The organism is Citrobacter sp. Awk 4, from assembly GCF_028069725.1.
Taxonomy (GTDB): domain Bacteria; phylum Pseudomonadota; class Gammaproteobacteria; order Enterobacterales; family Enterobacteriaceae; genus Citrobacter_D.
The window spans coordinates 1-41,731 of the sequence record NZ_JANEWG010000039.1; the positions used below are offsets into that span (position 1 = coordinate 1).

General features: G+C 50.6%; 40 protein-coding genes and 2 pseudogenes. 18 read left to right on the top strand and 24 right to left on the bottom strand.

All coding sequences use genetic code 11. The features are described from left to right. On the top strand, positions 1 to 630 hold a 630-nt coding region (locus NNO04_RS15965), incomplete at its 5' end, for a hypothetical protein (RefSeq protein ID WP_271445523.1). A 49-nt stretch (positions 631 to 679) separates the two neighbouring features. On the opposite strand, the gene NNO04_RS15970 is transcribed toward NNO04_RS15965, so the two are convergent. After that, a complete protein-coding gene (locus NNO04_RS15970; RefSeq protein WP_271445524.1) occupies positions 680 to 1,411 on the bottom strand; it encodes a hypothetical protein in 732 nt (243 codons plus the stop codon). 155 nt (positions 1,412 to 1,566) lie between these two features. After that, positions 1,567 to 2,088 (bottom strand): DUF4136 domain-containing protein, encoded by a 522-nt coding sequence (locus tag NNO04_RS15975; RefSeq protein ID WP_271445525.1) that lies wholly within the window; start codon positions 2,086 to 2,088, stop codon positions 1,567 to 1,569. Between the two features lie 124 nt (positions 2,089 to 2,212). Between NNO04_RS15975 and NNO04_RS15980 the strand changes: the two genes are divergently transcribed. Further along, positions 2,213 to 2,884, top strand: a complete 672-nt coding sequence (locus NNO04_RS15980; protein ID WP_271445526.1) for a helix-turn-helix domain-containing protein — start codon at positions 2,213 to 2,215, stop codon at positions 2,882 to 2,884. 3 nt (positions 2,885 to 2,887) lie between these two features. Here the strand turns inward: NNO04_RS15980 and NNO04_RS15985 are convergent, their stop codons facing one another. Together NNO04_RS15985 and NNO04_RS15990 are read right to left on the bottom strand one after the other, a co-directional pair. After that, a complete protein-coding gene (locus NNO04_RS15985) occupies positions 2,888 to 5,995 on the bottom strand; it encodes an efflux RND transporter permease subunit (RefSeq protein WP_271445527.1) in 3,108 nt (1,035 codons plus the stop codon). Positions 5,996 to 5,998: 3 nt separating this feature from the next. Next, complete coding sequence (locus tag NNO04_RS15990; RefSeq protein ID WP_271445528.1) at positions 5,999 to 7,171, bottom strand: efflux RND transporter periplasmic adaptor subunit; 1,173 nt, start codon at positions 7,169 to 7,171, stop codon at positions 5,999 to 6,001. A 305-nt stretch (positions 7,172 to 7,476) separates the two neighbouring features. Here NNO04_RS15990 and NNO04_RS15995 point away from each other — a divergent pair, with 305 nt between their 5' ends. Then, on the top strand, positions 7,477 to 7,887 hold the full coding sequence (locus NNO04_RS15995; protein WP_271445529.1) for a hypothetical protein: 411 nt from the start codon (positions 7,477 to 7,479) through the stop codon (positions 7,885 to 7,887). A gap of 81 nt (positions 7,888 to 7,968) precedes the next feature. Here the strand turns inward: NNO04_RS15995 and NNO04_RS16000 are convergent, their stop codons facing one another. Next, the gene (locus NNO04_RS16000; RefSeq protein ID WP_271445530.1) at positions 7,969 to 8,883 is read right to left on the bottom strand and encodes a M14 family metallopeptidase; all 915 of its coding nucleotides are present in this window, start codon (positions 8,881 to 8,883) and stop codon (positions 7,969 to 7,971) included. A 246-nt stretch (positions 8,884 to 9,129) separates the two neighbouring features. Between NNO04_RS16000 and NNO04_RS16005 the strand changes: the two genes are divergently transcribed. Further along, positions 9,130 to 9,480: a GFA family protein gene (locus tag NNO04_RS16005; protein ID WP_271445531.1), complete on the top strand. Its 351-nt coding sequence runs from the start codon at positions 9,130 to 9,132 to the stop codon at positions 9,478 to 9,480. Here NNO04_RS16005 and NNO04_RS16010 read toward each other — a convergent pair. The 7 genes from NNO04_RS16010 to sad all read right to left on the bottom strand — a co-directional run bounded on the left by NNO04_RS16010 (position 9,443) and on the right by sad (position 17,187). Next, a complete protein-coding gene (locus tag NNO04_RS16010; RefSeq protein WP_271445532.1) occupies positions 9,443 to 10,357 on the bottom strand; it encodes a bestrophin family protein in 915 nt (304 codons plus the stop codon). The two genes, NNO04_RS16005 and NNO04_RS16010, sit on opposite strands and share 38 nt — an antisense overlap. Before the next feature lie 222 nt (positions 10,358 to 10,579). Further along, a complete protein-coding gene (locus tag NNO04_RS16015; protein WP_271445533.1) occupies positions 10,580 to 12,031 on the bottom strand; it encodes a tagaturonate reductase in 1,452 nt (483 codons plus the stop codon). A 106-nt stretch (positions 12,032 to 12,137) separates the two neighbouring features. Continuing rightward, positions 12,138 to 12,665: a GNAT family N-acetyltransferase gene (locus tag NNO04_RS16020; protein WP_271445534.1), complete on the bottom strand. Its 528-nt coding sequence runs from the start codon at positions 12,663 to 12,665 to the stop codon at positions 12,138 to 12,140. A gap of 82 nt (positions 12,666 to 12,747) precedes the next feature. Beyond that, complete coding sequence (locus NNO04_RS16025; RefSeq protein ID WP_271445535.1) at positions 12,748 to 14,187, bottom strand: GGDEF domain-containing protein; 1,440 nt, start codon at positions 14,185 to 14,187, stop codon at positions 12,748 to 12,750. Between the two features lie 215 nt (positions 14,188 to 14,402). Next, a complete protein-coding gene (locus NNO04_RS16030; RefSeq protein ID WP_271445536.1) occupies positions 14,403 to 14,762 on the bottom strand; it encodes a DUF4186 domain-containing protein in 360 nt (119 codons plus the stop codon). Further along, positions 14,762 to 15,688: a glutaminase B gene (gene glsB, locus NNO04_RS16035; protein ID WP_271445537.1), complete on the bottom strand. Its 927-nt coding sequence runs from the start codon at positions 15,686 to 15,688 to the stop codon at positions 14,762 to 14,764. Before glsB ends, NNO04_RS16030 begins: the two co-directional genes overlap by 1 nt. Before the next feature lie 110 nt (positions 15,689 to 15,798). Next, complete coding sequence (gene sad, locus NNO04_RS16040; protein WP_271445538.1) at positions 15,799 to 17,187, bottom strand: succinate-semialdehyde dehydrogenase; 1,389 nt, start codon at positions 17,185 to 17,187, stop codon at positions 15,799 to 15,801. A gap of 102 nt (positions 17,188 to 17,289) precedes the next feature. Between sad and ptrR the strand changes: the two genes are divergently transcribed. Together ptrR and NNO04_RS16050 are read left to right on the top strand one after the other, a co-directional pair. Beyond that, entirely contained in the window at positions 17,290 to 18,156 is an 867-nt protein-coding gene (gene ptrR, locus NNO04_RS16045) for a putrescine utilization regulator PtrR (RefSeq protein WP_271445539.1), read from the top strand. Between the two features lie 231 nt (positions 18,157 to 18,387). Beyond that, positions 18,388 to 19,584: a sugar transporter gene (locus NNO04_RS16050; protein ID WP_271445540.1), complete on the top strand. Its 1,197-nt coding sequence runs from the start codon at positions 18,388 to 18,390 to the stop codon at positions 19,582 to 19,584. 42 nt (positions 19,585 to 19,626) lie between these two features. Here the strand turns inward: NNO04_RS16050 and NNO04_RS16055 are convergent, their stop codons facing one another. Next, entirely contained in the window at positions 19,627 to 20,292 is a 666-nt protein-coding gene (locus NNO04_RS16055; protein WP_271445541.1) for a MarC family NAAT transporter, read from the bottom strand. A 259-nt stretch (positions 20,293 to 20,551) separates the two neighbouring features. On the opposite strand from NNO04_RS16055, the gene marR reads away from it, so the two are divergent. The 3 genes from marR to marB are packed head-to-tail and all read left to right on the top strand — an operon-like array spanning position 20,552 to position 21,637. Beyond that, the gene (gene marR, locus NNO04_RS16060; protein ID WP_162382108.1) at positions 20,552 to 20,986 is read left to right on the top strand and encodes a multiple antibiotic resistance transcriptional regulator MarR; all 435 of its coding nucleotides are present in this window, start codon (positions 20,552 to 20,554) and stop codon (positions 20,984 to 20,986) included. Positions 20,987 to 21,004: 18 nt separating this feature from the next. Next, the gene (gene marA / locus NNO04_RS16065) at positions 21,005 to 21,388 is read left to right on the top strand and encodes an MDR efflux pump AcrAB transcriptional activator MarA (RefSeq protein ID WP_271445559.1); all 384 of its coding nucleotides are present in this window, start codon (positions 21,005 to 21,007) and stop codon (positions 21,386 to 21,388) included. 30 nt (positions 21,389 to 21,418) lie between these two features. Then, positions 21,419 to 21,637 carry a multiple antibiotic resistance protein MarB gene (gene marB / locus NNO04_RS16070; RefSeq protein ID WP_271445542.1) on the top strand — a complete coding sequence of 73 codons (219 nt, stop codon included), beginning with the start codon at positions 21,419 to 21,421 and terminating at the stop codon, positions 21,635 to 21,637. 31 nt (positions 21,638 to 21,668) lie between these two features. Here marB and eamA read toward each other — a convergent pair whose 3' ends face one another. Further along, positions 21,669 to 22,568, bottom strand: a complete 900-nt coding sequence (gene eamA / locus NNO04_RS16075) for an O-acetylserine/cysteine exporter (protein ID WP_271445543.1) — start codon at positions 22,566 to 22,568, stop codon at positions 21,669 to 21,671. A 198-nt stretch (positions 22,569 to 22,766) separates the two neighbouring features. Here eamA and ydeE point away from each other — a divergent pair, with 198 nt between their 5' ends. Further along, complete coding sequence (gene ydeE, locus NNO04_RS16080) at positions 22,767 to 23,954, top strand: efflux MFS transporter YdeE (RefSeq protein ID WP_271445544.1); 1,188 nt, start codon at positions 22,767 to 22,769, stop codon at positions 23,952 to 23,954. Positions 23,955 to 24,224: 270 nt separating this feature from the next. Continuing rightward, positions 24,225 to 24,320, top strand: coding sequence for a protein MgtS (gene mgtS, locus NNO04_RS16085; protein WP_000901367.1), 96 nt, complete (start codon positions 24,225 to 24,227; stop codon positions 24,318 to 24,320). A gap of 473 nt (positions 24,321 to 24,793) precedes the next feature. On the opposite strand, the gene NNO04_RS16090 is transcribed toward mgtS, so the two are convergent. Beyond that, on the bottom strand, positions 24,794 to 25,732 hold the full coding sequence (locus NNO04_RS16090; RefSeq protein ID WP_271445545.1) for a diguanylate cyclase: 939 nt from the start codon (positions 25,730 to 25,732) through the stop codon (positions 24,794 to 24,796). 347 nt (positions 25,733 to 26,079) lie between these two features. Beyond that, on the bottom strand, positions 26,080 to 28,125 hold the full coding sequence (gene dcp, locus NNO04_RS16095) for a peptidyl-dipeptidase Dcp (RefSeq protein WP_271445546.1): 2,046 nt from the start codon (positions 28,123 to 28,125) through the stop codon (positions 26,080 to 26,082). Between the two features lie 137 nt (positions 28,126 to 28,262). Here dcp and ydfG point away from each other — a divergent pair, with 137 nt between their 5' ends. From ydfG to ydfZ, 3 genes are all read left to right on the top strand, one after another. Continuing rightward, a complete protein-coding gene (gene ydfG, locus NNO04_RS16100; RefSeq protein ID WP_271445547.1) occupies positions 28,263 to 29,009 on the top strand; it encodes a bifunctional NADP-dependent 3-hydroxy acid dehydrogenase/3-hydroxypropionate dehydrogenase YdfG in 747 nt (248 codons plus the stop codon). Between the two features lie 86 nt (positions 29,010 to 29,095). Beyond that, the gene (locus NNO04_RS16105; protein WP_271445548.1) at positions 29,096 to 29,782 is read left to right on the top strand and encodes a GntR family transcriptional regulator; all 687 of its coding nucleotides are present in this window, start codon (positions 29,096 to 29,098) and stop codon (positions 29,780 to 29,782) included. 188 nt (positions 29,783 to 29,970) lie between these two features. After that, positions 29,971 to 30,174, top strand: coding sequence for a putative selenium delivery protein YdfZ (gene ydfZ, locus NNO04_RS16110; RefSeq protein WP_271445549.1), 204 nt, complete (start codon positions 29,971 to 29,973; stop codon positions 30,172 to 30,174). Between the two features lie 103 nt (positions 30,175 to 30,277). Here ydfZ and NNO04_RS16115 read toward each other — a convergent pair whose 3' ends face one another. The 5 genes from NNO04_RS16115 to NNO04_RS16135 all read right to left on the bottom strand — a co-directional run bounded on the left by NNO04_RS16115 (position 30,278) and on the right by NNO04_RS16135 (position 36,029). Further along, entirely contained in the window at positions 30,278 to 31,744 is a 1,467-nt protein-coding gene (locus tag NNO04_RS16115) for a mannitol dehydrogenase family protein (protein ID WP_271445550.1), read from the bottom strand. A 173-nt stretch (positions 31,745 to 31,917) separates the two neighbouring features. Beyond that, positions 31,918 to 33,294, bottom strand: coding sequence for an MFS transporter (locus tag NNO04_RS16120; RefSeq protein ID WP_271445551.1), 1,377 nt, complete (start codon positions 33,292 to 33,294; stop codon positions 31,918 to 31,920). Positions 33,295 to 33,346: 52 nt separating this feature from the next. Then, on the bottom strand, positions 33,347 to 34,363 hold the full coding sequence (locus tag NNO04_RS16125; protein WP_271445552.1) for a Zn-dependent oxidoreductase: 1,017 nt from the start codon (positions 34,361 to 34,363) through the stop codon (positions 33,347 to 33,349). A 15-nt stretch (positions 34,364 to 34,378) separates the two neighbouring features. Beyond that, complete coding sequence (gene rspA / locus NNO04_RS16130) at positions 34,379 to 35,593, bottom strand: starvation-sensing protein RspA (RefSeq protein ID WP_271445553.1); 1,215 nt, start codon at positions 35,591 to 35,593, stop codon at positions 34,379 to 34,381. Between the two features lie 109 nt (positions 35,594 to 35,702). Beyond that, positions 35,703 to 36,029 (bottom strand): YnfA family protein, encoded by a 327-nt coding sequence (locus NNO04_RS16135; protein ID WP_271445554.1) that lies wholly within the window; start codon positions 36,027 to 36,029, stop codon positions 35,703 to 35,705. Between the two features lie 154 nt (positions 36,030 to 36,183). Here NNO04_RS16135 and NNO04_RS16140 point away from each other — a divergent pair, with 154 nt between their 5' ends. Together NNO04_RS16140 and speG are read left to right on the top strand one after the other, a co-directional pair. Then, positions 36,184 to 36,525 (top strand): DUF1283 family protein, encoded by a 342-nt coding sequence (locus NNO04_RS16140; RefSeq protein WP_271445555.1) that lies wholly within the window; start codon positions 36,184 to 36,186, stop codon positions 36,523 to 36,525. A 34-nt stretch (positions 36,526 to 36,559) separates the two neighbouring features. Next, positions 36,560 to 37,120 carry a spermidine N1-acetyltransferase gene (gene speG, locus NNO04_RS16145; protein ID WP_271445556.1) on the top strand — a complete coding sequence of 187 codons (561 nt, stop codon included), beginning with the start codon at positions 36,560 to 36,562 and terminating at the stop codon, positions 37,118 to 37,120. Between the two features lie 8 nt (positions 37,121 to 37,128). Here the strand turns inward: speG and NNO04_RS16150 are convergent, their stop codons facing one another. Both NNO04_RS16150 and NNO04_RS16155 read right to left on the bottom strand, forming a co-directional pair. Further along, positions 37,129 to 37,839, bottom strand: a complete 711-nt coding sequence (locus NNO04_RS16150; protein ID WP_271445560.1) for a YnfC family lipoprotein — start codon at positions 37,837 to 37,839, stop codon at positions 37,129 to 37,131. Between the two features lie 173 nt (positions 37,840 to 38,012). Further along, on the bottom strand, positions 38,013 to 38,396 hold the full coding sequence (locus NNO04_RS16155) for a cupin domain-containing protein (protein ID WP_271445557.1): 384 nt from the start codon (positions 38,394 to 38,396) through the stop codon (positions 38,013 to 38,015). A gap of 244 nt (positions 38,397 to 38,640) precedes the next feature. On the opposite strand from NNO04_RS16155, the gene NNO04_RS16160 reads away from it, so the two are divergent. Together NNO04_RS16160 and NNO04_RS16165 are read left to right on the top strand one after the other, a co-directional pair. Then, positions 38,641 to 38,946, top strand: coding sequence for a DUF1161 domain-containing protein (locus tag NNO04_RS16160; RefSeq protein ID WP_442870742.1), 306 nt, complete (start codon positions 38,641 to 38,643; stop codon positions 38,944 to 38,946). Between the two features lie 153 nt (positions 38,947 to 39,099). Then, a pseudogene (locus NNO04_RS16165) lies at positions 39,100 to 40,524 on the top strand (molybdopterin-dependent oxidoreductase); the annotation flags it as partial. A gap of 702 nt (positions 40,525 to 41,226) precedes the next feature. Here NNO04_RS16165 and NNO04_RS16170 read toward each other — a convergent pair. Beyond that, a pseudogene (locus tag NNO04_RS16170) lies at positions 41,227 to 41,731 on the bottom strand (hypothetical protein); the annotation flags it as partial.

Genomic DNA, 41,731 nt, shown 5'->3' on the forward strand with positions numbered 1-41,731 from the left:
GGGGATAGCTCTATTTTTTTAAATGATGGATATCTTCAAGCCACAACGTATAGAATAGTATTACCAGAAGGAATGGAATCCTTTATAGATAAAGACACATCCATTAGCAATGAAAGGGAGACACCTATCGAGTTGAATTATCAATTTACTACACGATGGGTTACCGAACATTTCCTGTCGTCTACTAGTAACATTCAGAGCAATATAAAATCCAAAGGTAATATATACGGAATGTTTTTTCCTGAAAAAACATCTAAAATATTCATTTATTTTGGCGTGGAGCAAACAGGAGGGGCTCGACTTAATCCTGGTGGGATCATTAAACTCTCTAGAATAATTTTAGCTCCTGCTCTTTATAATTTTGTCAATATTGAGTATTATACGATAGCATCCAAGGAAAACAACAGCAACCTGAAGCCGCTTTATATTCCAAGCTCTAACGGGATCTCTTATCTTGATGAGTCTGTAGTGAACGAATCAATTAAAATTAAAAATATAGATGAGCGAATGCTTAGCATTATTGACAATGCGAAACTGGTTAAATCTTCTTACATTGAAAACAGCAATGAAATGTATCCTGTTCATGTCTATAAAGAATTTTTTGTACCAAAGTCAAACGGACTAGACTAGCTCCATCCAGACAGGTTTGCCGACCATATCGCTTTTAACAACGTATTCTCTACTGGAACGGCCAGGCGACACGTTCCGTTATTTTTGGCTGAGTGGATGCTTTTTCAACAAACGCGGGCCAAGTGTATGATTTGGTAATAAACTTCCATGAGTAATACTCTTTACCCTCATCAATAAACTTCAGGTTCAGAAGCGCCCAATCTTCATCATGGCAGTGTGAGGTTTTGGCATACTCTTCTGCGGTAAAACATGCCCTGATCATCGCCTTTGATGAAAAAAGGACGTCTTTAAATGCCACCTGAGATGAGCCATCATCATTAAGCATGATAAAATCAGCATACTCCTCTTCACGGCTACCACCGGAATACAATGCCTGCCATTTCGTCACTAAAGCAATTGCCTGTTTTGTTTTGCTCAAGGGATATAAAGCCGGATAGATGTATACCTTATCTTTTACCAGGTCTTCACTCATCGCATTTTCATCGTCATTTTTATTGTCGAACTTCCATTGCCCTTCATTGATGTAATCGTCATTTTTTTTGCGGAATTTTATCATCTCAAGTGTGGGTTCTATTAAGTAAAAAACATCTTCCAGCCCTTTTGCTTTCCAGACCGTTGTTTCTTCCCCACAACGGTTTGCTGCGGCGTTGCATACGCCTGTATATTGCTCACTGCCTTTTTTCAGCGCAATAAATGCCGTGGGTTTTATTGTATTGATATTCCCTTGCGCCGCCAAAGGGAAAGAAACCGCTGCAACCCATAAAACCGCGCAATTCTTCATGATATTCTTCCTGAGCTGAATATTTTCACATGAAAGGAATTCCCTTTCAGTCGGTAATTGTATCGTCACTAATGCAAGGCGCAGATACGATGGTTGTCGATTTTACTATCAAATTGAATGAAAATCCCTTTTCATTTGTTAGAGAATTAAGCCCTTCACGGTTTAACCGGGTAGCTTTTAAATACCCCTGCGACGGCTCGTTGGATTTCGAGTTCACCGACGTCTTTCGCTTCACCTGGAGATACCTGAGTGATCGTACCGCGCCAGACTTGCTGTTTTTTATGCGGATCAACAACATCAATGTTCAGGCTGTTTTTGGTCCAGTCGCTGACGGACTGATCATATGTTTGCCAGTCCCACGCACCGCCCCAGCCAACAAAGGCTGGCGTAAAGGACACCTCTTTTTCACCTTCCTGCGCAGGATGCGCATAGATCAGCAAATCAGGATTTTCACTCTTTTTATATCCGCGTTGGGTCATTTGCTGAGCTATCGCCTCCTGAATATATTTTTGCTGCAGCGTCAGATAATACCCTTTTGCCGGTTTCACAAAATTGAACGTCTGATACTGGCTAAAATTCACGGTATGATCGTAATCGCTCTGAATCTCCGGTTTTCCTGCACAACCGGCAAGGACAACGCACAATAATGTCAGCGAGAAGATTTTGGTTAATCGCATAGTATTTTCCTCATAAAAAATAATGAAGCCAGTCTCATCAACCATTTGATGAGAAGGCATTTTTACTCTAAGGTTTAAGCAGACAATACGCTTCGCAAACACCTTATTTCCTGAATATATTGTGATGACGACATCAACAACACCGCGCCCTGACGACAACTTTCAGCTCACGCTGAATAAAATTCTGGCACTCAAGCCGCAAGAAAGTATTCAGCGTTTACTGGATGCTCTGTTGCCTGTCGCTGAACAAATGGTTGTTCGCCGCCCCCGTAGTTTTCATAAAAACGGACCAGAAATTTACCTGCTTACCCGGGGTCATTTCTGGCTACACCGTAAACAGGATGATCTTGAACTCAGCATGGCGGTGGCACCGCATATTTTTGGTCTCGCTGAACTGGTTTTGCCATTTGGGGATACCACCTACGTTCGTTTCGCACCTGAAAGCGATGTGTTTGTCATTTCCGGGCAGAAGACGCAAAACGTATTTCATCATCAGCCCCATCTCTGGGAAGATGTGACCAAAGTGCTCGCTTTTCACCTCCATTTTTCCACCTGGCGCGATCTGCACCTGCTGAATGACAGCGCCTACGATATGGTTCGCGGCAAGCTGCTGGAGCTGGAAAAACAAAATGACGTGTTTCGCCAGAACAACTCCATCCTTAACTATATTCTTTCCACGACAAAACTCTCCCGCAGTACGGTGTTACGGATCCTGAAGGACCTGACTGAAGGCGGTTATGTGGAAGCGCAACGCGGCAAACTGGTCAGTATTGTTCACCTGCCATTGCGCTATTGAGTATTATTTTTTCTTTGCAAAACGGCGCATCACCACCACATAAAATACTGGCACGAAGAAAATGGCCAACAGCGTGGCGCTAATCATCCCGCCCATCACGCCAGTACCAACCGCGTTCTGCGCCCCGCTTCCGGCGCCGTTGCTGATAACCAGCGGCTGTACCCCGAGAATAAACGCCAGCGACGTCATCAGGATGGGTCGCAAGCGCATTCGCACGGCTTCAAGCGTCGCGTCCAGCAACGGTTTCCCCTCTTTTTCCATCAACTCTTTGGCGAATTCGACGATCAAAATGGCGTTCTTGGCTGATAACCCCATCGTCGTTAATAACCCCACCTGGAAGTAGACATCATTGTTCAACCCACGCAGTGTCGCCCCTGCCAGTGCGCCAATCACCCCCAACGGAACAACCAACATCACGGCAAACGGCACAGACCAGCTTTCATAGAGCGCCGCCAGACACAGAAACACGACAACCAGCGAAATGGCATACAGAGCGGGAGCCTGATTTCCCGACTGTTGCTGTTGATACGACATCCCGGTCCATTGATAGCCAAATCCAGGCGGCAGTTTCGCCGCAAGTTTTTCCATCAGCATCATTGCCTGACCCGAGCTACGACCCGGCGCGGGTTCTCCGAGGATCTCCATAGAAGACTGGCCGTTGTAGCGTTCAAGACGGGGTGAACCATACTCCCAGTGAGCGTGGGCAAAGGCCGAGAACGGAACCATCTGATTATGTTCACCCAAGACGTACCAGCTGTTAATATCATCCGGCAACATACGATAAGCCTGATCCGCCTGAACATAGACCTTCTTCACCCGTCCACGATCAAGAAAATCATTAACATATGTTCCCCCCAGCGCCGTGGAGATCGTGTTATTTATCGCGTCATTGGAGACCCCGAGCGCCTCCGCTTTCTGTTGATCAATATCCAGTTTCAATTGTGGCGCGTCCTCCAGTCCATTCGGACGGACTTTGGTCACCACATTCGGAAATTTATGTGTCATCATCAATAACTGGTTACGCGCCTGAGTCAGTGCGGCATGCCCCCGGTTGGCTTTGTCGATAAGCTCAAAGTCAAAGCCTGTCGCTGTGCCTAAATCGGTAATCGCCGGCAGATTAAAGGCAAAGGCAACGCCATCATGAATGGTGCGGGCAAAAGTCCGGTTAGCGCGCGAAATGATCGATTCCACACGATTTTCCGCCCCTTTTCGGGCTGACCAGTCTTTCAGGCTGACAAAGGCCAGACCGTTGTTTTGCCCATTGCCATTGAATCCAAATCCCGCGACGGTAAACACGGAGTTCACATTGGCCGCTTCGTTATGCAAATAATATTGCGTCACTTTATCCAGACTAGCCTGAGTTCGTGATTGCGTCGCCCCAGCGGGCAATTGCACCATGTTCATAAATACCCCCTGATCCTCATCCGGTAAGAATGAGGTGGGCAGGAAAACAAACATCGCCGTCATACCAGCCACAATCAGCAGATAGATCGCCATCATGCGGCCGGTCTTGCGTACAATTCGCCCAACGCTGTTCTGGTAATGGTCCGTACTGCGATCAAACATCCGGTTAAACCAGGCGAAAAAACCGCGCAGCGGGAGATGGCTACCGGGTTTCAGCAGCGTAGCGCACAAGGCTGGCGTCAGGATCATCGCCACCGTGACCGAAAGCACCATTGCGGAGACTATCGTCACGGAGAACTGACGATAAATTGCCCCCGTCGAACCGCCAAAGAAAGCCATCGGAACGAAGACTGCGCAAAGTACCATCGTGATGCCAACCAGCGCCCCCTGTATCTGTCCCATTGATTTACGCGTGGCGTCAACCGGGGAAAGCCCCTCCTCTTTCATGACGCGCTCGACGTTTTCAACCACCACAATGGCATCATCCACCAACAGACCTATCGCCAGTACCATGCCGAACATGGTCAACGTATTGATGGAAAATCCACAGGCGGCCAGCACGCCGAACGTTCCCAGCAGCACCACCGGAACCGCAATCGTTGGGATCAACGTGGCGCGGATGTTCTGCATAAACAGATACATCACCAGGAATACCAGCACGATCGCCTCAAACAGCGTCTTCACCACTTCGTGAATGGAAATTTTCACAAACGGCGTCGTGTCGTACGGATACACGACTTTCATGCCCGCAGGGAAAAATGGCTTCAGAGTGTCAATCTCCGCTTTGACGGCTTTGGCGGTATCCAGCGCGTTCGCGCCTGTCGCCAGTTTGATCCCCAATCCTGCCGCCGGACGACCGTTGTATTCAGCGCTGGAACTGTAATTTTCACTTCCCAGTTCAATGCGTGCGACATCACGTAAGCGAACCTGTGAACCATCTTCATTGACGCGAAGAATGATATTGCCAAACTGCTGCGGCGTGCTTAATCGGGTTTGCGCAATGATCGACGCGTTGAGACGCTGGGACGATGGCGCAGGCAACGCCCCTAATTGACCGCCTGCTATCTGGTTGTTCTGCGATTTAATGGCTCGCACGACCTCTTCGGTGGTGAGTTGATAATTGTTCAACTTATTCGGATCCAGCCATACGCGCATTGCGTACTGGGCGCCAAAAAGTTGCACCTGGCCAACCCCCTGCGTCCGACTGATAGGGTCCTGCACGGTCGAAGCGACATAGTCCGCCAGGTCGGCTTGCGTCAACGCACTGCCTTTCTGACCGGTAAACCCCACCACCATCAAAAAGCTACTGCTCGCTTTCTGAACGTTAATCCCCATACTTTGTACCGTGGCGGGCAGCAACGGCATCGCCAGTTGCAGTTTGTTCTGCACCTGGACCTGCGCAATATCCGGATCGGTGCCGTTGGTAAAGGTCAGCGTGATGGTGGCATTCCCCATCGCGTCGCTGTTGGAGGACATGTACATCAGTCCGTCCAGACCATTCATTTTCTGTTCGATAACCTGAGTGACTGTGTCTTCTACCGTTTTAGCATCCGCTCCCGGATAGCTGGCAGTTATCTGCACGGCAGGCGGCGCGATGGTCGGATACTGCGACACCGGCAGTTTGAGAATTGAAAGTCCACCGGCCAGCATCAGGACAAGCGCGATAACCCAGGCAAAAATCGGGCGGCTGATAAAGAAGTTCGACATTGCTTATTTCCCCGCTCCGGAACCCTGAGTCCACGCCGCCATACTGTCGTCCTCGGTGGCGGCGACCGGCATACCGGGTCGCAACATCAGTTGTCCTGTGACGATCACCCGATCCCCTGCGGCTAATCCAGACGTGACCCGCCACTGATTACCCATCGCCTGGGCTGCCTGTACCTGGCGAAGCTGCGCATGATTATGGCTGTCGACCACCATGGCGGTAGCTTCACCGCGTGGGGTACGGGTAATTGCCTGCTGCGGAACCAGCAGAGCATTCTCGCGCATGCCTTCCGTCAGGTGCGCCCGCACGAACATCCCCGGCAGCAGCGTGTTGTCAGGATTAGGACACTCCGCACGTACCGTGATGGAGCCTGTGGTTTGATCGACCGTGACGTCAGAGAACTCCAGCCTGCACTGCTGAGGATAGAGCCGTCCATTGTCCAGTTGCAGCAACACTTCCGCTTTACCGTTTTGCTGTTTGATCTCCCCCTTTTCCATCTCGCTTTTTAAGTTAAGGAAGTCATCGCTGGACTGGGTCACATCGATATAGACCGGGTCCAGCTGTTGCACTGTCGCCAGCGCAGACGATTGGCTATCCGTCACCAACGCCCCTTCCGTGACATTCGATTTACCGATAATGCCGGAGATGGGAGACGTCACCCGGGTGTAATTGAGGTTGATTTGCGCCTGCTCGACGACCGCTTGTTGCGCGATCACCTGCGCGTCAGCCTGCTCCGCGTTGGCAACGGCAGTGTCATAATCTTGCTGGCTGACATAGTGCGTTTTAATCAGCGCCCGATATCGATTGGCCGTTAAATGCGCCTGAGTGGCAGCGGCAGTCGCTTTCGCCAGATCGCCTTTGGCGCTATTCAGCGCGGCCTGATAAGTACTGGGGTCGATCTGATACAACGATTCCCCCGCAGTGACGTGGCTACCTTCAACGAAATGGCGCTTCAGGATGATCCCGTTCACCTGTGGACGAACGTCGGCGACACGAAATGCCGACACGCGGCCAGGCAACTCGGTCTGAACGGCGAGTGGCTGCGTTCGCAACGTCACCACGCCAACCGGATGAGGAGGATGGGTGACAGGCGTTGAAGCCGTGCGATCGCACGCCGTTAAAAGAAGCGAGCAGGAAATAACCAGCCCACCCAGGATATACTGGTAACTGTTTTTCATTACATTCTGCCTTTAAGTCCGAAAAATGTTGTTTTAATTTCAGGGCAAAATATACGCCTCAAGATGCATGAATTAAGTTCCATTTTGGACTTTGCAAAATTTGACGAAGACAATTATTTGCGTTTAGAATTTTTTGGGTGCCTGACCCTGGTTGTCAGGTATTCTATAAACCTTGAAAGTCCGATTTCTCTGCCACGGAGTATTTGCGGCAGAGTTTTTTTTGCGCCAAAAATCACTGACGCAAAAGTTTCATTTGGGACTTTTTAAGGACGATGTTTCGGATACAGTGGTATCCACTCAAACACATGGAGAAGCATCTGATGAAATTTCCGACCATCGCATTAGGTTTATCAACATTCATTTTTTCTGGTATGACACTGGCTGCCGAGCCTTCAACCCCACAGCCTGAAACCTTCGGGAGTGTTCTGCAACTGGATAAATCGCAGAAAAACCAATTGATACAATTACACGCCAGCGCTCAGGAATGCATGAATAATATCGATGCCAGCAAATTCCAACCGCAGATATTTTTGAATATGGTAAAAGAAGGCAAAGTGGATGAAGCATTATTTGAACAACAAATGACCGTGCAGAATAATTTACATGAGCAAGCCGCGCGTTGTCGAATAACGTATTACACCAATGTCAGTAAAATGCTGACAAAAGAACAAAAACAGAAACTGGTAGAAATGTACCAGCAGCAACAGTCAGGGTGATCGAAAAATAGTTGTATGTTTTTGTATTATATATAGCAGCCTTTTCTGGCTGCTATATTCGTTTTGGTAATCCGCTGACTTTTAATGCTCCAGCGCGAAGTTCAGCGCGGCTTTCACCGCCTCGACCTGGGCAATGATGCATTGTTCCGGATTGGTTTTTGCGCTGTCCGGATACACTTCGGTGGTCGTGGTATAACGAGCACCGGTCATCGTAGAACAAAGATGATAGTGACTATTCGGATATTCAACGACCCCAGGACTTGCGACCCGAAATCCCAGCATTTCCCCTTCGGCGTTGGAAGGTGCTATGTGGGTCACTTTTTCAACAGCAGCGATGATTGCCTTCTGGAAATCCAGTTGAGAATTATCTTCGTCGCTGACCAGATAAAATCCATCCGGGACGATGTCCGGAATATATTGCTTACCATCCCTGGCCGCGAGAGCCGGACGGAATTCACTTTCGTCGCTATCCGTTGTTTCATGGAGATCAATATGTACCCGAAATTGTTCCTTCAGCGGCGCAATCAGCGACATCAGCGCCTGGGACTCTTCCGCTTTGCCTTCGGCGTAAAAACTTCTGTTCGGATCGACGAGATGATAATTCCAGCGTGATATCCGTTCAAATGCCCACGGACTGACACAAGGCGCAACCAACAAATTCATTTTGCCTTTGTATTCTTGCCCGTGTTCTTGTAAAAACCGCAGCGCGCCCAACACACCGCTGGTCTCATAGCCATGTACGCCCCCGGTGACGAGAGCCGCCGGTAAAGATTCATCCCAGTCAACACTGCGCAGCGCCATTAAGGAATAGGTATCACCGGCACAGGTTATTTCACCGTACTTAACAATCTTATATTCGTTGCCAAGCTCTCGGATTTGACTTAACACATCGTCATAGGACCGTGACGGTAACTGGTTCTTACGCCATTGCTCACGCTCAGATTCTCCCCAGGGCTGTCCGGGAGTGCCAATTGGATAGAAATTCGTTGATGTCATGGTTTCTGCTCAATGATCAATAATATGTGAATGCGGTATGACGCCTTCTCAGACATCATGTCTTAATTGAACTGAATCACAATAGATGAACAGCAGGCAACCATCAATCCCGAACGCCTGCCGGCGCCATTAAATATTGTTAGCAATCAGGATGTTTGAACTCGCCTCTTCTTTTTAACACTGAGGACTGGTTGCTCAACGGATCATCTGGTAGTGTTCTGAGACGCGAATTTCAGGAGATGGGCGATGACGAAAGTGTACACCGGCGGCTGTCTGTGCGGTTTTATCCGTATCAGAGCCCTCTCGCCCAGAAATCCTCACACCTGCTCATGTTCTCTCTGTCAAAAACACACCGGAGCGCACAGCGTCGGTTGGGTAGAATTTGATGCTCTGGATGTTCAATGGACGGGAAAAGGCGGTAAACCAGCGACCTGGCGCTCATCTGAATTCTCCAGCAGAGCCTTTTGCCCCCGTTGCGGAAGCTCGATAGGCGCGATTGATGATGCGCCCACCGTTGCTCTTTTAACCGGCTGTTTTGACGACGCTGTCGATGCGGTATTTACGTCAACTGATAATGCCTGTCTGGGATCTGTTTAACCGGAACGGTTGTCTCATCGTTCATCTGCAACAAATCAATTTCGATGGCATTGCAAATTGCATCCAGCGGTAGATCGTTATTTTCAGTACCAAACGGATCTTCCAGCTCTTCTGCCAGCGTATCGAGCGAAATAAACGTATAAGAAATCAGCACCGAAATAAACGGCGTCATATAGTGCAAATCCATCACCAGAGCGAAGGGCAACATAATACAAAACAGATACACCGTGCGATGCAAAATTAAGGTGTATGCAAAAGGTATGGGGGTATTCGCTATTCGTTCGCAGCCTGCCAGCACCGCCGACATATCATTTAACCTGTTGTTTAAACTGTGAAATAATATATCAGACAGTTGCCCTTCCCGCCGACGAACCGCCAGCCACTCCCCCATCAACAGTAAAATGCGGTTTGCCGGGGAATGGGAAGAAAAGACGCGCTGCAGATCTTCGGCACTGAGATATTTCGCCAACGGTTCTGCCTGCGGTTGTCGACGTAATGTCATGCGTAAACAGTGTGCAAAGGCGATCTGCAGACGGACAAACTGCCCTAATTCGCGATCGTCTGGCAGCGTGGTTTTCACTTCACGCAGTAACGAGCGGGATGCAATCATCAACTGCCCCCACAAATGCCTGGCTTCCACGTAACGCGCATAGCATGCATTGTTGCGAAAACCCAAAAATATGGCGATGGCGACACCGAGAATACTGAAAGGCGCGAGGGTAAATTTGATACCTAGCATCGTATACCACGGCAACATAATGATAACCGCGATAGACAAGATGAAATTCAGGAGCAGTCGGGAGAAGATTTTGGATAAAACGGAGCCGTGCCAGACGAATATCTGGCGCAGCCAGTGCTGTTGAGGTCGAACAATCATGATTATCTTCGGAAAATGGGAAAGCGGAAACATTAAACGTGATCGCTGTCAATGTTGCAAGTGTCTCTAAAAAGAGAGGTACCCCCTTTTTCTCACTGATTGACGCCAGCAGCGCTCGTGTTGCAGACCGGCTTATTATTAATACACATCACTGTATGTTGTAACTAAAAAGGATTTATTAAAAACCCGGCCGAAACCGGGTCAACCTTCAGCGAGGCGTCATTAGCACAGCGGTTTCACCGCTTCGCGCATTCCTTTCGTCAGGATAGCATCCAGGCAGGCACTGACCTGCTCGACAAGACCGGAAACCTGGGTCAGGTCTTGTTCCCAGTGTTCAGCCACTGCCAGCACAGTATTAACCAGATCATGCGTGCTGATCACCCCATCGCGATGCTGATTCCACAGTTGCTGATAGCGCTCGATCCAGTGTGCATCGTCCTGAACCGGATAAGATTCCCCATTGCGTTCTGCGCGATAAAACGCAATCAGCGCGGCCAGCGCAAATGTCAAACGCGCAGGTAATTTCCCCTCCGCCTGCTGCCCTGCCAGTAACTGAGGTAAAATTCGGGTACGGAATTTCGTCATCCCGTTCAGGGCGATAGAAAGTAACTGATGCTTGATGTACGGATTACGAAAACGCCCGGTCACCGCGCTCGCAAAAGACTCCAGCTCATCACGCGGAAGATCGAGTACCGGGATAATTTCTTCATAAATGGCTTTTTCGACAAAAGCGCAGATCTCAGCGTCGTTCATCGCTTCGCCAACGGTATCCAGACCCGCCTGGAACGCCACCGGAACCAGAGCCGTATGCGCGCCATTCAGAATGGCCACTTTACGCTCTTTGTAAGGCTTGATGTCATCAACGATCAGCACATTCAGCGGATATTTATCAAGACGCAACTCAGACGCCAGTGACTTCGGCCCCTGGATCACAAACAGGTAGAAATGTTCGGCGGTATCGAGAAACGCATCATGGTAACCCAGCGTGTCTTCAAGTTGTGCCACTTCATCACGCGGGTAACCGGTCACAATGCGATCCACCAGCGTCGAGCAGAAGGCGTTTGCCTGATCTAACCACAGCAAGAATGCCTCAGGAAGCGCCCACTCTTTTGCGTAGCGTTGAACCAGCTCGCGTAACGCATCGCCATTATAGTCAATCAGCTCGCAAGGAATGATTATCCAGCCTTTATCAGACGCCCCAGCAAAGTGAGTGTAGCGTTCAAACAGCAGTCGGGTGAGTTTCGCCGGATAACTGACCGCAGGGGCATCATCAAATTTATCACCCGCATGATAGCTGATCCCAGCTTCGGTCGTGTTAGAGAAGACAAAGCGGATGTCAGGGTTATGCGCCAGTTTCAGGAATTCATCATATTCACCATACACGCTGATTTCACGGTTCACCGAACGGATCAGGCGGGCATCGCTGACCGCTTCGCCGTTTTCGTTCAAACCGCGAATGATGGTGGTGTAGAGACCGTCTTGCGTACTGAGTGACGGAGGGAATGCGCTTTCGATGGGACGGACAATCACCACGCCGGCATTCAAATCGGTATGCTCGTTCAGTAAATCAACTTGCCAGTCAACAAAAGCACGCAGGAAGTTCCCCTCGCCAAACTGAATGATACGCTCAGGATAATGGGCGCCAGGAAAATCGCGACGGTTTAGAGTTTTCACTATGAGTTCCCTTTTGGATTAGTCATACAACCTGATTGAATTGGTAGAACAGGTTAGCAAACTTTAATACAATGAACCCCTGTTTTGATCAACTCTCAAACACAAATCACAGGTATTTGTAGAAAACCGTGGTGCCTGTCAGCTTTCCGTCTGGCATTTGTGCGTAATCGGGTATCTCCCCCGCTTTCAGCCAACCGCAATTTTGGTAGAACAACTCTGCATTACTTCCCGTTGCGGTGTCCAGCACCAGCAGCGATTTATGATGTTGCTTTGCACAGATCTCCAGCCCCTCCATTAAACGCCTGCCGATACCGTCCCTGCGCGCAGACGAGTGAACCAACAGTTTTGCCACATCGGCACGGTGCGGTTGATTTTCAGGTTGATCCAGCAGGAGTTGTACCGTACCGATGATCATCCCCGCGCTATTTTCAGCCGCAAGGACAATACGTTCTCCAGTCGCCACGCTCTGCGCGACTTGCGTCCAGAAAGGGAGGGATTTTTCGCGACCAAAAGGCAAGACAAAACTGACGGATGCGCCTTGATTGACGCAATCCTCAAGCACATCGCTCAGTTCATTGATTCTGTTACGGATACGCTCAGCATCGAGGATAAAACAGGAATGAGTGGCAGCCATAGAGTCTCCTTGATTGACTGCATTACCATGCACTGCCCCTTTTTTCTACACAAGCGCGGCAACCATAGGATTGCGTTATGTTTCACTGACACGCATCGGTACCGGGCAGAATGCCTGCGTTGTCGAACCTGGCGCTGGTCCGGTTACGCCCCTCTTTTTTCGAGCGATATAAACATTCGTCGGCTTCTACGATAAGGGTATTAAACAGATCAGCTAAAGAGCATGATTCGGTTGTTCCATTACCTAAACCGATGCTCACGGTCAGATAAAGGGTTTGCTGCTGCCAGCTGAAAGGTTGCAACTCCACTGCTTTACGGATTTTTTCCGCCAGTTGTATGCCCTCAGCGCTATCAGCAGACGAAGCTACTACAGCAAACTCTTCACCGCCCATGCGGGCCACAAGACCTTTGTCGCCGACAATTTTTTGCACGTGTCGGGCAAAGGCGCTTAACACCCGATCGCCGCACTCATGACCGAAGTTGTCATTAATCTGTTTGAAATAATCAATATCCAGCAGCATTACCGTCACGTGCTGCGGTTTCTGTGGTTCTCGTTTTTTAAGTGCTTCAAATAAGCCGGAACGAGAATAGACACGCGTCAAATAGTCGAAATCTGCCCGCAAAGAAACTTGTCTTATCAGCGAATTGATTGCCGAAACGCTGACGGCGACCATCACCGGGCAAATCGCCATCGTGGCAATTCCCAGCCGGGCTGAAAACATGTGCGGCGCCGAAAGCGGTGAGGCCACGGAGATATTGATAATGGAGTTGGCAACCAGGATTATCTCAACCGCGCCGGTCACAAAGGTCAACAGGCAGGTGATCGGCGTAGGATAACGCACCGCACACCAGATAAGCGCGGGCAGCGGAAAGGCAAGGCTCCCTGCTCCACCAATGATCACCGAAGCTGCAACCGAGACCATCAACGCCACAACCGGCATCAGTTGTTCCGGTTTAAACCGAATGAATGTGGCTGGCAGAGAAAGCGTCAGCATACAGGGTACAATCAATACCCCTGTGGAGAATTGTTCGCTAAACCAGTCGGCAAATAACGGCCAAAATGATTGGCTGTCAATGCCAATTGATCCTGTCGCGCCGAATAATGCACACAATAAAGCAGCAAACAGGCAATAATTAAACAGACGCAAGGCATTTATCGGTTCATATGTATTATTACCCCGTCGTTTATCCCACAATACCAGCTGAGCAAAGGTAATAATAAAGGCCATATTAGATAAATTAATGATTAGCGACACCACTCCCCATTCGGTGGTGATGGCATCATAAGCCAGCATGGCGACATAACATACGGCATAAAAATGAAGGCGGTTAAGCCAGACATAACGGGCAAACACCCCTGCCATCACGCCATTGAGGGGCCAAAACAGAGACAACGCCTCAACGAGACGCAATTGCGCGCCAATAAAATAAAATAGCGTGGTGACCATAAAAAGGACGAAAGCATTACGTAACGGATTATCTTCCCGGAACGGGCGAAATGAAGAAGCGAAAGGTGCGTGCATTAAATATCTATCCATATAATTGCCAATGGCAATTATTTCGACATAACAAGTGTGTTCTAAATAGCATAGCATGATTTATTTGCAATAAGTGACTCACCCTCGTAGAGGGACATCACGTTATATTGCAAACCAGAGGAATTGTAACTATTTAAACCACAAAGTTTTCATGCGTTATTTTATGGCGATTACCAGCACGCTGAGAATTGTTTATTTTGTTATCGCTGATTCATTTGAATAACTAACCAATGATGAATGACTGCCACCACATACTTTTGCTGCTCCTCGTTGAGCGGTTGCCCCTGCGGAATGTGGTGCCATTTTTCCAGACAGCCACGACAACAGGTCGCCGTGGCATGCTGGGCAATAAAAACGGGATGACCGCGCATGGGCGTCTGCTTGCCATCATTGGTGGGAACCGCCGGGGCCAGCCGTTTTGCTACAAAGTCCGCCGCGTGTTGATCGATAACCTGCGCGCCTTTATCCCAGCAATACTGTCTCTCTTTCGCGCCAAGACGAAACCGGGAACGAAATGTAGAGCGAGACAGCCGGGCAAACAGTGAGTCTGGCACGTTCATCAGTAGACTGAGCGTCCTAATTGTTGAGTCAGTTGTTCCAGTACGGCGATACCTGCGAGAGAGTTTCCAGCGGTATCCAGTTCAGGACTCCAGACAGCAATCGCCATTTCATGCGGCACAATCGCAACAATACCGCCGCCGACACCCGATTTCGCAGGTAACCCGACTCGCCAGGCAAATTCCCCGGCGTTCTGATACATTCCGCTGGTTGCCATCAATGCGTTAATTTGTCTGGCCTGCATCGGTGTCACCACCGGATCATTAAGATGAAAAGCGTGTCCCTGATTCGCCAGAAAAACAAACGTGCGGGCCAGTTCAACGCAATTCATTTTCAGCGCGCAATAGTGAAAATAATTCTGCAAAACCGTCGTCACATCATGCTGAAAATTACCGAATGATTTCATCAGCCAGGCAATCGCCGCATTGCGCGCCGAATGCTCGAATTCCGAACGGGCCACGGTGGAATCATAAACAATATCGGGAACACCGCTCAGGACGCGCACCACCTCCAGCATACGCTGGCGAGGGGCGCTCAGCCGCCCTTGTAACATGTCGCAGATAACTAACGCACCGGCGTTAATAAACGGATTGCGCGGAATGCCCTGTTCCATTTCCAGTTGCACCAGCGAATTGAAGGGAGAACCAGAAGGGTCTTTTCCCACCCGCTGCCAGATCTCATCTTCCTGGTAGTGACGCATGGCCACTGCCAGACTCAGCACCTTCGAAATAGACTGAATGGAAAAGCGCTCCTGCGAATCACCGGCCTGATAGTGTTGTCCATCAACGGTACATATGGCGATACCCAGTTTTGAACCCTCGACGCAGGCTAACGCTGGAATATAATCGGCAACTTTTCCCTGACCAATTAACGGGCGAACCTGCGCCAGAATGGTCTCTAATACTGAATTGTCCATGGCCCTGGCCACACTATGCTCCTTGCCCGCAGGTCTGAATAGGCCTGGTAGTATAACAGAGCTGAATATGCGACGTCAGGCCAGGAGAGACCATCGCGCCTCCTGACGAGGCGCTTTGTGCATCAGACGCGGTTTTTCCAGACCGTCTGGACGTTACAGAACTCATGCAAGCCAAAATGGGAAAGCTCACGACCAAAACCGCTTTTCTTCACGCCGCCAAATGCCACTCGCGCATCGCTGGCGCTGTAGCCATTGATAAACACGCCACCGCATTCTAGCTGGCTGGCCATCTCCTGTGCGCGCGTTTCGTCGGCGGTAAAAATCGTCGCCGAGAGACCGAAATCACTGTCATTGGCAAGCTGTAAGGCATGATCTGCGCTCTTCGCCACTGTGATTGCCGCTACCGGACCAAACAGCTCCTGGCGAAATGCCGTCATTTCAGGTGTCACATCACCGAGAACCGTTGCCGGATAGTAATTCCCTTCCCCTGCAACGAGTTCCCCGCCCAGTAATAAACGCGCGCCTTGTGCGACTGACGTCATCACCTGTTGATGCAGTTCATCACGCAAATCAACGCGCGCCATCGGCCCGAGATCGTTTTCCTCGTCAAAGGGGTTGCCCATTTTCAAGGCCGCCGCCGCCGCGACGAAGCGTTCGGTAAAGTCCCGGGCAATACCTTCTTCGACAATAAAACGTTTAGCCGCAGCACACACCTGTCCGGTATTTTGATAACGCCCGGCGACAGCCGCTTTCACCGCCAGATCCAGGCAGGCATCGTTCAGCACAATAAAGGGATCCGAGCCGCCCAGTTCCAGCACGCACTTTTTCAGCGCCGCCCCTGCCTGAGCGCCGATAGCCGCGCCAGCGCGAACGCTGCCGGTGACCGTGACCGCCGCAATACGCGGATCATTAATCATCTGACTGACGCCCGCATTACTGGCGTTGAGCCAGCCGTAAACACCTTCAGGCATCCCCGCGTCAACAAAAATATCGGCAATCAGCCTGGCACAGCCCGTCACATTCGGGGCATGTTTCAAGAGATAGCCATTACCCGCCAACAGGATGGGGATCGCCCCACGCAGCACCTGCCAGAGCGGAAAATTCCACGGCATCACCGCCAGAATCGTCCCCAGCGGGCGATACTCAATCACCGCTTGCTGATTTTCCACCAGCGTCGGTTCTGGGTTGAGCATGGCAGGGCCGTGCTCTGCATACCAGTCGCACAAGCTGGCGGATTTTGCCACTTCGCCGCGCGCCTGTTTGATCGGTTTTCCCATCTCCCGCGAGATACATTGCGCCATCTCTTCAGCCCGTAACCGCAAGGCCTGTCCGACGTTGCGCAGTTTCTGCGCCCGGTACGCGACCGTCGTGCGCTTCCATGCGGCAAAACCGCTGGCAGCCTGACTAAGGGCCAGCTCGATCTCGCTGTCGCTGCTCCAGGGCATGGCCGTCAAATGTTCTCCCGTTGCGGGGTCCACTGAAATTGCATGTGTCGCGGGTGTCGGGTTCATGGCTTTCTCTCTTTATCACAGGGAATGGCGGTATCATGACCCCGTTTACTCTTTCTGAAAATTGAATAATATTAACCACTCCATTCACAAAAAGAGAAAGCTATGGATCTGACGCAACTGGAAATGTTCAATGCTGTCGCCCAGACGGGCAGCATTACCCAGGCGGCGGCGAAAGTGCACCGTGTTCCGTCTAACCTCACGACACGCATTCGCCAGCTTGAAGCCGATCTCGGGGTGGATCTGTTTATTCGCGAGAATCAGCGTCTGAGACTTTCTCCGGCAGGACATAACTTTTTACGCTATAGCCAGCAGATCCTGGCGCTGGTCGATGAAGCGAGGATGGTGGTGGCCGGCGATGAACCGCAGGGGCTGTTTTCCCTCGGCGCGCTGGAAAGTACCGCAGCCGTGCGTATTCCCGCGACGCTTGCCGAATATAATCAGCGTTACCCCAAGATTCAGTTTGCCTTATCCACCGGGCCTTCCGGCACCATGCTGGAGGGGGTTCTGGAGGGTAAACTGAATGCCGCCTTTGTGGATGGCCCTATTGCCCACCCTGGTCTTGAAGGGATGCCGGTCTACCGCGAAGAGATGATGATTGTCACCCCGTGCGGTCACCACGTCGTGCGCCGTGCGAGTGACGTTAACGGCTGTAATATTTACGCTTTTCGCGCGAACTGCTCTTACCGTCGCCATTTTGAAAGCTGGTTCCATGCCGATCGCGCCGCACCGGGTACGATTCATGAAATGGAGTCCTATCATGGGATGCTTGCCTGCGTTATCGCCGGCGCGGGCATCGCGTTGATTCCCCGCACAATGTTAGAAAGTATGCCCGGACATCATCAGGTCGACGCCTGGCCGCTAACAGAAGAGTGGCGCTGGCTGAATACCTGGCTGGTTTGGCGACGCGGTGCAATGACCCGGCAACTGGAAGCCTTTATAGAGCTGCTGCCACCGCAAACGCGGGCATAACATTGCTGTATGGCGGCTCCACTCTGCACCGGGTGGCGCTTTCAACGGCACAAAACGTGCCCTATTTTGTGACAACGTCACCACCAAAAAACGTACACCAACCGTTCCGCCCGTGGCGTTACTTTTTAGTAACTAAAAAATGTGATATTAATCACAAAGTGATTGTATTTCCGCCAGCAAACGTTTTAAGATCCTGACCTCACCTTTTTGCAACAAGCCCCATTACTTTTTATGTCTACACGCATTGTTTCCCGTAAAGTCGCGTGGCTACGGGTCGTTACGCTTGCTATTGCGGCTTTTATCTTCAATACCACCGAGTTTGTCCCGGTTGGCTTACTCTCTGATATTGCTCAAAGCTTTCATATGCAGACTGCACAGGTCGGTATTATGCTGACTATCTACGCCTGGGTTGTGGCGCTGATGTCGCTGCCCTTTATGCTGCTGACAAGTCAGGTGGAGCGACGCAAGCTGCTGATCTGTCTGTTTGTGCTGTTTATTGCCAGCCATCTGCTCTCATTTCTGGCGTGGAATTTTACCGTTCTGTTAATAAGCCGCATCGGCATCGCTTTTGCGCACGCCATTTTCTGGTCGATCACCGCCTCACTCGCCATCCGTCTGGCCCCTGCTGGTAAGCGCGCGCAGGCGCTGAGCCTGATCGCCACCGGAACCGTACTGGCGATGGTGCTCGGGATCCCTATAGGACGCATTGTCGGGCAATATTTTGGCTGGCGTACCACTTTCCTGGCTATCGGCATGGGCGCGCTGGCAACGCTCGTGTGTCTGTTCAAGCTCCTGCCCACCTTACCCAGTGAACATTCTGGCTCGCTGAAAAGCCTGCCGTTACTGTTTCGCCGCCCTGCGCTGATGAGCCTTTATCTGTTGACCGTGATCGTGGTGACCGCCCATTACACGGCATACAGCTATATCGAGCCGTTTGTGCAAACCGTGGCCGGGTTGAGCGGCAACTTTGCCACGATTTTACTGCTTATTCTCGGCGGCGCTGGGATCGTCGGTAGCGTGGTGTTTGGTAAGTTGGGTAATCGGCATGCCTCTTCGCTCATTACCTTTGCCATTGTCCTGCTGGTGGGGTGTCTGCTGCTTCTGCGTTCTGCCGCCGACAGCGAAACACACCTGGCGACGTTGAGTATCTTCTGGGGGATAGCCATTATGGTTATCGGTCTGGGGATGCAGGTGAAAGTGCTGGCGCTGGCGCCAGATGCCACCGATGTCGCGATGGCGTTGTTTTCCGGCATCTTTAATATCGGAATTGGCGCAGGCGCGCTGGTAGGTAATCAGGTGAGTTTACACTGGTCGATGTCTGCCATCGGCTACGTCGGGGTCGTCCCGGCAATCATCGCCTTAGTCTGGTCAGTGATTATTTTTCGCCGCTGGCCTGTCTCATTGGAAGAGCAGCCACAACCGCAGTAAAAGACAGAAAAGGCCCGACGTATTAGCGCCGGGCCGCAGGCTTTAGTGATAGGTTTTAATAATTTCCAGAATACCGTTAATGATAAACTGTACGCCCATACAGACCAGCAGGAAGCCCATCAGGCGCGAAATCGCCTCGATTCCCCCTTTGCCGACCAGGCGCATGATCGCCCCCGAACTGCGCAGACTCCCCCACAAAATGACCCCCACAATGGCAAAGATCAGCGGCGGTGCGACCGCAATTACCCAGCCAGGGAAATCAGAACCATCACGCACGGTTGAGGCCGAACTGATGATCATTGCAATCGTACCCGGACCCGCCGTACTGGGCATCGCCAGTGGCACGAAGGCAATGTTGGCCGTCGGTTCGTCTTCCAGCTCTTCAGATTTGCTTTTCGCTTCCGGCGACTCGTGCGCTTTCTGCTGTGGAAAGAGCATTCTGAATCCGATAAACGCGACAATTAACCCCCCGGCAATTCGCAGCCCTGGGATCGAAATGCCAAACGTATTCATCACTAACTGACCGGCGTAGTACGCCACCATCATAATCGCGAATACGTAAATCGACGCCATCAGCGACTGACGGTTACGCTCTGCGCTGTTCATGTTGCCCGCAAGCCCGAGGAACAGCGCCACCGTAGTCAGTGGGTTGGCGAGCGGCAGCAGAACAACCAGGCCCAGCCCTATCGCTTTAAACAAATCTATCATTGGTAATCTCTTCTCCAGTCGCTCTTCATTAGCGGCAAGTATAAGTTCAAATGCGCGCGGACCGCTATTTCAGCGATGTAACCATTCATTTTCCCATCATATCTATAATCTGTAATTATCATTAAGTTATTAAAAGCTAAAACATCCGGCTTGAAGAACCGTTTTAGCAAAATGTGTCATCACTCAATTCATTCGTTTGACTTATACTTGCCTGGGCAATAGTATCTGCCGTGACTAACTACTTGCCGGGGCAACCATCGTGAAAAGCACCAGTGACCTTTTCAATGAAATCATTCCACTTGGCCGCTTGATCTACATGGTTAATCAGAAAAAAGATCGTTTGCTAAACGACTATCTGTCGCCGCTGGATATCACCGCCTCTCAGTTTAAGGTGCTGTGTTCCATCCGCTGCGCGGTGTGTATTACCCCGGTTGAACTTAAGAAAGTGCTGTCTGTTGATCTTGGCGCATTGACGCGCATGCTTGACCGCCTGGTCTGTAAAGGCTGGATCGAAAGACTGCCAAATCCCAACGATAAACGCGGCGTGCTGGTGAAACTTACCGAACACGGCGCGGCAATTTGTGAGCAATGTCATCAATTAGTAGGACAAGACCTGCACCAGGAACTAACAAAAAACTTAACGGCGGATGAAGTGGCAACACTTGAGTATTTGCTCAAGAAAATCCTGCCGTAAACAGAAAGAGGTATGACGATGTCCAGACGCAACACTGACGCTATCACTATTCATAGCATTTTGGACTGGATCGAAGATAACCTGGAATCGCCGCTCTCACTGGAAAAGGTGTCAGAGCGTTCAGGTTACTCCAAATGGCACCTGCAACGGATGTTTAAAAAAGAAACCGGCCATTCATTAGGTCAATACATCCGCAGCCGTAAAATGACCGAGATAGCCCAGAAATTAAAAGAAAGTAACGAGCCCATTTTGTATCTGGCTGAACGTTACGGCTTTGAGTCACAGCAAACGCTAACCCGGACGTTTAAAAACTATTTTGATGTGCCGCCGCATAAGTTCCGCATGACCAATATGCACGGCGAATCCCGGTATTTGCTGCCGCTCAATCAGTGTCATTGCTAATCGCCTGTTAACGACGTAATCGAGGAAACCATGAAATTTTTGTCTTCTGCAATGCTGCCTCTGTTGCTTGTCGTCTCCGGCCAGAGTGTTGCGGAGCAAACTGCCCAGCCCACAACACAAACAGCTCGCGATGTGATGATCATGCCCACTGCGCACGATCAATCCCCTTTCGACTTCAATCATATGGGGGCAGGCAGCGATAAGTCCGACGAGTTAGGCGTGCCCTATTACAACCGGTGTGACCTCTAATTCGTTTTGCCCCGTCACTGCGGGGCTTTTTTCACCCTCTCGCCGGTGCTGGTTTACGTAAACGAAAACCAAACACATTGATATACAGCCCCGCCATAATCAGCACTGCGCCCAATAATTGCAGTCCGGTCAGCCTTTCATCCAACAGCACTGCGGCACTGGCCAGCCCAACCACCGGAACCAACAGCGATAACGGTGCCACACGCCAGGTTTCATAACGCCCCAACAACGTGCCCCAAATCCCGTAGCCGACAATGGTGGCAACGAAGGCAAGATAGACCAGCGACAACACCGTCGTGGTATCAAGGCTGACCAGGCTTTGCATCATCCGTTCGGAACCATCCAGAAACAGCGACGCGAGGAAAAACGGAATAATTGGGATTAACGCGCTCCAGACCACCAGCGACATGACAGCCGGACGATCCGCACGCGACATAATCTTTTTATTAAAAATATTCCCGCAGGCCCAACTGAGCGCGGCAGCCAGAGTGAGCATAAATCCGGTCATCGCCACCTGTTGCCCGTTGAGGCTCGCTTCAATCAGCACCAGTACGCCAAAAATCGCCAGCGCAATCCCCGCCAGTTGTTTACCCTGCAAACGCTCACCGAACGCAAACGCCCCCAGAACGATGGTGAAAAAGGCCTGCGCCTGCAGTACCAGCGACGCCAGTCCGGCGGGCATGCCGAAGTTGATGGCGCAAAATAGAAAAGCAAATTGCCCAAAACTGATCGTCAGGCCGTAACCCAGCAGAAGTTTAAGCGGGACTTTGGGGCGGGCAACAAAGAAAATCGCCGGAAACGCCACCAGCAGGAAGCGTAATCCCGCCAGCATCAGTGGCGGCATATTGTGTAATCCCACTTTGATGACGACAAAATTCAGTCCCAATACCACCACGACTAATAATGCCAACAGCCCGTCTTTACGCGACATCCCCTGACCTCTGCAATTATTAAATTTTTGTAAACAAGTTAACTTAGCGGAAATCGTTGTCCTGTAACAGATCATTAATTCAGGTAGGCTATCAGAGGCACTTTCGAACAACTTATTCGGTATACATCACAATTTTGCCGTGCTATTCCTTTCTGACAGTTAACAAAAACAAAACAACACGCATTGTCGGGCAGGAAAATGAACACCACTCTGAGACGGTCAACCCTTGCATTACTCGCCTCATCGTTATTACTGACTATTGGTCGTGGCGCCACGTTGCCGTTCATGACCATTTATCTGAATCGCCAGTATGCGCTGGGCGTTGATCTGATTGGCTACGCCATGACGGTGGCGCTGACCATCGGCGTGGTCTTCAGCCTTGGCTTCGGCATTCTGGCGGATAAATTCGATAAGAAACGTTACATGCTGGTGGCGATCTGCGCATTTGCCTTCGGGTTTATCGCGATCCCGCTGGTGCATAACGTCACCCTGGTGGTACTGCTGTTTGCGCTGATCAACTGCGCCTATTCCGTTTTCGCCACCGTGCTGAAAGCCTGGTTTGCCGATAACCTCTCAGCCACCGCGAAAACCAAAATTTTTTCGCTCAACTACACCGTGCTCAACATTGGCTGGACCATTGGGCCACCGCTTGGCACCCTGCTGGTGATGCAAAGCATTAACCTGCCTTTCTGGCTGGCGGCCGTCTGTTCTGCCTTCCCGCTGGTTTTTATTCAGACATGGGTAACACGCTCCATAGCACCTGCTGAAGGGATAAATACCTCAGTGTGGTCGCCGTCGGTTCTGCTGCGCGACAAAGCCTTGCTCTGGTTTACCCTCTCTGCGTTTCTCGCCTCGTTCGTGGGCGGCGCATTTTCATCCTGTATTTCCCAGTATGTAATGGTCGTCGCTGACGGTGATTTTGCCGAGAAAGTGGTCGCCGTCGTCTTACCGGTAAACGCAGCGATGGTGGTTAGCCTGCAATATGCCCTCGGGCGCAGGCTCACTGCCGCGAATATCCGGCCACTGATGGCGGCAGGAACCCTTTGCTTCATTATTGGCCTGGTGGGTTTTATGTTCTCCGGGAACAACCTGATCCTGTGGGGCGTTTCTGCCGCCGTCTTTACCCTCGGTGAAGTGATCTACGCGCCAGGGGAATATATGTTGATCGACAATATTGCGCCTGCGGGAATGAAAGCGAGTTACTTCTCTGCGCAGTCGCTTGGCTGGCTGGGCGCGGCGTTCAACCCATTAGCCAGCGGCATCATTTTAACCACGCTTCCCGCCTGGTCGCTGTTTGCGGTACTGATTGTCGCCATTGGTCTGGCATGGGTGATGATGTTAAAAGGCATGCGCGTTAAACCCTGGCAGCAACCGGCCACTTGTTAAATCATCCGTGACCGTGCAGGACTCCCCCGCACGGTCATCGGTTCAGATAGCCACCCGACAGCGAACGCCTGCTGTGTCTCTCTCTGTTCCCCCGCATTGCCCTTTTGGTTACTCTTTTTCATATTTCGAGTCATCATGCGGTTAAAAACCTTACGCTAAATTTGAAATAATCACTTAATTCAGCGTTTGTTTAAGTTCATTCTGCCAGGATAGATATCAACGAGGTGAAATAAGGTAAACGAGGAAAGACATCAAAACAGGAGACATAATATGCTGGGTAATATGAACGTATTTATGGCTGTACTGGGAATTATTTTATTTTCTGGTTTTCTGGCCGCGTACTTCAGTCACAAATGGGATGACTAATGAACGGAGATAACGACTTACCGACATAGCCCCTTGCTGCATCACTGCACAAGGGGCTATTTTTTTTACCTGAATAACGGGCAAAAAAAACCGCCGGATGAACCAGCGGTCAATGCTTGCATGGATAGATTTGTGTTTTGCTTTTTACGTTATCAGGCAATTCCCTGCGAAGACAACGAATCGCATACACCCTATCACTGACAATCTCAATGAAGGTTAAACAATACCGAACTAAGCCAGCAAAATCGGTATTTCTCGCTTCCATCCCTTTTTACTTTGACAACATGCCGTGCGCGAAATCCATCGGCCTTGTGACTGCATCTGGTGTAAATCCTGAGACTCAGGGCGGCGGTTCCAGCGTTTGCCTTGACGTTTTCTACGCGCAAATAATTTCATGTTGCCTCCAGAGAACAGCTATTAGTCCATTAATCAATTAGTTAAATATAAACTAGCAGTTCTAATGAAGAGTTATGTCAGCCTGCAGCCTGTTTTGTAAAGAGCGAGTGATCGGGCTCACGACGGGTAATTCGGGTGATTTTTTGCTGTTTATCCATAAACATGCAGCGATTTCTGCCCGTTTGTTTACCCTCATACATGGCCTGGTCCGAGCGCCCCAACACCACATCCAGAGGTTCTCCTGGCTGCGCCCGGGTCACCCCACCGGTCACAGTAATGTTAATCTCGCCGTCAGGATAGTGAATGCTGTGCCTGGCGATTAAGTCGCAAATACGCATTCCGGCCTGACAAGCCATCTCGTCTGTTTGTGCCTTAATGATGATGATAAATTCCTCACCGCCGTAGCGGTATGCCGTTTCGTCCTCCCGGGTCCATGCCGAGAGATTTGACGCCAGCGACCGTAACACAACATCGCCAACCAGATGCCCATAAGTGTCATTAACGGACTTGAAGCGATCGATATCCAATAACAGCAGATATAAATTACCGGGACTGGCCTCAATAAGCTGGCGGTCAAAAGACTCATCCAAAAGACGTCGACCCGGCAATCCCGTCAATATATCCATATTACTCCGGATATTTAGCAGGTATATTTTGTAGTCCGTCACTGCGGCGGTAAACGCTAACAATGTGTCCTGGAAATGCTCAAAATGTTCTGGTAGCCATCTTTTTTCGACAATTGCCGACAGTAAAATACGGCCACTAATATGCATTTCGATATGTGCTTTATCTATTTGATAGAGATATCCTGTTTCATCGTTTTCACGTGCAGGATGATTATTCAGCCACTGGCCAAATTCACACATACAATAGGAATTAACATGAATAATCTCTGGCTGAGTGATATCGCCTGAAACGACACAGCGAAACATTTTTACCAACCACTTGTAATGGGCATCAATAGATAGATTCAGGCTCAGTAAGATGTTATCTATTTCGGCGGCTCTTTTAATCATCGCTAATCCTCACTCATTCATCCTTGATGTTATAGAGTCTAGCGAGAGAAAAGCATATTTTTGTCAATTTAGTCATAGAAACCCTGTAGCGGGTTGCGGTAATTTACAACTCTATGATTTTAAACAAAAGCCAAACAAAAAAAGTTGATAATCCTAAACCGTTATTAAACGCTTCCGGTTATATATTCACCATTAATCAAATCTCCTGCGTTGTTATTTGAATTATCCAGAACATCATTACTTAAATTGACAGTTCATTTTCCCTCCGCTTTCTGATATTTCGATGGTCTGCTAATTCTCTCACCGAATTTATGATCGGGGATAACCCCGATCATTCAGAATGAAAACTACTGGCTTAACCCGCGATGAAGCAGCATCGGTTCAATTCGCGGCTCCAGCCCTCGCCACGCCGAATACAGCTGTTCCAAATCTGTGCTGTTGCCGCGAGACAAAATCACTTCCCGGAAGCGCTGGCCATTTTCACGCGTTAATCCGCCATGTTCGACAAACCACTGATAGCCATCATCTGCCAGCATTTGCGTCCAGAGATAGGCGTAATACCCTGCCGCATAACCGCCGCCAAAAATATGGGCGAAATAACTGCTACGGTAGCGCGGCGGTACGGACTGAAGATCGATTTCCTCAGCCGCTAGCGCCTGCGATTCAAAACTGTCCACATCGGGTACGGCGGAGTCCGCCGACAGGGTATGCCAGCGCATATCCAGTAAGGCTGCGCTCAGTAACTCTGTCATGTCATAGCCTTTATTAAACAGGCTCGCCCGGCGCATTTTGTCTTGCAGCGCATCAGGCATTTTTTCCCCTGTTTCAACATGCCGGGCGTAGCGAGCAAAAACAGCGGGATGGCTCGCCCAGTGTTCGTTGATCTGCGACGGGAACTCAACAAAGTCACGTGGCGTATTGGTCCCTGAAAGGGTTGCGTAACGCTGGGAGGCAAACAAACCATGCAACGTATGTCCGAACTCATGGAACAACGTGATTACATCATCCCAGAGCAATAACGCCGGTTGTCCTGCGGACGGTTTTTGATAGTTACAGACGTTGTAAATCACCGGCCTGGTTTCGTTGAGCGTTGATTGTTCGACGAAGTTGCCCATCCAGGCGCCACCGCTTTTTGACTCACGCGCGAAGAAATCACCGTAAAACAGCGCCAGTCCCACACCGTCACTGTCGAAGATTTCCCAGACGCGAACATCAGGGTGATAAACCGGGATATCAAAACGCTCAATAAACTTGATGCCAAACAGCTGATTTGCCGCCCAGAAAACCCCCTCATTCAGGACAGTGTCTAAGGCGAAATACGGCTTGAGCTGCGTTTCATCTAACGCGAATTTCTCGCGTCGTACCTGCTCGGCATAAAACGCCCAGTCCCATGGCTGTACCGTGAATCCGCACGGCTGTTGATCAATGATTTTTTGGATCTCCGCCTGCTCATCAAGCGCACGCTGACGTGCGGCAGGCACAATAGCCCGCATAAACGCCAGTGCGGCCTCAGGCGTTTTCGCCATCTGATCGGCAATTTTCCACGCGGCATAATGAGCAAAGCCCAGTAGTTTTGCCTGTTGCGCGCGAATTTCCACCAAACGCTTCACGATGGCGCGCGTGTCATTGGCATCATTTTTTTCCGCCCGCAGCCATGCAGCCTTAAAGAGATTTTCCCGGGTCTGCCGGTCGCGCAGCGCAGCGAGCGCCGGTTGTTGCGTCGTGTTAAGCAAGGGAATTAACCAACGCGCCGAAAGCCCCTTCTCTGTGGCGGCTTGTGCGGCATGGGCTACCTCTTCGGCACTTAAACCTGCCAGCGAGTGAACCTCATCCACCACCAGTCCACCCGATTTATTTGCCGCCAGTAATCGCTGGTTAAACTGGCTGGTCAGCGTCGCTGACTCGGTGTTCAGCCGTTTCAGTTGGTCTTTATCGGCATCACTGAGTTGCGCGCCGGCCAGGACGAAGCGCTGATGAATTACCTCCACCAGCCGTAAGGATTCTGCATCCAGTTTCAGCGTTTGACGCTGTTTCCAGACGGCGTCCACGCGCGCAAACAGGGCGCTGTTCAGGTAGATATCATTTGCCAGCGCAGCAAGTTCGCCGGAAAACGCCTCATCAAGACGCTGCAATTCGTCGTTAGTATGCGCCGCCGTCATGGCGAAAAATACGCTGGTAACGCGCGTCAGTAAGGCACCGCTTTGCTCCAGCGCTAAGCAGGTATTGGCAAAATCCGCTGCCTCGGGGTTTTGTACAATCGCATCGATTTCTGCGCGTTTTTGCCGCATTCCTTCATCAAAGGCGGGACGGTAATGGCGGTCTTCAATCAGATCAAAACGCGGAGCCTGATACGGCAACACACTGTTACTTAAGAATGGATTTGTTAACGACATCTTTCACTCCCGAAAACGATTTGTTCAATAGAGTAGGCCTCCCTTGAAATGACCGCAATCTCGTTAACCAGGATTACCCCCTAACAGATATCGCGTGCTATGGTAGTACAACACAAAAAGCGTTGAGGAACAGTGAGATGATCGTTTTAGTTACCGGTGCAACGGCAGGCTTTGGTGAGTGCATTACACGTCGTTTTATTGAGAATGGCCATAAAGTGATTGCCACAGGCCGCCGCCAGGAACGCCTTCAGGAGTTAAAAGAGGAGCTGGGAGATAACCTGCTAACGGCACAACTGGACGTGCGCAATCGTGCAGCCATTGAACAAATGTTGGCCTCGCTGCCTGCCAACTGGCGCAACATTGATATTCTGGTCAACAACGCCGGGCTGGCTCTCGGACTTGAACCCGCGCATAAAGCCAACGTTGACGACTGGGAAACCATGATCGATACCAACAATAAGGGCTTGATTTATATGACTCGCGCCGTGCTGCCGGGCATGGTTGAACGTAATCGTGGTCATATCATCAACATTGGCTCTACGGCGGGCAATTGGCCGTACGCCGGCGGCAACGTCTATGGCGCCACCAAAGCGTTTGTCCGTCAGTTCAGCCTTAACCTGCGTACCGATTTACACGGTACTGCGGTTCGCGTCACGGACATTGAACCGGGTCTGGTGGGCGGCACCGAATTCTCTAACGTTCGCTTCAAAGGTGACGATGAGAAAGCGGGCAAAGCTTATGAAAACACAACGGCATTGACACCCGAAGATGTGACCGAAGCCGTATGGTGGGTTGCCTCATTACCCGCTCATGTGAATATCAATACCCTGGAAATGATGCCCGTAACACAATCCTTTGCCGGACTGAGCATTCATCGACACTAATTACGCTACCCGGCCTCTGGCCGGGTATAGCCCACAGCAAAAAAATGATAGAATAATCGGGTTAACTCTCTAAAAAGTAAGAGCACATGACCGTCGAAACCCAACTCAACCCTACACAGCCGGTAAATCAGCAAATATACCGCATTCTTCGTCGTGACATCGTGCATTGCCTGATTGCACCTGGCACACCGCTGTCTGAAAAAGAAGTTTCTGTACGCTTTAATGTTTCACGCCAGCCCGTGCGGGAAGCGTTTATCAAGCTGGCGGAAAATGGACTGATCCAGATCCGTCCGCAGCGCGGTAGCTATGTGAATAAAATTTCGTTATCGCAGGTACAGAATGGATGTTTTGTCCGTCAGGCGATAGAGTGCGCGGTTGCTCGTCGCGCCGCGTCAATGATGACAGATAGCCAGTGTTATCAACTGGAACAGAACCTGCATCAGCAGCGTATTGCGATTGATCGTAAACAGCTTAACGATTTCTTCCAGCTTGATGACGAGTTTCATCAGAAACTGGCGGCTATTGCCGATTGCCAGCTAGCCTGGGATACCGTTGAGAATATCAAAGCGACTATTGACCGTGTGCGCTATATGAGTCTGGATCACGTGTCGCCGCCTGAAATGCTGCTCAGGCAACATCATGATATTTTTGCCGCGCTTGAAAAGCATGACGCGGAAGCCGTTGAACGTGCGATGACTGTCCACCTGCAGGAAATTGGTGAGTCCGTACAGCTTATTCGCCAGGAAAACAGCGAATGGTTTAGCGAAGAATAATTCCCCTCTCACCCCGCCCGGGGTGAGTTCCCACTCCTCTTTTTCTCCCCGCACATCCTTAGCCAAAAAGCCGTGAGCTTGATCAAAAACAAAAAAAAACCTTCACAAGAGGCGTATTTATATGACGCCCGTTACGTGGGACTAAAAGCCCACGGGCTTTGACGGTAAGTTAGAAAGGAGAAAACACCATGATGACATACGATCGTAACCGTAACGCAATCACCACTGGCAGCCGGGTCATGATTAGCGGCACAGGACAGACGGGGAAAATTACCTCAATTGACACCGATGGCCTTGATGCAGCACAGATCCGTCGCGGGAAAACCGTGGAAGTTGAAGGTTGTGAGGGTAAATTTGCGCCCATCGAACTGATTCGTCTCGGCATGAACTAATGGTGTCAATGCCGCCCCAGGCGGCATTACGATGAAGTGACTGCCGGGAAGCGACACCGCCATTCCCGGCTACATACAACGTCTTTCGGCTACTTCAACACGGTTATTTCTGTTTCGCGACGTACGCTGCAACAGTCGCTTTCGCACCATCCGCCAACAAAGACAGGTACGCTTGCGTCACTTTGCGGGTAAACAGACCTTCATGCGGCAACTCATTGCCGAAGATCGCGTCAATGCCCAACAACGCCTGAACGCGGCTTTCACCTTCCTGACTCTCCTGAACCGCTTGCTGAATGACAGGCAACAGCGGATCGTTGACTTCGATCGCCTTGCCCTGCTCGTCCACACCGCCGACGTAACGCATCCAGCCTGCCACGCCCAGCGCCAGCAAATCAAAGCAGCTGTTATGCGCCAGATGCCAGCGCACAGAGTCCAGCATACGCTGAGGCAGTTTCTGGCTACCGTCCATCGCAATCTGCCAGGTACGGTGGCGCAGCGCCGGGTTGCTATAGCGTTCAATCAGTAAGTCGGCGTAACGCTTCAGATCGACGCCTGTCACTTTCAGCGTTGGCGCCTGTTCCTGTAGCATCAACGCATGAGCCGCGAGACGGTAGTTTTCGTCTCCCATACAATCATTAATATGCTGATAACCGGCCAGATAACCAAGATATGCCAGGAAAGAGTGGCTACCGTTCAGCATGCGCAGCTTCATCTCTTCAAACGGGATAACATCGACAACCAGTTCAGCACCGGCTTTTTCCCATTCCGGACGCCCTGCAACGAAATTATCTTCAATAACCCACTGGCGGAACGGCTCGCATGCCACACCGGCAGGGTCGCGCACACCGGTTAACTGCTCAATTTTGTCCAGCGTATCAGGGGTGACGGCAGGAACGATTCGGTCAACCATCGTGGAAGGGAACGTGACGTTTTGTTCAATCCACTGCGCCAGTTCAGCATTAACCGCGCGAGCATAAGCCGTCACCACATTGCGCATTACATGCCCGTTCTCAGGCATGTTATCGCAGGACATCACGGTGAATGCCGGCAAACCTGCCGCTTTACGGCGCGCAAGCGCTTCAACGATAACCCCTGGTGCTGATTTAGGCTGCTGAGGGTTTTGCAGATCGGCGGCGATCATCGGGTGATCCAGCATCAATTGCCCTGTCGCCGGAGAATGACAGTAACCTTTCTCAGTAATTGTCAGGGAAACAATCGCTACCTGCGGTTCGCACATTTTTGCGAGAACAGTCTCCAGCCCCTCGACCTGCGCATGCAGGGCTTCTTTGACCACACCCACAACGCGCGCAGTCCAGGCATCAGCAGACATTTCTGCCACGGTATACAAATTGTCCTGGTTTTTCAGGTCAGCAATCTGCTGCTCACCGCCAATCAGGTTAACTTCGATGTAACCCCAATCACTGCCGTGCTCTGTGGCAAGGATATCCGCATAGATAGCCTGGTGGGCGCGGTGGAACGCACCGAAACCAAGGTGGACAATGCGTGGCACCAGTTTGCTGCGATCCCAGGTCGGGAGTGTTGCCTTAGCGGTTAATAGCTTGTTTTGCATCTTTTTGACTCACTGTAGAGAACGTTGATTGCCATACTAGATTAACGAGTTCATTTGGCGTGTTCTTGATTTGAGTTAATTTATTGTCGATTGGTATGACATGTTTTTAAGTTGTGTAACAAGAATGGGCGTTTCAGTGAAGCGCACCGTCATGACAGTGCGCTTTCTTATTATCAGGACATTTTCGTTGCAGCCTGTGGTTTCATGGATGGCACGGTATCTGCGGCATCATGTAGCAGACTCAGATCGCGATCGCGAACTTCCGGCATGAAGAACGCTGAAATGAACCCAATGATCGAGTAGCAGATAATCATCACCACAATCGGCATCCAGGAACCGGTCATGTTGCAGAAGATCCCCGCCAGTAACGGTCCAAAACCAACCGCCACCAGACCACCCACCTCTTTTGAAATCGCCATCCGGGTAAAACGGTTTCTTGAACCAAACATCTCCGCCATGGTGATGTTTTCCAGTGCGAACAGCCCCAGCACCGCAAAGTTATGAATGATAATAATGGAAGCCATAATCGTGCTAACGCTGTTGCTCTTATCAACAATCATCGACAGCATCGGGTAAGCCAGGATCATCGCCGACAAACTCATCACCATATAAGGTATACGGCGACCATATTTATCAGACAACCAGCCCAGTAGCGGGATTGTTAAAAAGCCAAGTACCGAGCTAATCATCAGCGCATCGGTGGGGATCGCTTTATCAAACAACAGTGTCTGTACGAGATACCCTGCCAGGAAGGTCTGAATCAGCCCTGAGTTGCCCGCCTGACCAAAACGCAGCCCCGTAGCCAGCCAGAAAGATTTACTGCGGAACATCGCCCCAACAGTATTCTCATCCGCAACCGCTTTTTCTGGAGCGAGTTCCGTATCGTTCACTTTTTCAAAGACCGGACTCTCCTTCAAATTAAAGCGCAGCCATATTGCAAAGAGCATGACCACGACACTGGCGAGAAACGGTATACGCCAGCCCCATGCGACCAATTCTTCACGATCCAGAACAAAGAACATAAATGCCCAGATCGCTGTCGCACTCAGTGTGCCGCAGTTCGTCCCCATTGCCACGAGTGAAGAAATAATCCCGCGCTTACCTTTCGGCGCATATTCCGCCAGCATGGTACCCGCACCAGAAATTTCCGCGCCAGCACCCAATCCCTGAACAATACGCAACGTCACCAGCAGAATCGGGGCAAAAATACCTATCTGCGCATAGGTAGGTAGTACGCCAATTAAGGTTGTACAGATCCCCATCATCGTAATGGTAATAAACAGGACTTTCTTACGGCCCACCCTGTCACCCATTTTGCCGAAGATAAACGCACCGACAATACGTGCAATGTATCCTGCACCATAGGTTCCCATTGCCAGTATCAGCGCCATCGCCGCCGATTGTTCCGGGAAAAATATCTCGTGAAAAACCAGTGCAGCACCTAATGAATAAAGCTGAAAATCCATGAACTCCAGGGCGGTACCGAGCCAGCCTGACAGGGCCGCTCGCACGAGGTCAGATGTACTTCTTTCATGTTTAATTTGAGTCATCGCTTTCATCTCGGATGTTAAGATGCGGACTACTTACTCGCATTTTTTATTATTAATTGAAGGTCAATAGCACTTTGCAGCACGACTTCTGGTCTTTCTCAAATAACTCAATTGCATCGGTGACTTGTTGGTAATTAAAACGGTGTGTAATTAATTTATCAGGGTCGATCAATCCTTTTTGCAACCAATCCAGCACGACCGGGAATTTATTCGCATTGAGTCTGGAAGAGTAAATGGATATTTCTTTTCCGGTAATTCCCTGCTGTATAATACTCGAAGGCTCGCTGGAGAATCCCATCAGAACAATACGCGCTGCAGGGGACGCAAGGGAAATAGCCTCCTGCAAAATAGAAGGATGGCAAGCCGCATCAACAATGAGCGTTGGCTTAATTCCTTTCTCTTGCAGAAGTGTTGATAAATCGTGTTCGCCATTATTGATAACCCAGTCTGCACCGCTATTTTCGGCCATGACTAAACGCTCATTAATGCGGTCAGCGACAATCACCTGTTTGACCTGGTAGACATTTTTCAATGCCTGTAACGTGGTCAGCCCCATTGGACCTGCGCCATAGATCAGCGCAATATCCTCTTTCCCGGGATTGACCTGCCCGGTCACATTGGCGGCAATCGTGAACGGCTCAACCATAACAGCATGATGGTCGCTGACATTTTGCGGAACCGACCAGGCATTTTTAGCGGGCACGACAGCATATTCGCTAAAGCCCCCATCCCGGTGCACACCCAATACAACCAGCGAGGTGCAGACATTCGGCTTCCCGATTGAGCAGGGATAGCAGTGACCACAGCTTATTACCGGGTCGACACAAACACGTTCACCGGGGGATTTATCTGTAACGCCTTCACCAATAGCATCAATCACACCAAAAAATTCATGGCCGATCACCCGTGGATATTTTGCGAAGGGGTTGTGTCCACGATAAATATGGCTATCGGAACCGCAAATCCCGGCAAGGCTTATTTTAACGCGAACTTCATTCATGCCAGGAACAGGCAGCGGTCGCTCTTCAATAATCAGTTCATTGGGTTGTTTAATGACGACACTTTTCATTTTATTCTCCGGTGATTACCAGTTCCACAAGGTGCCATCTTCCAGACGAGCCACAGGCAAATAAGCCGGGTCGTACGGATATTTCGCAGCCAGTTTTTCATCAAACTCAATGCCCAGACCCGGTTTATTACCTGGGTGCATATATCCGTTATCAAACGTCCAGTTATGCGGGAAGACTTCCAGCATTTGTTCGGAGTACCCCATGTATTCCTGAACCCCGAAATTCGGCACCCACAGGTCAAAGTGCAGCGCCGCCGCCATACAGACCGGTGAGAGATCGGATGGACCGTGTGAACCGGTACGAACCTGATACAGGGAGGCAAAATCAGCGATACGCCGCATGCCGGTAATGCCGCCTGCGTGCGTAATTGTGGTACGGATGTAGTCGATCAACTGCTCTTCAATCAGCTGTTTACAATCCCAGATGCTGTTAAAGACTTCGCCGACCGCAATAGGCGTGACCGTATGCTGGCGGATCAGGCGGAAGCATTCCTGGTTTTCCGCAGGGGTGGGGTCTTCCATCCAGAACAGACGGTGATCTTCAATGCTCTTACCAAACCGAGCCGCTTCAATGGGCGTCAGGCGGTGGTGCATGTCGTGAAGTAAGTGCTCATTAAAACCAAATCTGCTGCGTACGGCTTCAAACAGTTTGGGAGTAAAGTCGAGGTATTTTTCGGTTGACCACAGTTGTTCTTCTGGCCACTGCCCTTTCGTCGCAGGCTCGTAAGCCAGCCCTTTCCCCTTCGCCATTCCATATGTGGTTTTCATCCCTGGTACGCCGCACTGCACGCGGATCGCTTTAAACCCCATCTCTTTATGACGCGCATAATCTTCCAGCACATCATCGACCGTGTGACCAGTGGTATGGCAATACACCATCACGCCTTCACGAGAAGCGCCGCCCAACAACTGATACAGCGGCATGTTGGCAGCTTTCGCTTTGATGTCCCACAGCGCCATATCCACAGCGGAGATGGCCGACATCGTCACCGGACCACGACGCCAGTAGGCGCCTTTGTAAAAGAACTGCCAGATGTCTTCAATACGGTGCGCGTCACGGCCAATCAGCTGCGGGCAAAGATGATCTTTCAGATACGATGCGACCGACAACTCACGCCCATTGAGCGTGGCGTCGCCAAGACCGGTAATACCATCCTCGGTCGTAATCTTCAGCGTAACAAAGTTACGTCCCGGACACGTGACAAAGACTTCAGCCCCTACAATTTTCATTTTTATTCCTTACATCTCTTTTGCGATGCAGGAAATTTACCCAACTGAGCTACTACCATACAAGTTAAATGAGTAAAAAATCACTTACCTGTCACAAAAAATGGGACGCTTAAACGCGCCCCCAGCCCGCCACGATAATCAGCATTCCACAGAGAGCAATCGCAGCGCCTGACCAGTCATACACACTGAGCTTGATACCGTCGACAAAACGCAGCCACAGTAACGCCGTACAGACATAGACGCCGCCATAGGCCGCATAGACTCGCCCGCTGGCCGCCGGATGTAATGTCAGCAACCAGACAAACAGCGCCAGTGAAACGCCCGCCGGAACCAGCAGCCAGTCCGTTGCGCCGCGCTTAAGCCAGAGCCAGGGTAAAAAGCAGCCGATGATTTCGCATAGCGCCGTAACAAAAAAAAGAAGCGTAATTTTTAACATTATTCATTTTGAGTGACTGTCGATTTAACCATGATACTTCAGAATATCCTCAGCGTATCCATGCCCTTAAGGCGGGTATGCCCTGCGAGCGGAAATAGTGTAGAATTTGGACGCATTAAATCGCTTTTAGCCCATTCATTTAAAGGAACTGACAATGAACAAAACACTTAGCCAACGCCTGTGCCTGACGGCAATGCTTACGCTGGGTGCCGTCATGTACACCACTTGTGCAATGGCAGAAACCAGCAAACTGGTGATTGAATCCGGGGACAGCGCGCAAAGCCGTCAGCAGGCCGCGATGGAAAAAGAGCAATGGAACGACACGCGTAAGCTGCGCAATAAAGTGAATACCCGCACAGAAAAAGAGTGGGACAAAGCTGACGCGGCATTTGATAAGCGCGATAACTGTGAACAAAGCGCGAATATCAATGCCTACTGGGAACCGAATACCCTTCGCTGCCTGGATCGTCGCACCGGCCGCACGATTGCACCCTAAAATGACTGTTTAAGAAGGAATGTAAGGATACCGTATGACCAGCGCCCACAGTGTCAAACTCCGCCCGCTTGAGCGCGAAGATTTACGATTTGTACACCAGCTCGACAATAACGCCAGCGTGATGCGGTATTGGTTTGAAGAACCCTATGAAGCCTTTGTCGAGCTTTCCGATCTTTATGACAAACACATTCATGACCAGAGCGAACGCCGCTTTGTTGTGGAATGCAACGGTGAGAAAGCCGGTTTAGTTGAACTGGTCGAAATTAACCATGTGCATCGCCGGGCCGAATTTCAGATCATCATTTCTCCGGAATATCAGGGGAAAGGTCTGGCCTCTCGCGCAGCAAAACTGGCGATGGATTACGGTTTTACCGTGCTCAATCTCTACAAACTTTACTTGATCGTCGATAAAGAAAACGAGAAAGCGATTCACATCTATCGCAAATTAGGTTTTATGATAGAGGGCGAATTAATTCATGAATTTTTTATCAACGGCGAATACCGCAATACCATTCGGATGTGTATATTCCAGCAACAGTATTTGGCGCAACACAAAACGCCAGGTTCTCAGTTGCTAAAACCCACCGCGCAGTAAACTGCGGTTTAGTAATACTCAATGGTATTTTTAATGGTGTAACTCCGTTCAACTGCTGGTTTAGCGCTTTCATCGACAATAATAAGCTGGCAGTTGATCGGGTTAGCGTGGGCGTCATATTCGCAGGTTTGCTTCACATGACCCACGGGCCGATCGTTAAGCAGGCTCACGGCGGTATAATCCATTTTTTTTAGCGGGTCCGGCGACGGTTTAGCGCTGACCGACAATTTACTGTCTTTGGTGACCGTGGTCTTACCCAACGGGTATCCATCGGCGTCGTAGCGGTACTGTATTTCCATCTCTTTACCCGCAGCGCTCACGACGAAACCGTTATCATCGGTATCCCAGACAACCCCTGCCGAAGGCAATTCCGCCAACTGGCATTTCCCCTGCAGGCGCACCCGTTTTTCCAGCGTCTCGGCATCACGGTAAAAATTGGCATCCAGCACTAATGCCACCCCGGTATTATTTTCCAGATCGTGAAGCTCAAGCGTATCAAAGCAGCCTTCCTGCGATAACGTGCCGCTGACCCGTTTTGCCACTTCGCCTTTATCATTCATCAACGTCTGGCTGAAATCCTTCACCGGACCACGTAACGGATCAAAATCAAATTCATTGGAAAAGCTGGCCATTTCCGGCGTATACGACACCAGGCTGGTCGCGTTATCACAGCCAGCAAGCATCACGCACAGAAAACTCAGTAGCGCCTTTTTCGTCACATTATTCACCGCGTTACAGGGAAGATTTTCAATCATATTAGCAAATACAGAGAGTTACGCCATAGCGTAATGAACCCCAAATAACACTCAAGAAAAGGCCCACTCTACAGAATGGGCCCTATACACGATGATGAATGATGAGCATCGTACTGGTGTTCGATAACTTTTTTGCTTTATGGCGAGTCGGTGCAACCACTCTCTTTATGTTTAGCCCAATCGACCATTCCCTGGAAGTCAACAATGACCACGGATTCATCCCCCACAACCCAGGCATCGTGACCGGGGGGAATACGTGACAAGTTACCAGGCAGACAATCGAATTCAGAGCCATCGTCCATTTTTACCCGCAGCACCCCGGCAACGTGATACTGAAAATGAGGCGCTTCACAACTCTTCGTCCCGGCGATAGGCTGCACGGATGTCGCCCATCGCCATCCAGGCTCCAGCACCGCCCGACCCACTATCGCTCCCCCGATATTCAGGAGCTCCAGTCGTCCATTCGGAAACTCGCGAACTTCGTCTGGTGTACCAAATGATTTCACTTCTGCTATGTCCATTGCGCACCTCCTTAGATTGAATACGCGCATGGTCGCTCTCAAAGTATACCAACAGCGGTTATTTTTTGTTCACTCTCGGGGCGGCGCACCGCAATAATGATGGGGGCAAACTGGCAGTATCGGTTTGGGGATATTTTGGGAAGTCGCGCTATTTTAAGAACCTTCAACGGGTTGCGTTCAAATACGGAGGGGTATACTACAAATGCTATGCTTTATTTATCGTTTTCTATAGAAGGAGTGAATGATGAACCTAACCAGAGGAATTGCCGTCTTGTTACTGGTGACCGCCTCCCCGTGGGTCATGGCTGCACCGGAATCGTGCGAAAGAGTCAAAAGCGATATTGAGCAGCGGATCATTAACAACGGTGTGGCGGAATCGAGTTTTACCTTAAATATCGTGCCGAACGATCAGGCCGATCAGCCTGATTCGCAGGTTGTGGGGCATTGCGCAAACGACACCCACAAAATCCTCTATACCCGCACGAGTAGCGGAAACGCCCCGGCAAATAGCAGCCCAGCTCAGGACGGCCCCACCGTCGAACCGCAGTGATCCCCTTTTGCCCTCCGTTCCTGGAGGGCATCCCTTATATTGACGTGGATTAATACCCCTTGACCTTACAAGGGTAAACTCATTGCATTATTAGCAGAGTACTAATTCCCATATAAAACAATTTATATAACGATTGCGATAATGGAGTGAATGATGTCCAGAGTTGAGCAACATGGAGGCATTAGCCGCAGAACGTTGGTGAAATCCACAGCCATTGGCTCACTGGCGCTTGCCGCGGGTGGCCTCGCTTTACCCTTCGGTGTACGAACTGCAGCGGCGGCTGTGCAAAAGGCAATACAACCGGAAGACGATAAAGTCGTCTGGGGTGCGTGCTCGGTTAACTGTGGCAGTCGTTGTGCTCTGCGCCTGCACGTCCGGGATAATGAAGTCTGGCGGGTTGAAACCGACAACACCGGCGACGATGTTTACGGCGATCATCAGGTACGCGCCTGTTTGCGTGGTCGTTCTATTCGTCGACGGATTAATCATCCAGACCGCCTCAATTATCCGATGAAACGCGTGGGCAAACGTGGGGAAGGAAAATTTGAGCGAATCACCTGGCAAGAGGCCCTTGATATCATCAGCGATAGCCTCAAAAGTACCGTAGAAAAATACGGTAATGAAGCCGTTTATATCAACTACTCCTCCGGCATCGTCGGCGGCAATATCACTCGCTCCTCCCCTTACGCCTCACTGGTGGCCCGGCTGATGAATTGTTATGGCGGTTTTCTCAGCCACTATGGCACCTACAGCACAGCGCAAATCGCCGCTGCCATGCCTTATACCTACGGCTCCAATGACGGCAACAGTACCTCGGATATTGAAAACACCAAACTGGTGGTGATGTTTGGCAATAACCCTGCTGAAACCCGAATGAGCGGCGGCGGAGTTACCTATTTTCTTGAACAAGCCAGGGAACGCTCGAATGCCAGAATGATCGTCATTGATCCGCGGTACACCGATACCGCAGCGGGTCGTGAAGATGAGTGGATCCCCATCCGGCCAGGTACGGATGCTGCACTGGTCGCGGGAATCGCCTGGGTGTTGATTAATGAAAATCTTGTCGATCAGCCTTTTCTCGACACCTGTTGTATCGGCTACGATGAAAAAACACTCCCCGCTGGCGCGCCAGCCAACGGGCACTACAAAGCCTACATTCTGGGTCAGGGAGAAGACGCCACCGCCAAAACGCCGCAGTGGGCATCGCACATTACCGGCATCCCGGTCGATCGCATTGTGAAACTCGCGCGTGAAATTGGCACAACCCAACCTGCTTATATTTGCCAGGGATGGGGTCCCCAACGCCAGGCGAATGGCGAGTTAACCTCACGCGCGATTGCCATGCTGCCGATTCTTACCGGCAACGTCGGAATTCATGGTGGCAACAGCGGTGCCCGCGAATCCACATACACCATTACGATTGAGCGCATGCCGCTGCCGAAAAATCCGGTTAAAACGCAAATTTCCTGTTTTAGCTGGACCGACGCCATCTCACGAGGCCCGGAGATGACCGCCCTACGTGACGGCGTTCGTGGCAAAGAAAAGCTGGATGTGCCGATTAAATTTATCTGGAACTTCAAGGACTTGAAGCGGACCCTTAGTAGGCCTGAGGTCCTGCATTGAGTCAAGACCTTGTGTCATTCTTTGTGCCAGACTTGTGTCATTAGACGGGATGTCTAGACGGCTGGTCAGGACCCCCGGTGGCCTCGGTCTGGACTTGAGGTGGGCCTATGGGGGGAAGTCTGCTGGCTTAATGTATTAGATGGTCATTCACATTTTTCTGTCAGAAACCATCGGTCCCACTGTGAGTCCAAACCTAAGGACCTAGAAGTCCACCCACAGCCTTAGACAGAGTGTCGAACACATCCACACCGAGTCGACCAGAGAGGACCATGTAGAGACCCACAGAGAGGAACACGAGTTTATAGACCAGAGTCAGGAGGGACTTCAGGTCTGCGGAAGTCATAGACATAAAGCTCCTATCTGTTATGTTATATTATTGCATTAACAACAGGTCCAGACCATAGTTAGTTAATCACAGTGATAGCCCACCACCTGAAGTCCTGCTGATATTCAGTCCAGACTTACCTCTGCTCATGGTCTTACCTCCCTCGGTCTCCTGACCTTGGGTATCGACTACAGCTTGCTGAGCGTCATCTGGAGGAGCTACAGGAGGAGCTACAGGAGGCGGGACCGAAGCCCCACCTTGAGTCCCACCACCACCTGTCAGGCCCTTGGCGATGGACCTGAAGCCTTTACTAATGCTCTTACCCATTGGTCTTACGCTTCGGTCTTGGTGAACTTCAGGCGTTTGACTACAGGCAGGACGGCAGTAGCTGAGCCAGTGCCCATCTTGACGGTCGTAGCAGCTTCAGCGACAACGAACACTTTACCGAGGATTTCCAAGTCATGGGACTGAGAGTCGCCATCACGTGAAAGGACGACCGTAATATTCTCACCGTCGTGACGGAAGCAGCCGAAGCTCAGGGCCGTGAAGCGTTTAGCCAACATGAACACACCTTTGTCCTCACCGTTGTAATATGCGATGTCGGTACCCAGCATATCCACGATAGCGTCTTCACCAGAGAAGCCCTGCTTAGCAGCCAGACGAGAGAGAGCCTTGATGTGTGACTCATGGGCGATAATGCCATAGTCAGAAACCTCAGAACCGAAAGAAGACTCGGTGTTCTCATACAGCGCGTCCATGATAGTGTCTGCCTTAGCTGTCAGGCTACCAGTCAGGACCGGAAGCTCTACAGTCTTCAGTAGCTTAGAGGATTCCAGC

What these genes read in the sequence shown, in the direction of transcription:
- NNO04_RS16090 (WP_271445545.1), bottom strand. Translation starts at nt 25,732, where the DNA reads ATGATTAAAAGAGCCGCCGAAATAGATAACATCTTACTGAGCCTGAAT.
- mgtS (WP_000901367.1), top strand. Translation starts at nt 24,225, where the DNA reads ATGCTGGGTAATATGAACGTATTTATGGCTGTACTGGGAATTATTTTA.
- NNO04_RS15975 (WP_271445525.1), bottom strand. Translation starts at nt 2,088, where the DNA reads ATGCGATTAACCAAAATCTTCTCGCTGACATTATTGTGCGTTGTCCTT.
- NNO04_RS16105 (WP_271445548.1), top strand. Translation starts at nt 29,096, where the DNA reads ATGACCGTCGAAACCCAACTCAACCCTACACAGCCGGTAAATCAGCAA.
- NNO04_RS16155 (WP_271445557.1), bottom strand. Translation starts at nt 38,396, where the DNA reads ATGGACATAGCAGAAGTGAAATCATTTGGTACACCAGACGAAGTTCGC.
- ydfZ (WP_271445549.1), top strand. Translation starts at nt 29,971, where the DNA reads ATGATGACATACGATCGTAACCGTAACGCAATCACCACTGGCAGCCGG.
- sad (WP_271445538.1), bottom strand. Translation starts at nt 17,187, where the DNA reads ATGAACCCGACACCCGCGACACATGCAATTTCAGTGGACCCCGCAACG.
- NNO04_RS16160 (WP_442870742.1), top strand. Translation starts at nt 38,641, where the DNA reads ATGAACCTAACCAGAGGAATTGCCGTCTTGTTACTGGTGACCGCCTCC.
- NNO04_RS16020 (WP_271445534.1), bottom strand. Translation starts at nt 12,665, where the DNA reads ATGGCTGCCACTCATTCCTGTTTTATCCTCGATGCTGAGCGTATCCGT.
- NNO04_RS15995 (WP_271445529.1), top strand. Translation starts at nt 7,477, where the DNA reads ATGGAGAAGCATCTGATGAAATTTCCGACCATCGCATTAGGTTTATCA.
- rspA (WP_271445553.1), bottom strand. Translation starts at nt 35,593, where the DNA reads ATGAAAATTGTAGGGGCTGAAGTCTTTGTCACGTGTCCGGGACGTAAC.
- NNO04_RS16115 (WP_271445550.1), bottom strand. Translation starts at nt 31,744, where the DNA reads ATGCAAAACAAGCTATTAACCGCTAAGGCAACACTCCCGACCTGGGAT.
- NNO04_RS16010 (WP_271445532.1), bottom strand. Translation starts at nt 10,357, where the DNA reads ATGATTGTTCGACCTCAACAGCACTGGCTGCGCCAGATATTCGTCTGG.
- NNO04_RS16140 (WP_271445555.1), top strand. Translation starts at nt 36,184, where the DNA reads ATGAACAAAACACTTAGCCAACGCCTGTGCCTGACGGCAATGCTTACG.
- dcp (WP_271445546.1), bottom strand. Translation starts at nt 28,125, where the DNA reads ATGTCGTTAACAAATCCATTCTTAAGTAACAGTGTGTTGCCGTATCAG.
- NNO04_RS16125 (WP_271445552.1), bottom strand. Translation starts at nt 34,363, where the DNA reads ATGAAAAGTGTCGTCATTAAACAACCCAATGAACTGATTATTGAAGAG.
- NNO04_RS16135 (WP_271445554.1), bottom strand. Translation starts at nt 36,029, where the DNA reads ATGTTAAAAATTACGCTTCTTTTTTTTGTTACGGCGCTATGCGAAATC.
- speG (WP_271445556.1), top strand. Translation starts at nt 36,560, where the DNA reads ATGACCAGCGCCCACAGTGTCAAACTCCGCCCGCTTGAGCGCGAAGAT.
- NNO04_RS16055 (WP_271445541.1), bottom strand. Translation starts at nt 20,292, where the DNA reads ATGATAGATTTGTTTAAAGCGATAGGGCTGGGCCTGGTTGTTCTGCTG.
- ydeE (WP_271445544.1), top strand. Translation starts at nt 22,767, where the DNA reads ATGAACACCACTCTGAGACGGTCAACCCTTGCATTACTCGCCTCATCG.
- NNO04_RS16050 (WP_271445540.1), top strand. Translation starts at nt 18,388, where the DNA reads ATGTCTACACGCATTGTTTCCCGTAAAGTCGCGTGGCTACGGGTCGTT.
- NNO04_RS16025 (WP_271445535.1), bottom strand. Translation starts at nt 14,187, where the DNA reads ATGCACGCACCTTTCGCTTCTTCATTTCGCCCGTTCCGGGAAGATAAT.
- marA (WP_271445559.1), top strand. Translation starts at nt 21,005, where the DNA reads ATGTCCAGACGCAACACTGACGCTATCACTATTCATAGCATTTTGGAC.
- NNO04_RS15980 (WP_271445526.1), top strand. Translation starts at nt 2,213, where the DNA reads ATGACGACATCAACAACACCGCGCCCTGACGACAACTTTCAGCTCACG.
- ydfG (WP_271445547.1), top strand. Translation starts at nt 28,263, where the DNA reads ATGATCGTTTTAGTTACCGGTGCAACGGCAGGCTTTGGTGAGTGCATT.
- eamA (WP_271445543.1), bottom strand. Translation starts at nt 22,568, where the DNA reads ATGTCGCGTAAAGACGGGCTGTTGGCATTATTAGTCGTGGTGGTATTG.
- NNO04_RS16000 (WP_271445530.1), bottom strand. Translation starts at nt 8,883, where the DNA reads ATGACATCAACGAATTTCTATCCAATTGGCACTCCCGGACAGCCCTGG.
- ptrR (WP_271445539.1), top strand. Translation starts at nt 17,290, where the DNA reads ATGGATCTGACGCAACTGGAAATGTTCAATGCTGTCGCCCAGACGGGC.
- NNO04_RS16120 (WP_271445551.1), bottom strand. Translation starts at nt 33,294, where the DNA reads ATGACTCAAATTAAACATGAAAGAAGTACATCTGACCTCGTGCGAGCG.
- NNO04_RS16005 (WP_271445531.1), top strand. Translation starts at nt 9,130, where the DNA reads ATGACGAAAGTGTACACCGGCGGCTGTCTGTGCGGTTTTATCCGTATC.
- NNO04_RS15990 (WP_271445528.1), bottom strand. Translation starts at nt 7,171, where the DNA reads ATGAAAAACAGTTACCAGTATATCCTGGGTGGGCTGGTTATTTCCTGC.
- NNO04_RS15970 (WP_271445524.1), bottom strand. Translation starts at nt 1,411, where the DNA reads ATGAAGAATTGCGCGGTTTTATGGGTTGCAGCGGTTTCTTTCCCTTTG.
- marB (WP_271445542.1), top strand. Translation starts at nt 21,419, where the DNA reads ATGAAATTTTTGTCTTCTGCAATGCTGCCTCTGTTGCTTGTCGTCTCC.
- NNO04_RS15985 (WP_271445527.1), bottom strand. Translation starts at nt 5,995, where the DNA reads ATGTCGAACTTCTTTATCAGCCGCCCGATTTTTGCCTGGGTTATCGCG.
- NNO04_RS16030 (WP_271445536.1), bottom strand. Translation starts at nt 14,762, where the DNA reads ATGAACGTGCCAGACTCACTGTTTGCCCGGCTGTCTCGCTCTACATTT.